The organism is Streptomyces sp. NPDC058671, assembly GCF_042716475.1.
In the GTDB taxonomy this organism is placed as follows: domain Bacteria; phylum Actinomycetota; class Actinomycetes; order Streptomycetales; family Streptomycetaceae; genus Streptomyces.
The window spans coordinates 27425-85095 of sequence record NZ_JBHXSA010000013.1 but is presented as its reverse complement, the minus strand read 5'-3'; the positions used below and the strand labels follow the sequence as shown (position 1 = coordinate 85095).

At 72.0% G+C, this 57671-nt stretch carries 48 protein-coding genes (1 of these 48 cut by a window edge); 17 read left to right on the top strand and 31 right to left on the bottom strand.

Features of this window, described 5'->3' with window-relative positions:
* Nucleotides 1-203 carry the beginning of a histidinol dehydrogenase gene (hisD, locus tag ACFWV2_RS18105; RefSeq protein WP_384406016.1) on the bottom strand. It extends 1129 nt beyond the left edge of the window, so only the first 203 of its 1332 coding nucleotides appear in the window; its start codon is at nt 201-203; the stop codon falls past the left edge of the window.
* Between the two features lie 203 nt (nt 204-406).
* Between hisD and ACFWV2_RS18100 the strand changes: the two genes are divergently transcribed.
* The 4 genes from ACFWV2_RS18100 to ybaK all read left to right on the top strand — a co-directional run bounded on the left by ACFWV2_RS18100 (nt 407) and on the right by ybaK (nt 4446).
* Nucleotides 407-2011, top strand: a complete 1605-nt coding sequence (locus ACFWV2_RS18100; protein ID WP_384406015.1) for an oxidoreductase — start codon at nt 407-409, stop codon at nt 2009-2011.
* 76 nt (nt 2012-2087) lie between these two features.
* The gene (locus ACFWV2_RS18095) at nt 2088-3140 is read left to right on the top strand and encodes a hypothetical protein (protein ID WP_384406014.1); all 1053 of its coding nucleotides are present in this window, start codon (nt 2088-2090) and stop codon (nt 3138-3140) included.
* An 11-nt stretch (nt 3141-3151) separates the two neighbouring features.
* A complete protein-coding gene (locus ACFWV2_RS18090; RefSeq protein WP_384406013.1) occupies nt 3152-3889 on the top strand; it encodes an LON peptidase substrate-binding domain-containing protein in 738 nt (245 codons plus the stop codon).
* Nucleotides 3890-3948: 59 nt separating this feature from the next.
* Nucleotides 3949-4446, top strand: a complete 498-nt coding sequence (gene ybaK, locus ACFWV2_RS18085; RefSeq protein WP_384406012.1) for a Cys-tRNA(Pro) deacylase — start codon at nt 3949-3951, stop codon at nt 4444-4446.
* A gap of 34 nt (nt 4447-4480) precedes the next feature.
* Here ybaK and ACFWV2_RS18080 read toward each other — a convergent pair whose 3' ends face one another.
* The 4 genes from ACFWV2_RS18080 to ACFWV2_RS18065 all read right to left on the bottom strand — a co-directional run bounded on the left by ACFWV2_RS18080 (nt 4481) and on the right by ACFWV2_RS18065 (nt 8591).
* Nucleotides 4481-5101 carry a DUF2567 domain-containing protein gene (locus ACFWV2_RS18080; protein ID WP_384406011.1) on the bottom strand — a complete coding sequence of 207 codons (621 nt, stop codon included), beginning with the start codon at nt 5099-5101 and terminating at the stop codon, nt 4481-4483.
* A gap of 34 nt (nt 5102-5135) precedes the next feature.
* A complete protein-coding gene (locus ACFWV2_RS18075) occupies nt 5136-5963 on the bottom strand; it encodes an ABC transporter permease (RefSeq protein ID WP_384406010.1) in 828 nt (275 codons plus the stop codon).
* A 283-nt stretch (nt 5964-6246) separates the two neighbouring features.
* Complete coding sequence (locus ACFWV2_RS18070; RefSeq protein WP_384406009.1) at nt 6247-7227, bottom strand: ABC transporter ATP-binding protein; 981 nt, start codon at nt 7225-7227, stop codon at nt 6247-6249.
* 11 nt (nt 7228-7238) lie between these two features.
* On the bottom strand, nt 7239-8591 hold the full coding sequence (locus ACFWV2_RS18065; RefSeq protein WP_384406008.1) for an NYN domain-containing protein: 1353 nt from the start codon (nt 8589-8591) through the stop codon (nt 7239-7241).
* A 214-nt stretch (nt 8592-8805) separates the two neighbouring features.
* Between ACFWV2_RS18065 and ACFWV2_RS18060 the strand changes: the two genes are divergently transcribed.
* On the top strand, nt 8806-8979 hold the full coding sequence (locus ACFWV2_RS18060) for a hypothetical protein (RefSeq protein WP_384406007.1): 174 nt from the start codon (nt 8806-8808) through the stop codon (nt 8977-8979).
* 114 nt (nt 8980-9093) lie between these two features.
* Here ACFWV2_RS18060 and dnaE read toward each other — a convergent pair whose 3' ends face one another.
* The gene (gene dnaE, locus ACFWV2_RS18055; protein ID WP_384406006.1) at nt 9094-12633 is read right to left on the bottom strand and encodes a DNA polymerase III subunit alpha; all 3540 of its coding nucleotides are present in this window, start codon (nt 12631-12633) and stop codon (nt 9094-9096) included.
* Nucleotides 12634-12811: 178 nt separating this feature from the next.
* On the opposite strand from dnaE, the gene ACFWV2_RS18050 reads away from it, so the two are divergent.
* The 5 genes from ACFWV2_RS18050 to ACFWV2_RS18030 all read left to right on the top strand — a co-directional run bounded on the left by ACFWV2_RS18050 (nt 12812) and on the right by ACFWV2_RS18030 (nt 18990).
* Nucleotides 12812-14137, top strand: coding sequence for a DUF2252 domain-containing protein (locus ACFWV2_RS18050; RefSeq protein WP_384406005.1), 1326 nt, complete (start codon nt 12812-12814; stop codon nt 14135-14137).
* A 93-nt stretch (nt 14138-14230) separates the two neighbouring features.
* Nucleotides 14231-14917, top strand: a complete 687-nt coding sequence (locus ACFWV2_RS18045) for a hypothetical protein (RefSeq protein ID WP_384406004.1) — start codon at nt 14231-14233, stop codon at nt 14915-14917.
* A gap of 57 nt (nt 14918-14974) precedes the next feature.
* Nucleotides 14975-15790, top strand: coding sequence for a DsbA family protein (locus ACFWV2_RS18040; RefSeq protein ID WP_384406003.1), 816 nt, complete (start codon nt 14975-14977; stop codon nt 15788-15790).
* A gap of 234 nt (nt 15791-16024) precedes the next feature.
* Complete coding sequence (locus ACFWV2_RS18035) at nt 16025-17674, top strand: alkaline phosphatase D family protein (protein WP_384406002.1); 1650 nt, start codon at nt 16025-16027, stop codon at nt 17672-17674.
* Between the two features lie 335 nt (nt 17675-18009).
* Nucleotides 18010-18990 (top strand): zinc metalloprotease, encoded by a 981-nt coding sequence (locus ACFWV2_RS18030; RefSeq protein ID WP_384406001.1) that lies wholly within the window; start codon nt 18010-18012, stop codon nt 18988-18990.
* Between the two features lie 85 nt (nt 18991-19075).
* On the opposite strand, the gene ACFWV2_RS18025 is transcribed toward ACFWV2_RS18030, so the two are convergent.
* The 6 genes from ACFWV2_RS18025 to ACFWV2_RS18000 all read right to left on the bottom strand — a co-directional run bounded on the left by ACFWV2_RS18025 (nt 19076) and on the right by ACFWV2_RS18000 (nt 24347).
* Nucleotides 19076-19645 carry a dienelactone hydrolase family protein gene (locus ACFWV2_RS18025; RefSeq protein WP_360783087.1) on the bottom strand — a complete coding sequence of 190 codons (570 nt, stop codon included), beginning with the start codon at nt 19643-19645 and terminating at the stop codon, nt 19076-19078.
* Between the two features lie 68 nt (nt 19646-19713).
* On the bottom strand, nt 19714-21300 hold the full coding sequence (locus tag ACFWV2_RS18020; RefSeq protein ID WP_384406000.1) for a Na+/H+ antiporter: 1587 nt from the start codon (nt 21298-21300) through the stop codon (nt 19714-19716).
* Between the two features lie 88 nt (nt 21301-21388).
* A complete protein-coding gene (locus ACFWV2_RS18015) occupies nt 21389-21856 on the bottom strand; it encodes a GNAT family N-acetyltransferase (RefSeq protein ID WP_384405999.1) in 468 nt (155 codons plus the stop codon).
* Nucleotides 21853-22794 carry an RluA family pseudouridine synthase gene (locus ACFWV2_RS18010; RefSeq protein ID WP_360783094.1) on the bottom strand — a complete coding sequence of 314 codons (942 nt, stop codon included), beginning with the start codon at nt 22792-22794 and terminating at the stop codon, nt 21853-21855. Before ACFWV2_RS18010 ends, ACFWV2_RS18015 begins: the two co-directional genes overlap by 4 nt.
* Nucleotides 22795-22833: 39 nt before the next feature.
* On the bottom strand, nt 22834-23454 hold the full coding sequence (gene lspA / locus ACFWV2_RS18005; RefSeq protein WP_384405998.1) for a signal peptidase II: 621 nt from the start codon (nt 23452-23454) through the stop codon (nt 22834-22836).
* 80 nt (nt 23455-23534) lie between these two features.
* Nucleotides 23535-24347 (bottom strand): TraR/DksA family transcriptional regulator, encoded by an 813-nt coding sequence (locus tag ACFWV2_RS18000; protein ID WP_384405997.1) that lies wholly within the window; start codon nt 24345-24347, stop codon nt 23535-23537.
* A 542-nt stretch (nt 24348-24889) separates the two neighbouring features.
* Between ACFWV2_RS18000 and ileS the strand changes: the two genes are divergently transcribed.
* On the top strand, nt 24890-28027 hold the full coding sequence (ileS, locus tag ACFWV2_RS17995) for an isoleucine--tRNA ligase (protein ID WP_360783102.1): 3138 nt from the start codon (nt 24890-24892) through the stop codon (nt 28025-28027).
* 169 nt (nt 28028-28196) lie between these two features.
* On the opposite strand, the gene ACFWV2_RS17990 is transcribed toward ileS, so the two are convergent.
* The 16 genes from ACFWV2_RS17990 to rsmH all read right to left on the bottom strand — a co-directional run bounded on the left by ACFWV2_RS17990 (nt 28197) and on the right by rsmH (nt 46060).
* The gene (locus tag ACFWV2_RS17990) at nt 28197-29291 is read right to left on the bottom strand and encodes a DivIVA domain-containing protein (RefSeq protein ID WP_384405996.1); all 1095 of its coding nucleotides are present in this window, start codon (nt 29289-29291) and stop codon (nt 28197-28199) included.
* A gap of 55 nt (nt 29292-29346) precedes the next feature.
* The gene (locus ACFWV2_RS17985; RefSeq protein ID WP_017238790.1) at nt 29347-29637 is read right to left on the bottom strand and encodes a YggT family protein; all 291 of its coding nucleotides are present in this window, start codon (nt 29635-29637) and stop codon (nt 29347-29349) included.
* A gap of 79 nt (nt 29638-29716) precedes the next feature.
* On the bottom strand, nt 29717-30337 hold the full coding sequence (locus ACFWV2_RS17980) for a cell division protein SepF (RefSeq protein WP_073806744.1): 621 nt from the start codon (nt 30335-30337) through the stop codon (nt 29717-29719).
* Nucleotides 30338-30476: 139 nt separating this feature from the next.
* On the bottom strand, nt 30477-31196 hold the full coding sequence (locus tag ACFWV2_RS17975) for a YggS family pyridoxal phosphate-dependent enzyme (RefSeq protein ID WP_384405995.1): 720 nt from the start codon (nt 31194-31196) through the stop codon (nt 30477-30479).
* Nucleotides 31197-31204: 8 nt separating this feature from the next.
* A complete protein-coding gene (gene pgeF / locus ACFWV2_RS17970; RefSeq protein WP_384405994.1) occupies nt 31205-31933 on the bottom strand; it encodes a peptidoglycan editing factor PgeF in 729 nt (242 codons plus the stop codon).
* Complete coding sequence (ftsZ, locus tag ACFWV2_RS17965) at nt 31930-33144, bottom strand: cell division protein FtsZ (protein ID WP_384405993.1); 1215 nt, start codon at nt 33142-33144, stop codon at nt 31930-31932. Before ftsZ ends, pgeF begins: the two co-directional genes overlap by 4 nt.
* Before the next feature lie 279 nt (nt 33145-33423).
* Complete coding sequence (locus ACFWV2_RS17960) at nt 33424-34227, bottom strand: cell division protein FtsQ/DivIB (RefSeq protein ID WP_384405992.1); 804 nt, start codon at nt 34225-34227, stop codon at nt 33424-33426.
* A gap of 21 nt (nt 34228-34248) precedes the next feature.
* A complete protein-coding gene (gene murG, locus ACFWV2_RS17955; protein WP_384405991.1) occupies nt 34249-35343 on the bottom strand; it encodes an undecaprenyldiphospho-muramoylpentapeptide beta-N-acetylglucosaminyltransferase in 1095 nt (364 codons plus the stop codon).
* Between the two features lie 6 nt (nt 35344-35349).
* A complete protein-coding gene (gene ftsW / locus ACFWV2_RS17950) occupies nt 35350-36690 on the bottom strand; it encodes a putative lipid II flippase FtsW (protein WP_384405990.1) in 1341 nt (446 codons plus the stop codon).
* Between the two features lie 55 nt (nt 36691-36745).
* Complete coding sequence (gene murD, locus ACFWV2_RS17945) at nt 36746-38185, bottom strand: UDP-N-acetylmuramoyl-L-alanine--D-glutamate ligase (RefSeq protein ID WP_384405989.1); 1440 nt, start codon at nt 38183-38185, stop codon at nt 36746-36748.
* Nucleotides 38167-39237 carry a phospho-N-acetylmuramoyl-pentapeptide-transferase gene (gene mraY / locus ACFWV2_RS17940; protein WP_360783127.1) on the bottom strand — a complete coding sequence of 357 codons (1071 nt, stop codon included), beginning with the start codon at nt 39235-39237 and terminating at the stop codon, nt 38167-38169. The genes murD and mraY overlap by 19 nt, the downstream gene beginning before the upstream one ends.
* A complete protein-coding gene (murF, locus tag ACFWV2_RS17935; protein ID WP_384405988.1) occupies nt 39234-40658 on the bottom strand; it encodes a UDP-N-acetylmuramoyl-tripeptide--D-alanyl-D-alanine ligase in 1425 nt (474 codons plus the stop codon). The genes mraY and murF overlap by 4 nt, the downstream gene beginning before the upstream one ends.
* A gap of 4 nt (nt 40659-40662) precedes the next feature.
* Nucleotides 40663-42354 carry a UDP-N-acetylmuramoyl-L-alanyl-D-glutamate--2,6-diaminopimelate ligase gene (locus ACFWV2_RS17930; protein WP_384405987.1) on the bottom strand — a complete coding sequence of 564 codons (1692 nt, stop codon included), beginning with the start codon at nt 42352-42354 and terminating at the stop codon, nt 40663-40665.
* A 16-nt stretch (nt 42355-42370) separates the two neighbouring features.
* Nucleotides 42371-44356, bottom strand: coding sequence for a peptidoglycan D,D-transpeptidase FtsI family protein (locus ACFWV2_RS17925; protein WP_384405986.1), 1986 nt, complete (start codon nt 44354-44356; stop codon nt 42371-42373).
* A 7-nt stretch (nt 44357-44363) separates the two neighbouring features.
* Complete coding sequence (locus tag ACFWV2_RS17920) at nt 44364-45107, bottom strand: hypothetical protein (RefSeq protein ID WP_384405985.1); 744 nt, start codon at nt 45105-45107, stop codon at nt 44364-44366.
* Nucleotides 45104-46060 carry a 16S rRNA (cytosine(1402)-N(4))-methyltransferase RsmH gene (gene rsmH / locus ACFWV2_RS17915; RefSeq protein WP_384405984.1) on the bottom strand — a complete coding sequence of 319 codons (957 nt, stop codon included), beginning with the start codon at nt 46058-46060 and terminating at the stop codon, nt 45104-45106. The genes ACFWV2_RS17920 and rsmH overlap by 4 nt, the downstream gene beginning before the upstream one ends.
* A 428-nt stretch (nt 46061-46488) precedes the next feature.
* Here rsmH and ACFWV2_RS17910 point away from each other — a divergent pair, with 428 nt between their 5' ends.
* Genes ACFWV2_RS17910 through ACFWV2_RS17900 form a run of 3 tightly spaced genes read left to right on the top strand, consistent with a single transcriptional unit; the run spans nt 46489 to nt 51271 of the window.
* A complete protein-coding gene (locus ACFWV2_RS17910) occupies nt 46489-47505 on the top strand; it encodes a MoxR family ATPase (RefSeq protein ID WP_360783140.1) in 1017 nt (338 codons plus the stop codon).
* Nucleotides 47505-48860: a DUF58 domain-containing protein gene (locus ACFWV2_RS17905; protein ID WP_384405983.1), complete on the top strand. Its 1356-nt coding sequence runs from the start codon at nt 47505-47507 to the stop codon at nt 48858-48860. The genes ACFWV2_RS17910 and ACFWV2_RS17905 overlap by 1 nt, the downstream gene beginning before the upstream one ends.
* Nucleotides 48857-51271, top strand: coding sequence for a DUF3488 and DUF4129 domain-containing transglutaminase family protein (locus ACFWV2_RS17900; protein WP_384405982.1), 2415 nt, complete (start codon nt 48857-48859; stop codon nt 51269-51271). Before ACFWV2_RS17905 ends, ACFWV2_RS17900 begins: the two co-directional genes overlap by 4 nt.
* A 308-nt stretch (nt 51272-51579) precedes the next feature.
* Here the strand turns inward: ACFWV2_RS17900 and ACFWV2_RS17895 are convergent, their stop codons facing one another.
* The 3 genes from ACFWV2_RS17895 to ACFWV2_RS17885 all read right to left on the bottom strand — a co-directional run bounded on the left by ACFWV2_RS17895 (nt 51580) and on the right by ACFWV2_RS17885 (nt 53645).
* Entirely contained in the window at nt 51580-51984 is a 405-nt protein-coding gene (locus tag ACFWV2_RS17895) for a DUF3040 domain-containing protein (RefSeq protein WP_360783149.1), read from the bottom strand.
* 272 nt (nt 51985-52256) lie between these two features.
* Nucleotides 52257-53045: a class I SAM-dependent methyltransferase gene (locus ACFWV2_RS17890; RefSeq protein WP_384405981.1), complete on the bottom strand. Its 789-nt coding sequence runs from the start codon at nt 53043-53045 to the stop codon at nt 52257-52259.
* A gap of 69 nt (nt 53046-53114) precedes the next feature.
* A complete protein-coding gene (locus ACFWV2_RS17885; RefSeq protein ID WP_384405980.1) occupies nt 53115-53645 on the bottom strand; it encodes an SAV_6107 family HEPN domain-containing protein in 531 nt (176 codons plus the stop codon).
* A 162-nt stretch (nt 53646-53807) separates the two neighbouring features.
* Between ACFWV2_RS17885 and ACFWV2_RS17880 the strand changes: the two genes are divergently transcribed.
* From ACFWV2_RS17880 to ACFWV2_RS17870, 3 genes are read left to right on the top strand one after another with little or no spacing between them, the layout of a single operon-like run.
* Nucleotides 53808-54815 carry an ATP-binding cassette domain-containing protein gene (locus ACFWV2_RS17880; RefSeq protein ID WP_384405979.1) on the top strand — a complete coding sequence of 336 codons (1008 nt, stop codon included), beginning with the start codon at nt 53808-53810 and terminating at the stop codon, nt 54813-54815.
* Nucleotides 54787-56874, top strand: a complete 2088-nt coding sequence (locus tag ACFWV2_RS17875; RefSeq protein ID WP_384405978.1) for a YhgE/Pip family protein — start codon at nt 54787-54789, stop codon at nt 56872-56874. The genes ACFWV2_RS17880 and ACFWV2_RS17875 overlap by 29 nt, the downstream gene beginning before the upstream one ends.
* 43 nt (nt 56875-56917) lie before the next feature.
* Nucleotides 56918-57526, top strand: a complete 609-nt coding sequence (locus ACFWV2_RS17870) for a helix-turn-helix domain-containing protein (protein ID WP_360783162.1) — start codon at nt 56918-56920, stop codon at nt 57524-57526.
* Nucleotides 57527-57671 lie beyond the last annotated feature (145 nt).

Sequence of the window (57671 nt, the reverse complement as noted above, 5' to 3'; positions counted from 1 at the left end):
ACGCGGAGGCTCGGGACGCGGACGCCGTCGAATTTCTCGCCGTAGTCGATCACCGCTGCGGCGCCATGATGCCGGACGTCCTCGCAGATCGGCCGCACCTTCTCCAGGGCGGCTTCCACGTCGAACTCGGCACGGGGCAGCAGGTCGCGCAGGGAGGAGCCCTCGGGGAGGGCCTCGCCGCGCAGATCGATTCGAGAGATCACGGGTCAATTCTCTCAGACGCCCCACAGCGCCGGTCGCCCGTATCACTGGCTGATACACGCCTCACTGGCGTCTTGTCGCCACTCCTGACCGTTAGCGTTCAGCCCGTCACTCAGCGGGAAGAACGGCTGTACGAATCCACGGACGCCCGGAGACGGCGTCCCGGAATCGTGGGCGCGGATGGTGGAAAGCGAGGGGGGCGGCGGTGACCGAGCCGCACGAGGACGACGTGCCGGACGGCCTCACGGGCCCGGAGCGGGCCCTGTGGCAGGCGTTCCGCATCGGCAGGACGTGCGATCTGACGGAGGGGGTCGCGGAGCGGGACGACCCTTTCGGGGGACGGGAATGGGGACCGGAGCGGAGTGTCCGCGCCGATGTGGTGGGACTGCTGCTGCTCGCGGGGCCGCAGGCCAGATCGGGGCGGGTGGCCGCGTTGAAGCTGCGCGGGGTCCGGATCACGGGCGTGCTGGACCTGGCGGGCGGGACGATAGGGCCGTACGTGGAGCTGCACGGCTGCCGGTTCGACGACGAGGTGGTGGTGCCCGAGGCCCGCTTCGGCACGCTGCGGATGGTGGCGTGCGCGCTGCCGCGCCTGGAGGCCGCTCGGCTGCACACGGAGGGGGACCTGCACCTGCCGCGCTGCCGGGTGGAGCGGGGCATCCGGCTCACCGACGCGCAGATCGGCACGGACCTGCTGGTCAACCAGATCCAGGTGTGGCCGGACCGGCGGGGGCGGGCCATCACGGCGGACGGCCTGGTGGTCGCGCAGGACCTCCAGGCCGAGCTGATCGAGACGCACGGGGAGGTGAGCCTGCGCGGGGCGAAGATCGGCGTCTCGCTCAGTCTGCGGGGCAGTGTGCTGCGCGGCGCGCAGGGCCGCCGCGCGCTGAACGCGCCGCAGCTGACGGTGGAGCGCTCGCTCTATCTGAACGCGGCCTGGGTGTACGAGGACGCGGGCTTCACGGGCAGCGGCACGGCCACCCCGCCGTACGGGGTGTCGCCCGCCCAGGACGCCCGCCGCAAGCCGGTGGAGTTCCACGGCGGCGTGCGGCTGGACGACGGCCGGTTCGGTGACGCGGTGGACCTGCACCACGCCCGCTTCCTGCTCGACGGGGCACGTCGGGAGGAGGTCTCGATGCGCCGGATAGTCACCCCGGAGCTGAGGTTCAACGGCGAGCGGCCGGAGGAGGGCCGGGTCGTGCTCAACGGCGCCAAGGTCGTCACCCTGATCGACCTGTCGACCAGCTGGCCGGGACCGGGCGGGCTCGCGATGGGCGGCTTCGTCTACGAGAACCTCGTGCCGTACGGGCACTTCCCGCTGCGCCGCCGCCTGGAGTGGGTGGCGGCGGCGACCCCGGAGTACGCCCCCGAGCCGTACGAGCGGCTCGCGACGGTCCTGCGCAGCAGCGGGGAGGACGCCGACGCCCGCGAGGTGCTGCTCGCCAAGCAGCGGCGCAGACGCGAGACCCTGCCGGTGGCCGGCAAGCTCTGGGGGTACCTCCAGGACCTGACCGTGGCGTACGGCTACCGGCCGGGGCGGGCCGCGCTGTGGATGGCGGTCCTGTGGGCGGCGGGCACGGTGGCGTTCTCCCACTACCGCCCGATACCGCTGAAGCCGGACGAGGCCCCGGAGTGGAACGGCACGCTGTACGCCCTGGACCTGCTCATCCCGGTGATCAACCTCGGCCAGGACGGCCACTGGCGGCTCGAGGGCGTCTGGCAGTGGGTGGCGGCGGTGCTGATCATGCTGGGCTGGATCCTGGCGACGACGGTGGCGGCCGGCGCGACCAGACTCCTGAGCAGGGGCTGAGGCGGCGGAGGTTTGGTGTACGGGCTGTGAGACGGGCTGCCGCGGCCCGAGGAGCCGGGAGAGAATACGTCGCACCATGTCCTTGCTCCGTGCCCTGATCGGCGCCGTCCGCTCGGCCCGGCACGCCCCGCGGCTCGCCGCCGGGTTCGTCCCGGACGACGACGTGCTGCTCGACGCCCCGGACGAGCGGCTCGCCCCCGCCCTCGTCGCCGCCGCCCTGGCCGATCCGGAGCCCGCCGCGAAGCTGCTCGCCACCACCCGGGACGCGGGCGAGTGGGAGGACCGCGACCGGTATGTCATCCGGCTCGCCACCTTCGCGTACAGCAGGGGCGACTGGCTGACCCACTGGCTCTCCGTGGCGCCCGGGGACCCCGACGCCCTGCTCGTCACGGCGCAGCTCGCCGTCCGCAGGGCCTGGGAGTCCCCCGCGCGGGCCGAGCGGCTGCGCGAGCTCGGCCCGCTGATCACCGCGGTCGCCGAGACGGCTCCGCACGATCCGGTGCCGTGGCGGCTCGCCCTGGACCACGCGCGCGGGGCGCACGCCGGGCACACCGTCTTCGAGACGCTCTGGGAGCAGGCCGTGCGCCGCTCCCCGCACCATTACGGCTGCCATGTCGCGGCGCTCAAGTACCTCTCCGCGCAGTGGTACGGCTCGCACCGCGCCGCCTTCGACTTCGCCGAGCAGGCGGCCGACGACGCCGCCCCGGACTCTCTCGTACGGGCGCTGCCGGTCCGCGCCGCCCACGACCGGCTCCGGGTGCCGTCGCACCGGGACCCGTCCGTGCCGGAACGGCGGATCGACCGGGCGGCGGACCGCGCCCTGGCCCTGTCGGCGGCCTTCCCCACGGGCGACCCGTGGCCCGCGGAGGTCCGCAACCTGCTCGCGTACGTGCTGGTGGAGCGGGCGCGGTGGGAGGAGGCTCGGGTGGAGTTCGGCCGGATCGGGGTCCACGCGACCTCGTTCCCCTGGGGGGTGGCGACCGGCGCGGGGCGGGGCGCCGTACGGGAGGATCCACTGCGCCGTTTCCTCGCCGCGCGGGACCGGGTCGGCGTGGAGCTGGCCCGCCGGACGCCGCTGTGGGACACCGGACATGGACGGGCCGGACGGGGCGGGCCCGGCGGCCATTAGGCTTGGCCGCTGTGACCACCGCTCGCCTGCCTCTCTTCCCGCTCAACGCGGTGCTGTTCCCTGGCCTCGTGCTGCCGCTGAACGTCTTCGAGGAGCGTTATCGCGCCATGATGCGTGAGCTGCTCACGATCGACGACTCGGAGCCGCGCCGCTTCGCCGTCGTCGCCATCCGCGACGGCCGCGAGGTCGCGCCGACCGCTCCCGGCCTGCCGGACCAGACGGCGCTGCCGGAGAAGGGCCCGGCGGCCGGCTTCGGCTCCGATCCCGTCCAGGCCTTCCACCGGGTCGGCTGCGTCGCCGACGCGGCGTCGATCCGGGAGCGCTCGGACGGCAGCTTCGAGGTGATGGCGACCGGGACGACCCGGGTGAAGCTCCTCTCGGTCGACGCGAGCGGGCCGTTCCTGGTCGCCGAGGTCGGGGAGATCCCCGAGGAGCAGGGCGAGGAGGCCCCCGCACTCGCCGAAGGGGTGCTGCGGGCCTTCCGGAGCTACCAGAAGCGCCTCGCGGGGGCGCGGGAGCGTTCGCTGACGACGAGCGAGCTGCCGGACGACCCCTCGGTGGTGTCGTACCTGGTCGCGGCGGCCGCGGTGCTGGACACCCCGTCGAAGCAGCGGCTGCTCCAGGCCCCGGACACCGCTACCCGACTGCGCGAGGAGCTGACGCTGCTCCGCGCGGAGACGGCGGTGCTGCGGCACCTTCCGTCGCTGCCGGCGGTGGACCTGACGCAGACCCCGACGTACCCGAACTGATCGGGTCCGGCCCGGACCGATCCGGACCGGGGCCGGCCGAGCCGAGGAAGAGCGAGCGCGTGGCGAAGAAGCAGAAGACCAGCGGCGGGGGCACCCCGGCGACGGTGGCCCTGACGGCGGCCGGCACCCCGTTCACCGTGCACGCCTACGAGCACGACCCGGCCTCCGCCTCGTACGGCGAGGAGGCCGCGGAGGCCCTCGGGGTGTCCCCCGACCGGGTCTTCAAGACGTTGGTCGCGGACGTCGACGGCGAGCTGACGGTCGCTGTGGTCCCGGTGGCGGGCCAGCTCGATCTGAAGGCGCTGGCCTCGGCCGTCGGCGGGAAGCGGGCGTCGATGGCGGACCCGGCGGCCGCGGAGCGCGCCACGGGCTACGTCCGGGGCGGCATCTCACCCCTCGGCCAGCGCAAACGGCTCCGTACGGTCCTCGACGCCTCGGCCCGCGACCACGCGTCCATCTGCGTCTCCGCGGGCCGCCGCGGCCTCGAGGTGGAGCTCTCCCCCACGGACCTGGCCGCTCTCACCTCGGCGGTCGTGGCCCCGATCGGCCGCGCCTGACGGAGGTCCGCGCGGCCCCGGACCTCGGGGACGCTCAGTACGCCCCGGGCCGGTCCCACGGCTCCGGCTCCGGGTCGCGCGGCCCGAAGAGGGCCGTGAGCGCCAGGTACACGATCATCGCGGCGAGCGGCCAGGCCAGCATCGCGGCGGCCGCCAGGTTCAGTTCGAGCGGCGCCTCGAAGGTGACGCCGGGGCCGACCGCCTTGGCGTGGGCGACCACGTTCCGCATCGGGCCGAAGTACGTCCCCAGGCCCCAGGCGAGCAGCGAGCCCAGCAGGCCGCCGAGCGCCAGACCGAGGACCAGCGGAACCCCGCCCTTGCGGCGCAGCAGGAAGACGACGAGCGCGGCGACCGCCCCGAAGGCGAGGGCCAGAAGCACGAACGTGCCGTCCGAGCCGATCGCCGCCTCCCCCTCGGAGTTGCGGAGGTAGACCCCCTTGCCGTCCGAGATGAGCAGGACGCGCGGGGCCAGGTTCAGCCACAGCACTCCGAGCAGCGCCCCCGCGACCGCCGAGACGAGGGTCACCAGGACGCCCTGCACGACCTCGGCCGCCGTGATCGGGTCCCCGGCCGGGCCGAGCACCGGCGGGGGCGGCGGCGGCAGGTCGGGGTCGTGCGGCTGGGGCTGGTGAGGCGGAGTCAGAGGTGCGGTCACCCCGCCATCGTGCCAGGTGCGCCTGTGTCCCGCCTCAGCGGACGGCGGCCCGCCGGTACGCCCAGGTGGCGACCGCGAGGGAGACCACGCCGACCGTCGCGCACACGGCGAGGTCCAGGGCGACGGCCGCCCAGTCGGGGTGCGGCTCGAAGGTGCGGGCCAGGGCCTCCACGCCGTACGTCGACGGCAGCAGGTCACGCGCCCAGCCGATGGGCCCCGGGAGCCGCTCGGCCGGGAGGACGCCGAGGAGCAGGGCCGCCGACATGCCGAGCTGGCCGAGGAGGGTGGCCAGCTCCTGCCGGGGGGCGAGGAGTCCGAGGGCGGCACCGAGCCCGGCGAGCGCCGCTCCGGCGAGCGGGACGACGGCGGCGAGGATCCACAGGTTGCCGAGCGGCAGCCCGAAGAGCACGGATCCGGCGACGGCGGTGACGGCGGTCCCGGGCACGGTGAAGGAGGCGTACGCCCCGGCGGCGCCGAGCACGACGGCGGCGGGCGGCACGGGCAGGGTGGCGTAGTGGTCGAGTCCGCCGCCGGCCCGCAGCTGCCCGAAGTACTGGGCGAGGAGGTTGAGCGCGACGAAGGCGACGACGAGGACGGTGGAGCCGGCCACGACGGCGCGTGCCTCGGAGCCGCCGTCGACGACCCCGCGCATCAGGACCATGATCCCGACGGACTGGAAGGTGGCGACGAAGAGGAGCGGGATGCGGGCGACCCGGGCGCGGGAGAGCTGCGCCCGGTAGACGGCGGCCATGGCCGGCAGCAGCCGGGCGCGCGGGGCGAGGGGCGCCACGGCGCCCTCGTCGTCGCGGCCCCGGACGGAAGGCGCGCCGGTCGGCAGGACCTCGGCGGGCACGGTGCTCACTGCGTACAGCTCCTGACGGTCACGTACGGAACGCGGAGGCCACGGGGGGCGCGGGACACGGAGGGGCGCGCGCCGAGGGCCACGGACGGGCGCGCCGCAGGGCGCATGCCGGAGTCCACGGACGGGCGCGCCATCGGGCACACACCGAAACCCGGGGACCGGCGCGCCCCAGAGTGCACGCCGGAGGCCATGGTCCGGCGCGCCACAGGCCGCACGCCGAAGGCCACTGCCCGGGGCGCCCCAGAGTGCACGCCGAAGGCCACTGCCCGGCGCAGGGCGCGTGTCACGCCTTCACCAACCCCTCCGTCGCGCCGCCGAGGGCCAGGTACACGTCCTCCAGGCTGGGCGTGGCCAGGGTGAAGTCGTCGAGTGCGGCGAAGGCGGCGCCGCCGGTGACGGTGGCGACGGCCGCGCGGGCCGCGTCGGGGGCGAGCCGGAGGATCCAGCGCCTCCCGCTCTCCTGCGCGAGTCCGCGCAGCGCGGCGACCTCGGGCAGGTGGAGGGGGGCCGACTCGCGCCACACCAGCTCGACGCGGATCTCGCCGGCGACGCGTTCCTTGAGCCCGGCGGGGGTGTCGCAGGCGATGACCTTGCCGTGTTCGAGGACGGCGACCCGGTCGAGCACGGTCTCCGCCTCGATGACGTTGTGGGTGACGAGCAGCACGGTGGTGCCGTGCTCGGCGCGCCGCCGGTCGACGGCCGCCCAGACGGCGCGGCGGGCGACGGGGTCCATGCCGGTGGTCGGCTCGTCGAGGACGAGGACGGGGCGCCGGCCGACGAGCGCGGTGGCGAAGCAGGCGAGCCTGCGCTGTCCGCCGGAGAGCTTGCGGAGGGGCCGGGAGGCGAGCTCCCCGAGGCCGAGCTCCGCCAGGACGGCGTCGCTCTCGACGCGTGCGTCGTGGGCGGTGAGGCCGCGCAGCCGTCCGGTGGTCTCGGCGGCGAGGGCGACGGTCAGCTCGTCGAGGGCGGTGGACTCCTGGCCGAGGTACGCGAGGAGGCGGGCGGCCCGCTCGGGGTGGCGCACCAGGTCGTGGCCGAGGAGCGCGACGGTGCCGGAGTCGGGGCGCATGAGGCCGGTGAGCTGGCGGACGAGCGTGGACTTGCCGGCTCCGTTGGGGCCGAGCAGGCCGAAGATCTCGCCGCCGCGCACGTCGAGGCTGATCCCGTCGGTGGCCCGCACCTCGGGTGTCGCGGGCGCACCGCGCCTGCCGCGCGTGGCGGGGTACGTCTTGACCAGATCCCGCACCGCGCACACCGTACTCACGTGGGAAGAGCCTACGGGGTCGCCGGGCCGGCTCCGGGCGCGGGGGCGGGTTCGGCGGCGGCCCGGACGTCGATCTCGCGCCAGAATCCCGCCCGGATCGCGTACCGGTCGTGCTCGTCGATCTGGTCGTCCTTGTGGGCCAGCAGGCCGAATCGGGCGGCGTAGCGGAGGAGTTCGCCGTCGATGCGGTGCGGGATGCGGGGGTAGAGGGTGGAGAGCTTCTGGACGTGACTCTGCTCGGGGAGCCGTTCCATCCACCGGCGGGCGAACACCTGTCCGACCTCGAAGGGGTCGCCGCCGACGGTGGTGATGTCCTCCTCGCGGTCCGCCCAGCGCTGCTCGGCGCTGGTGAGGGTGGCGAGGGTGGGCAGGGAGGCGGTCTCCGCGGGTTCGCCGAGCGCGGGGGCGGGGCGCTCGACCCAGCCCCGGTCGGAGGACCAGCGGAGCGCGCTCGCGGCCTGCGACGCGGTGGCGGCGGCGGTGCCGGGGGCGCGCAGTCCCGCGAGGTCCTTGGGGGTGGGGACGCCCCTGCCCCCGGCCGGGGCGGGGGCGCCCGGTCCGTGGCCGTGCCCGTCGTCGCGGACGTGACCGCTGTCGTGGCCGTCGCCGTGCGCGTGACCGTCGCCGTGGCGGACGTGCCCGTTACCGCCGTGGTCCGTGGAGGTCTCCCCGGTGGTCCCGGTGTCGGCCGACGCTTCGGCGGCCCGTCCGGCGGAGGCGGCGAGGGCGGCTTCCGGCAGGGGCGCGGAGAGGATGGCGGCGATCTCGGGTCGCGGGGCGGGCGGGGGCGCGCAGATGCCGGTGAGGTCCTTGGCGCGGACGGCCCGGGTGATCCAGGCCCGGTCGAGGACCCGGCGTTCGTCGGCCTCCGCGACCAGGTCCTCGGACTGGTTGTAGTCGCCGTCGGCGGCCTGGACGGCCCAGAGGTGGACGGCGACGCCGTGCTCCTTGGCGGACATCAGTCCGGGCAGCAGGTCGCCGTCGCCGGTGACGAGCACGATGTCGGAGCAGGCCCTGTTCCTGGCGAGCTCGGTCAGCTCGGTGTGCATGGCCGCGTCGACGCCCTTCTGGGCCCAGCGTCCTTCGCTCCGGGTCAGGGCGCCGAGCCGGACGGTGACCCGGGGCATCACCCGCAGCCTGCGGTGCTCGGGCTGGGGCACCCGGTCGGGTGCGCCGTCGAACCAGTAGATCCGCAGGAGGGGCAGCGCGGTCTCGGCCTCGGCGCGCTGGCGCAGCTGCTGGATGAGCCCGGCGTGGTCGACGGTGATCCTGGAGCGGGACGGTTCCCCGGCGAGGAGACTGGCGGCGGCGCCCAGCAGATAGCCGGCGTCCACCAGGACGACGCAGCGGTCCACGTGTTCCACCCTCTTTCGGGAACCTCGGGATCGGAGTTGCTTCGGATTTCCTTCGAGTCTGCCCGAAGGCCGGGGGCTCGACAGTCGGAACTGGATCATCGGCGTGGCGGATGTCACTTCCCGGGCGCCTTACGCTCCGTAATGATCCAACATGCGACGGTTCGCGCGGTATGTGAGTCTGACAGCGGCCCTGGCACCCAGGACCCTTTGAGGAGGCATCCCCATGGCCAAGAACCGCAGTCAGAACCGCGATCAGAAGCAGCCGTCGCAGGCCGAGCGTGGCACCCAGCAGGCGAAGCAGTCGTCGATGGAGTCCCAGGCCGACCAGCGCTCCAGCCAGGTCACCCCGGGTGACATGGCGCGCAAGGGACGTCAGAAGCGCTTCGGCCACAACTGACGCTCAGCCGGAGCGAACCGACGGCAGGACCGGCCGGCGGCTGGACCGACGGCAAAGGGGCGCGCCCGTGACGACGGGCGCGCCCCTTGCGCGTGCGGGGAGAGGCCCTGAGCCCTAACCGGCCAGGCAGGACGGGCCGAGCAGGACCTTCAGGTCGCCGAAGAGCGCCGGGTCGGGCTGCACCCGGTGCCGGTCGAGGCGGAGCACCGTCGTCTTCCGGGGGCCCTGGAGCTTGATCCGCACCTCGGTGTTGCCCTTGTGGTGACCGAGGATCTCGCCGAGCCGGGTGACCATGGGCGGGGTCACCTTGACGGTGGGGATGGTGAGGATCACCGGCGCGTTGGTCCCGGCGTTCGACAGGTCGGGGACCATCAGCTCCATCGCGACGAGACGGGGCACGTCCTCGCGCTTGTCGAGCCGTCCCTTGACGAAGACGACCGTGTCCTCGACGAGCTGGGTGGAGACCAGCTGGTACGTGGCCGGGAAGAACATGCACTCGATGGAGCCGGCCAGGTCCTCGACGGTGGCGATCGCCCAGGCGTTGCCCTGCTTGGTCATCTTGCGCTGGAGGCCGGAGATGATGCCGCCGATGGTGACGACCGCGCCGTCGGAGTGCTCGCCGCCGGTGAGCTGGGAGATCGCCGCGTCCGTCTTGTCGGACAGGACGTGCTCGATGCCGAAGAGCGGGTGGTCGGAGACGTACAGACCGAGCATCTCGCGCTCCTGGGCGAGCAGGTACGACTTCTCCCACTCGACGTCGGAGAACTCGACGTCGAGGCCGAAGCCGGGCTCGTCGGTCGCCGCGTCGCCCATGCCGCCGAAGAGGTCGAACTGTCCCTCGGCCTCCTTGCGCTTGACCGCCACCACGTTGTCGATCATCGGTTCGTGGTGGGCGACCAGGCCCTTGCGGGTGTGGCCCATCTCGTCGAAGGCGCCGGCCTTGATCAGCGACTCGACGGTCCGCTTGTTGCAGACGACGGCCTCGACCTTGTCGAGGAAGTCCGGGAAGGAGGAGAACTTCCCCTTCGCCTTGCGCGACTTGATGATCGACTCGACGACGTTGGTGCCGACGTTGCGGACGGCGGAGAGGCCGAAGAGGATCACGTCGTCGCCCTGGGCGGCGAAGTTCGACTCGGACTCGTTCACGTTGGGCGGCAGCACCTTGATGCCCATGCGGCGGCACTCGTTGAGGTAGACCGCGGACTTGTCCTTGTCGTCCTTGACGGAGGTGAGCAGTCCCGCCATGTACTCGGCGGGATGGTTGGCCTTGAGGTAGGCGGTCCAGTAGGAGACCAGGCCGTACGCGGCCGAGTGGGCCTTGTTGAAGGCGTAGCCGGCGAAGGGGACGAGGACGTCCCACAGCGCCTTGATCGCCTCGTCGCTGAAGCCCTTGCTCTTCGCTCCGGCCTCGAAGATGACGAAGTTCTTCGCCAGTTCCTCGGGCTTCTTCTTGCCCATCACGCGGCGGAGGATGTCGGCCTCGCCGAGCGAGTAGCCGGCGATGATCTGGGCGGCCTTCTGCACCTGCTCCTGGTACACGATCAGGCCGTAGGTGACCGCGAGCACCTCTTCGAGCGGCTTCTCCAGCTCGGGGTGGATCGGGGTGATCTCCTGCTGGCCGTTCTTGCGCAGGGCGTAGTTGGTGTGCGAGTTCATGCCCATCGGGCCCGGCCGGTACAGGGCGGACACGGCGGAGATGTCTTCGAAGTTGTCGGGCTTCATCAGCCGGAGCAGCGAGCGCATGGGCCCGCCGTCGAACTGGAAGACGCCGAGGGTGTCACCGCGCTGGAGCAGTTCGAAGGTCTTCGGGTCGTCGAGCGGCAGGGCGAGCAGGTCGAGGTCGATGCCCTTGTTGGCCTTCACCATCTTGACGGCGTCGTCCATGATGGTGAGGTTGCGCAGGCCCAGGAAGTCCATCTTGAGCAGGCCGAGCGACTCGCACTGCGGGTAGTCCCACTGCGTGATGGTGACGCCGTCGGTGTGCCGGACCCAGATCGGCGCGTGGTCGACGATCGGCTCGCTGGACATGATCACGCCGGCCGCGTGGACGCCCATCTGGCGGACCAGGCCCTCGACGCCCCGGGCGGTGTCGATGACCTTCTTGACGTCCGGCTCGTTCTCGTACATCGCGCGGATCTCGCCGGCCTCGCTGTAGCGCGGGTGCGAGGGGTCGGTGATGCCGTTGAGGTCGATGCCCTTGCCGAGGACGTCGGCGGGCATGGCCTTGGTGAGCCGGTCGCCCATGGCGTAGGGGTAGCCGAGGACGCGCGCGGAGTCCTTGATCGCGTTCTTCGCCTTGATCTTGCCGTACGTGCCGATCATGGCGACCTTGTCGGAGCCGTACTTCTCCGTCACGTAGCGGATCACCTCGACGCGCCGGCGCTCGTCGAAGTCGATGTCGACATCGGGCATCGAGATGCGCTCGGGGTTGAGGAAGCGCTCGAAGATCAGGCCGTGCGGGATCGGGTCGAGGTCGGTGATGCCCATGGCGTACGCGACGATCGAGCCGGCCGCGGAGCCTCGGCCGGGACCGACGGCGATGCCCTGCTTCTTCGCCCACATGATGAAGTCGGCGACGACGAGGAAGTAGCCCGGGAAGCCCATCGAGATGATGGTGTCCATCTCGTACTCGACCTGCTTCATGCGGTCCTCGGGGATCCCGTCCGGGAACCGTCGGTGCATGCCCCGCATGGTCTCCTCGCGGAACCAGGTGACCTCGGTGTACCCCTCCGGGATGTCGAACTTCGGCATGAGGTTCTTCTCGACGAACATGCCGTCGGTGCTGACCTGCTCGGCGACCAGGAGGGTGTTGCGGCAGCCCTCCTGCCAGGCGTCCGAGGAGTCGATCGCGTACATCTCGTCCGTGGACTTGAGGTAGTAGCCGGTGCCGTCGAAGCGGAAGCGGTCCGGGTCGGAGAGGTTCTTGCCGGTCTGGATGCAGAGCAGGGCGTCGTGCGCGGTCGACTCGTGGGCGTACGTGTAGTGCGAGTCGTTGGTGACCAGCGGGGGGATGCCGAGCTTCTTGCCGATCTCCAGGAGCCCGTCGCGGACCCGGCGCTCGATCTCGATGCCGTGGTCCATCAGCTCCAGGAAGTACCGCTCCTTGCCGAAGATGTCCTGGTACTCGGAGGCCGACTTGAGGGCCTCGTCGAACTGGCCGAGGCGGAGCCTGGTCTGGAGCTCGCCCGACGGGCAGCCGGTGGAGGCGATGAGCCCCTCCGACCACTTCGAGATGGTCTCCTTGTCCATCCGGGGCCACTTCTGGAGCCAGCCCTCGGCGTACGCGTCGGAGGACAGCTTGAAGAGGTTGTGGAGCCCGGTGTCGTTCGCCGCCCAGATCGTCTTGTGGGTGTAGCCACCGGAACCGGAGACGTCGTCCCGCTTCTGGTGCGGCTGGCCCCACTGGATCTTCCGCTTGTTGCGCCGGGACTCGGGGGCGACGTACGCCTCGATGCCGATGATCGGCGTGACCCCCGCCTTCTTCGCCGAGTGGAAGAAGTCGTACGCCCCGTGCAGGTTGCCGTGGTCCGACATGGCGATATGGGTCATGCCCATCTCGTTGCACGCCTCGAACATGTCCTTGAGCCGCGCGGCACCGTCCAGCAGCGAGTACTGGGTGTGGACGTGGAGGTGCGTGAAGGGCGGCTTGGTCACGGCGGAAGGTCTCCGTAGCGGTCACAGGGGTGGCTGGGGGGACCGTGGAAGTCTACGTCGGGCCGATGACAGTCGAGGGGCACTCGGGACTAGGGTCGCGCGTGGGGAGACGGGGGAACACCTGTCCCTTTTGTCATGAACGGCCTGTCAGCACGTCCGGTACCAGGAGGCACCTCGCATGTCGGTCCCGCAGCCCACCGCAGCCGAGCGCGGTGAGCACATCCTCGCTGTCTTCGACACCGCCTTCGGCGAGCTCCTCGCCGCCGACCCGGCGGCCTTCCGCGTCAAGTTCCGGAAGATGGCCGGGTCCGCCTTCGCCTTCTACCGGGGCACCGCCTGCCTCTTCTACTCCGACCTGGAGCGGGAGGCCCACGGCGGCCCCTACCTGGACGAGCGCACCGGCCGGGTCTGGATCCACGGCGACCTGCACGCCGAGAACTTCGGCACCTACATGGACGCCAACGGGCGGCTGATCTTCAACGTCAACGACTTCGACGAGGCGTACGTGGGCCCCTTCACCTGGGACCTCAAGCGGCTCGCGGCCTCCCTGGCGCTCATCGGGTACGCGAAGGCGCTCGCCGACGAGCAGATCACCCACCTGGTCCGCATCTTCGCGGCGTCCTACCGGGAGCGGATCCACGCCCTCGCGACCGGCGCGAGGAACGACGAGCTGCCGCCGTTCACCCTGGACACGGCCGAGGGCGCGCTGCTCGACGCGCTGCGCACCGCCCGTTCCCTCACCCGGTTCGGGCTGCTCGACTCGATGACGGAGATCCGGGACTTCGAGCGCCGCTTCTCCGGGGGCGGCGGCGCGATCGATCTGGACGCGGCCGGCCGGTACAGGGTCCTCGCCGCCTTCGACGGCTATCTGGAGACCCTGCCGGAGTCCAGCCTGGCCCGCCCCGACTCGTACCGGGTCAAGGACGTCGTCGGGCGGCGCGGCATCGGCATCGGCTCGGCCGGCCTCCCCTCGTACAACATCCTCCTGGAGGGGAACAGCGACGCCCTGGAGAACGACGTCGTGATCTATCTGAAGCAGGCGCAGACCCCGGCGGTCTCCCGCCATGTGACGGACCCGGCGGTACGGGAGTACTTCCAGCACGAGGGGCACCGCACCGTGATCTCGCAGCGGGCGCTCCAGGCGCACGCCGACCCCTGGCTCGGCTGGACCGAACTCGACGGCTCCGGGCAGCTCGTCGCCGAGGTCTCGCCGTACGCCGTGGACCTGGACTGGTCGGACATCGACGACCTGGACGAGATCGCCGCGACCGTGGCGGACCTCGGCCGGGCGACGGCCACGATGCACGCGGCGGCGGACGAGTCCAGCGGTCACTCCCTGGTCCCGTTCTCGACGGAGCGGGCCATCGACGCGGCGATCGCCGCCGACGAGGAGGGGTTCGCGGAGCTCCTCGTGGACTTCGCGCACGACTACGGGGCGCGGGCGCGGGCCGACCACCAGATCTTCGTGGACCTCTTCCGCAACGGCCGGATCCCGGGCCTGTGAGGGGCCGCCTTCCGGCCGCCGTGGGGCCGGTGGGGCTTCCCACAGCTTCCCCTTAAGGACCCCTTACGGCCCGGCATGGCACACTCCACGACGATGGACATGGCAGGGACGCAGCTGAGGGCGCTGCGGGCGGCGTTCTTCACGGCGGTGGTCGTGACGCTGTCCGTGGCGTCCCACGTGCTGCTCTCGCGCGTGCCGCTGCCGCTCGGCACGGTCGTGCCGGTCGCGGTCGGGGTCTTCGCCGTGGCGTACGCGCTGGCCGGCCGCGAGCGCGGGCTCGGCCCCATCGCCGGGCTCCTGGTCCCGCTGCAGCTGGCGGCCGACACGCTCTTCACCAGCGGGCAGGCGCTCTGTTACGGCGCCGCGGGCGGCCCGGTCGCCGGTTCCCTGCGCACGGTGGGCGTGGAGGTGTTCTGCGGCGGCGCCGTGGGCTCCCCGCTGCCGGGCGTGGCTGCTCCCGAGAGCGGGACGGCCGCCGCCCTGCTCGACTCCCCCGACCCGGCGCTGCCGTGGCTGCTGCTCCTGGCGCACGTGGGCGTGGGCCTCTCGGCCGCGGTCTGGCTGCGCGGCGGGGAGCGGGCCCTTGCCCGGCTGCTCGGCGCGGTGGCGGCCCTCGCGTTCCGGCCGCTGCTGCTCGTGGCGGCCCTCGTCCGTACCGGTGGTCCGGCGCCGCGGCGCGCCGGACGGCCCGTGGGGCGGCCCCGGCCCTCCCGCACCCGGCTCCTCACGCACTCCGTGGGGCGGCGGGGACCGCCGTGCCCGGCCTTCGCTCTCGTCTGAGCGGCGCAGGCTCCCGGCACGCAGTCCCTTCTTCCTCACCTCACGGAGACCACGATCATGAGTGCACGCAACACCCAGGCCAACAAGGCTGCCGCCCGCGAGCGGCTGCGCGTCGAGCGCGAGCGCCAGGCGAAGAAGGACCGGGCGCGCCGGCAGCTCGTCGTCGGCGTCTCGGCGGTGGCCGTGCTCGCCGCCGCCGGCGGCATCGGCTACGCCGTGGTGCAGTCGAACAAGCCCTCCCGGTGGGAGTCGGCGGCGAAGGCCTCGACCGTGACGGCCCCGAAGAACACCTCGGGCACGAACGGCACGAACGTCGTCATCGGCAAGGAGTCCGCGAAGAAGACCCTGGAGCTGTACGAGGACTCGCGCTGCCCGGTCTGCGCGACCTTCGAGCAGTCCGTGGGCGCCACGGTCGAGAAGGACGTGGCGGCGGGCAAGTACAAGATCAAGTACGTGGGTGCCACCTTCATCGACGACGCCGCCACGGGAGAGGGCTCGAAGAACGCCCTCTCGGCGCTCGGCGCGGCCCTGGACGTGAGCCCCGAGGCCTTCCTGACGTACAAGGCGGCGCTGTACTCGTCGAAGTTCCACCCGGAGGAGAACGACGACAAGTTCGCCAAGGACTCCTACCTCATCGAGGTGGCGGACTCCGTCCCGGCCCTCAAGGGCAACGCCGCCTTCAGGAAGAACGTCGAGGACGGCACCTTCGACGCCTGGGCGATGAAGATGTCGAAGGCCTTCGACGACAGCGGGGTGACGGGCACGCCGACCCTGAAGATGGACGGCAAGCCGGTGACGGTGGCCGGCGGCGACAACCCGCCGATGACGGCGGACGAGTTCACCACGGCGATCGACGCGGCCCTCAAGGGCTGACCGGAACGGTCTCCTTCGCTCCCCGGCCCTCCCCCGCGGTCGGATCGGGGAGCGAAGGACAGCATGCGGGGGTGCGCGCCGGGCGTCGTCCCCGTCCGGGCTCGCGGGACCGTCAGGTGAGCGGCCCCCGAAGACGCCCGCCCGCCGCCGGGGGCGCGACCGGTGGGCGACCAGCCGGCGAACTTCCGGATATCGCCTGCCAGTCGGGCATACTCGCCAGTAATCTGACTGCCCGTGACCAGTCGTTTCATATCCTCAGCCCCCAGTCGGCGCACGGTCGTCAAGGCCGCCGCCGTCACCGCCGTCGCCGCGCCCGCCCTCCTCGGCGCGGCCGCCCAGGCCCAGGCGGCCTCCGGGGCCACCGCGTTCCTCCACGGCGTCGCCTCCGGCGACCCGCTGCCCGACGGCGTCCTCCTCTGGACGCGCGTCACCCCCACCCCCGAAGCCGTGCCCGGCTCGGGCCTCGGCGCCGACGTCCAGGTCGGCTGGGAGCTCGCCGAGGACCGGGCCTTCACCCGGATCGCGGCCTCCGGCACGACCACGGCGAGCGCCGCCACCGACCACACGGTGAAGGCGGACGTCCGCGGCCTGCGCCCGGCCACCACCTACTGGTTCCGCTTCACCGCGGACTCCGCCGTCTCCCCCGCCGCCCGCACCCGCACCGCGCCCGCCGTCGACGCCGCCGTGCCCGGCGTCCGCTTCGGTGTGGCCTCCTGCGCGAACTGGGAGGCCGGCCACTTCTCCGCGTACGGCCACCTCGCGGCCCGCCCCGACCTGGACGCGGTCCTCCACCTCGGCGACTACCTGTACGAGTACGGCAGCGGCACCTACCCGGAGGCGAAGTACACCGTCCGCCGGCACGAGCCGCGCCACGAGATCGTCTCGCTCGCCGACTACCGCGCCCGGCACGGCCACTACAAGACGGACCCGGACCTCCAGGCGCTGCACGCGGCCCACCCGGTGATCGCCATCTGGGACGACCACGAGTTCGCCAACGACGCCTGGACGGGCGGGGCCGAGAACCACACCCCCGGCGCCGAGGGCGACTGGGCGGCCCGGGTGGCCGCCGCCAAGCAGGCGTACTTCGAGTGGATGCCGGTCCGCACCTCCACGGAGGGCACGGTCTTCCGCCGTATCCGCTTCGGCAGGCTGGCCGATCTGCACCTGCTCGACCTGCGCTCCTTCCGCTCCACCCCGGCGAAGGCGGGCAGCGGCACGGTCGACGACCCGGAGCGGAGCATCACGGGCCGCGCCCAGCTGGACTGGCTCAAGTCGGGGCTCGCCGGCTCGGACGCGGCCTGGCAGCTCGTCGGCACCTCGGTGATGATCTCGCCGGTGGCCTTCGGCTCCCTGCCCGCCCACCTCCTGGAGCCGCTGGCCGAGTTGATGGGCCTGCCGAAGGAAGGGCTCGCGGTCAACGTCGACCAGTGGGACGGGTACACGGACGACCGCAAGGAGCTGCTCGCGCACCTGACCTCGCGCGGCATCCGCAACACGGTGTTCCTGACCGGTGACATCCACATGGCCTGGGCCAACGACGTACCGGTGAAGGCGGCGACGTATCCCTTCTCGGCGTCGGCGGCGACCGAGTTCGTCGTCACCTCGGTCACCTCGGACAACCTCGACGACCTGCTGCACGTGGCCCCGGGGACGCTCTCGGTGGTGGCCGCCGGCGCCGTGAAGGCCGCCAACCGGCATGTGAAGTGGGTGGACATGGACCACCACGGCTACGGCGTGCTCGACGTGACGGCCGAACGTTCGCAGATGGACTACTACACGGTCTCCGACAAGACGGATCCGGCGGCGACGACGGCCTGGGAGCGCTCCTACCGGACGCTGAGCGGAACGCAGCGTGTCGAGCGGGTGTACCAGCCGGTGCGCTGAGGTGTGACCGGCGGTCCTTCATGGTCGATTTTCAGCCATGATCCCTTCTGTTAACAGAAGATCACACCGCTACGGCGGGTGGCTGGTTTCGGAGATCGAATCCGGACACACCACCCGCCTCTGTCGCCCCGGCTGTTACGTCGACATCTCAAACTCCGGGACACGCACAAGATTTCCTTCCCGATGACCCGAATTGCCCCCTGGATGATTGGGCCTGATCACTGCTCAACAGCCTCTGACATGGACGCGTAATCTCCCCGCAGTGGCGAGGAAGTTCCTCCCACCACCCCCCGCGAGGAGTCACCGTGCGTGCTCTTGTCCGTATATCGCCGCGTATGTCACGTCGTATGCTCGGCACCGCCGTCATGGCCGGAACCCTGGCCCTGGCCCCCCTGTCCGCCCCGGTAGCCACCGGCGCCGCCACCACCACCCTGGCCGGCGCCACCGCCGAGGAGTGCGCGGACGACCACGACTCCCACTCCGGCGCCCGCAAGGCACGCGGCGCCGAGGGCCATGCCGGTGAGCCCAACGAGGTCACGGCCGCCCAGGCCAAGTCCATGGACGACGACTTCAAGAAGAAGCTGTCCGCCGCCCGCGCCGAGAGCCGCCTCAGCGCCTCGGCCGAGACCGGCGCCGCCGCCGTGGTGAACATCCCCGTCTACTTCCACGTCATCCACTCCGGCACGACGGGCAAGCTCTCCGCCACGGCGATCAACAACCAGATGGCGGTCCTGAACTCGGCCTACGCCGGCCAGGGCACCGGCAACGTGAACAGCAACTTCCAGTTCACCCTCGCCGCCACCGACTACACGGACAACGCCACCTGGTACAACCTGACCTCCGGCTCCACCGCCGAGAAGCAGATGAAGCAGACCCTCCGCAAGGGCGGCGCGGGCGCGCTGAACTTCTACACCGCAAAGCTGGGCGGCGGCCTCCTCGGCTGGGCGACCTTCCCGTCCTCGTACCAGTCCAACCCGTCCATGGACGGCGTCGTCGTCCTCGACGCCTCGCTCCCGGGCGGCTCCGCCGCCAACTACGCCGAGGGCGACACCGCCACCCACGAGGTCGGCCACTGGATGGGCCTCTACCACACCTTCCAGGGCGGCTGTAACGGCAACGGCGACTACGTCACCGACACCCCGGCCGAGAAGAGCCCGGCGTACGAGTGCCCGACCGGCCGTGACTCCTGCGCCTCCAAGTCCGGCGCGGACCCGATCCACAACTTCATGGACTACACGTACGACGCGTGCATGTACCAGTTCACCTCGGGCCAGGTGACCCGGATGAACGAGTACTGGACGGCGTACCGCGCCTGATCAGGCGTCCAGGACACAGGTGCGGCCCCCGGGGGGGACTCCCCGGGGGCCGCGCCCCGTTCACCACGGCCGTCCGAAGAGGGCCCTACAGGCTGTCCAGGAAGGACAGCGCCACCGACCAGGTCCGCTCGGCCGCCTCCGCGTCCCAGTCCGGCAGCTCCGGGTCCGTGTACACGTGCCCCGCGCCGCGATAGCGGTAGATCTCCACGTCCGCACCGGCCCTGCGCATCTGGAGGTACCAGGCGGACAGCCAGTCGTCCGTCTCGAAGGGGTCGGGCTCGGCCACGTGCAGCTGTACGGGAAGCTCGTCCACCGACACGTTCGGCGCGAGGTCCGACGTGCCGTGGAGCAGCAGCAGCCCGCGCGCCTTCTCGTCACCGAGGGCCAGGGTCTGCGCCACGGAGGCGCCGAAGGAGAAGCCGGCGTAGACCAGACCCCGCTCCGAGTACGGGGCGGCGGCCAGGATCGCGCGCTTGAGCAGCTCGTCCTTGCCGATCCCGTCCCGCTTCGCCATGCCCTCCTCCACCGAGTCGGTGGTCCAGCCGTCGAACAGGTCCGGCACCCACACCTGGTGCCCGGCGGCCCGCAGCCGGTCGGCCGCGGCCTGGACGGCCGGGCGCAGCCCGTGGACCGAGTGGAAAAGCATGATGTCCATACCCGCCATCCTGCCACCCGCCACCGACCGTCACCGAAACCCCCGGCGGCCAGGTGGGGGGCCCGCCGTCACCGCATGCTGCGGACGTCCAGTTGCCGCAGCACCCGGTCCACCACCTCCGGATCGGCGCCCGGTTCGCTGCGCGCCGCGAGGACCTCGTGCCGGGCGGCCGACATCAGCTCCCGCTGGATCCGCTGCACCGCCTTGAACCGTTTCGTCCGCTCGACGAACGCGGCCCTGCGCTCCTCGTCGATCATGTCCGGGCTGATCCGGGCCCCGATGTCGTACGCCCCGCGCAGCAGCCGCTCCTGGACCTCCTCGGGCAGCTCCTCGACCTCCTCGATCTCCTTGAGCCTGCGCTTGGCGGCCTTCGCGGCCCTGATCGCGAGGTCCCGTTCGAGCGCGCGTTCGGCGTCCGCGTCGGCCCGCACGCCGAGCCGTCTGACCAGCCAGGGCAGGGTGAGCCCCTGGACGACGAGGGTGGCGATGATCACACAGAAGGCGATGAAGACGATCTCGTCGCGGCCGGGGAAGGGCGAGCCGTCGTCGGTACGGAGCGGGATGGCGAGCGCGAGGGCCACCGAGGCCACCCCGCGCATCCCCGCCCACCACATGACGATGGTCTCCCGCCAGCTCGTCGGGATCTCCTCGTCGACGTCCCGGCGCGTGTGCAGCCGCTTCGCGAGCCAGGTGGCCGGAAGCAGCCAGAGCAGCCGGACCCCGACGACCACCGCGACGACGGCGGCGCCCCAGCCGAGCATCTCCAGGCCGTGCCCGTCCGCCACCCCGAAGACATGGACGAGTTCGAGACCGATGAGGCCGAAGGCGATACCGGTGACGAGGGTGTCGACGATCTGCCAGAAGGTCTGTCCGGCGAGGCGGCCCATGACGTCGTCGGCGTCGGTCGCGTGCTCGGCCAGGAAGAGGGCGGTGACCAGGACGGCGAGGACGCCGGAACCGTGCAGCTCCTCGGCGAGGACGTAGCTCACGAAGGGCACGAGGAGGGTCAGGCCGGTCTGGAGGGTGGCGTCCCCCAGGAGCCCGATCAGCTTGTGGGTGAGCCAGCCGAGCCCCAGGCCGACGACCATGGCGACCACGGCGGAGAGCACGAGCGCGCCGACCGCCTCGGGCCAGGAGAAGGAACCGCTGACGACGGCGCCGATCGCCACGTGGTAGAGCACGATCGCGGTGACGTCGTTGAAGAGGCCCTCGCCCTCCAGGATCGACACGAGACGGCGCGGCAGCCCCAGCGAGCCGGCCACGGCGGTCGCCGCGACCGGGTCGGGCGGCGCGACGAGGGCGCCGAGCGCGATCGCGGCGGCCAGCGGAAGGCCGGGCACGAGCGCGTTCGCGACCGCGCCGACGGCGGCCGTGGTGACGAAGACGAGGGCGACCGCGAGCAGGAAGATGGGCCGTCTGTTCGCCGCGAACTGGCGCCATGAGGTGCGCTGCACGGAGGCGTACAGCAGGGGCGGCAGCACCAGCGGGAGGATGAGCTCCGGCGGGATCTCGACGTTCGGCACGAAGGGCAGGAAGGCCAGCACGATCCCGATGAGGGTCATCAGGACGGGCGCGGGCAGTCCGAGCCGTTCACCGAGGGGGACGGTGAGCAGCGCGCCGAGCAGCAGCAAGAACAACAGGGCCAATTGATCCACGGCCCCACCCTGCCATGTATGCCCCTTTTAGCCGCCATTGCCCCCCGCCGGAGCATCGGCAGGAGGGGGCGGCCCGATACGGCTCCGCCTACAGGGCCTTGCGCATCGCCCGGTGCGGCATGCCGGCGTCCGGGAACTCGGGGCCGTACGCCTCGTAGCCGAGCCGCTCGTAGAAGCCGAGCGCGTGCGTCTGCGCGTGCAGGTCGACGGCGGTCAGGCCCCGCTCGCGCGCCACGTCCTCGACGGCCCCCACGAGCGCCGCGCCGACGCCGAGGCCGCGGGCCGCCTTGGCGACCGCCAGCCGGCCCAGCGAGCCGACCGAGGCGTCGCCACCGGTCTTCCCGAGCGCGTCCGCCCCGAACAGCAGACGTCCGGTGCCCAGCGGCGACCCGTCCTCGCGCCGCGCGAGCACATGCACCGCGGTGGCGTCGTACGCGTCGTACTCCAGCTCCCGCGGCACGCCCTGCTCCTCGACGAAGACCTCACGGCGCACCGAGAAGCAGGCCTCCCGGTCCTCGGCACCGAGCGCCTCGCGGACGGTGTACGCGGTGCTCACCGGCTCTCCGACGCGATCCGGTCGAGGGCCTTCTGCAGGTCCTCGGGATAGGTGCTGGCGAACTCGACCCACGAGCCGTCACCGGGGTGCTCGAAGCCCAGGCGGACGGCGTGCAGCCACTGCCGGGTCAGGCCGAGGCGCTTGCCCAGCGTCGGGTCGGCGCCGTAGGTGAGGTCGCCGACGCAGGGGTGGCGGTGGGCGGACATGTGCACCCGGATCTGGTGGGTGCGGCCCGTCTCCAGCTTGATGTCGAGCAGCGAGGCCGAGCGGTACGCCTCGATGAGGTCGTAGTGGGTGACCGAGGGCTTGCCCTCGGCGGTGACCGCCCACTTGTAGTCGTGGTTCGGGTGCCGGCCGATGGGCGCGTCGATGGTGCCGCTCATCGGGTCGGGGTGCCCCTGCACGAGCGCGTGGTAGCGCTTGTCGACCGTGCGCTCCTTGAACTGGCGCTTGAGCGAGGTGTACGCGTACTCCGACTTGGCGACCACCATCAGACCGGAGGTGCCGACGTCGAGGCGGTGCACGATGCCCTGGCGCTCGGCGGCGCCGGAGGTGGAGATGCGGTAGCCGGCGGCGGCGAGACCGCCGATGACCGTGGTGCCGGTCCAGCCGGGGCTGGGGTGCGCGGCCACACCGATCGGCTTCATGATCACGACGATGTCGTCGTCGTCATGGACGATCTCCATGCCCTCGACAGGCTCGGCGACGATCTGCACGGGCGCGGCGACGCCCGGCATCTCGACCTCGAGCCACGCGCCTCCGCTGACCCGCTCGGACTTGCCGACGACGGAGCCGTCGACCTGGACCTTCCCGGAGGCGGCCAGCTCGGCCGCCTTCGTACGGGAGAACCCGAACATTCGGGCGATGGCGGCGTCGACGCGCTCGCCCTCCAGGCCATCGGGAACGGGCAGTGTGCGGATCTCGGGACTCGTACTCACCCGTCGAGTATGCCTTGTGCGGGGAGCACTCCGTCCGGATCAGTCCTTGTGGACGGTCCCGTCCGGGTCCAGACCCCGGAACGAGAGGATCACGATGAGGATGCCGCCGCAGACGATCGCGGAGTCGGCGAGGTTGAAGACGGCGAAGTGCGCGGGGGCGATGAAGTCGACGACCGCGCCCTCGAACACGCCGGGCGAGCGGAAGATCCGGTCCGTGAGGTTGCCCAGCGCGCCACCGAGGAGCAGGCCGAGCGCGATCGCCCAGGGCAGGCTGTACAGCTTGCGCGCGAGCCGGATGATCACGACGATCACGGCGGCCGCGATGCAGGTGAAGATGACGGTGAAGGCCTCGCCCATGCCGAACGCGGCACCCGGGTTCCGGATGGCGTCGAAGCGCAGCACGTCGCCGATCACCCGGATCGGCTCGCGGCCCTCCAGCTTGGCGACCACCAGCATCTTGCTGCCGAGGTCGAGCAGGTAGGCCACGACCGCCACCACGAAGAGCGCGAGGATCCTGCGCCTGCCTCTGGGCCGCTCCTCGGGAGCGGCCGACCCGTCGGGCGTGGCCGATCCGTCGGCGGCCGCCGTCTCGTCGGAGGCGGCCGAATCGTCGGCTCCTGCTGAATCCGGCGTACCGATGATGCGCTCCGCCTCTGCCACGTGAGTGAGTCCCTCGACCTCGATGCCTGACCGTGCACCGAGGGTACGGCACAGGCGTGCGAGACCGGCAGCCGAGAGCGTCAGCCGCGCCGCTCCTGGCGCTGCTTGTCCTCGACGCAGAGCGTGGCCCGCGGGAAGGCCTGCATCCGGGCCTTGCCGATCGGCTTCCCGCACACCTCGCAGAGGCCGTACGTGCCGGCGTCGAGGCGCTCCAGGGCGTGCTCGGTCTGCTCCAGCATCTCCCGGGCGTTGGCGGCCAGGGCCAGCTCGTGCTCCCGGGTGATGTTCTTGGTGCCGGTGTCGGCCTGGTCGTCCCCGGCTCCGTCGCCGGAGTCCCGCATGAGGCCGGTGAGCTCCTCCTGGGAGTGCGCGAGCTCGCTGCGGAGTCTCACCACCTCCGTCTGGAGCACCGTGCGCGCCTCGGCGACCTCGTCGGGGGTCCAGGGGTCCTCGCCCGGCCGCACCGCGAGCTCGCCGGTACGGGCCGGCGGCACCGCGGTCTCGTCCCCGGCGGTCGTGACGCCACCCGCGATCTTCTTCGCTGCCACCGTACTGGCTCCTGTCTGCGTCGTGGCGGGCGCCTTCTTGGCGGCCGCCTTCTTCGCCACGGCCTTCTTGGCGGCCGTCTTCCTGGCGACCGTCTTCTTCCCGGCTGTCCTGGGGGCAGCCGTCTTCTTCCCGGCGGCCGTGTCGTGGACGTCCGTGTCGTGGACGTCCGTGTCCTCGGCGTCCGTCCTGCGGGCGGCCGTCTTCTTCACGGCGGGCTTCTTCCGCGCGACCGTCGGCGGCTCCGTGACCGTCGTCTTCTTGCCGGCCACGTCCTTGGCGCCCTCGGCCGCGCCGGTGGAACCGGCGGCCGAGGTCTTCTTCGCGGCGGTCTTCTTCGCCACCATGTCGCGGCCCCTTCACATTTTGTGATCTTGCTCGCGCATCGTGCTGGGACGATAAATCGGCCCAGGGCCCGCGGCAACGGGGCTCGCCGCCGTTCCCACCCGCCCCCGCGCTCCCCGGGGCGGGCCTTCCTCCGTTGTGCCCAGCTCCCCGCCGGGTTATCCGTCCCGGTCCTCCCCCACATGGCCGTACGTCAAGTCCCGCCTGACCCGTATGGCCATTCGGGTCACGGGAAAACCGGTCGGCCGCGGCGCACCCGGCCCCGTACACTGGGCCACAGCGAAAGGCTTGGATGGGGACGAGTAGCGTCGTACGCAGCCATGAGCGACCCGGGGACGGTGAGAGCCCGGGGGCGAGCCCGATGTGAAGCATCACCCCGGAGCCGTCGGAAGAAAGCCGCAGGACAGCGCGGTGACTAGACCCGACATCGCGACCCCAATGAGGGGGCTCAGGGCGTGCCGCCCCGGGCCAAGGAGGGTGGTACCGCGGGAGCAGTGCTCTCGTCCCTCCGGACGGAACGACGACAGTCCGCCGGAGGAACTCGATGACACCGCCGCAGTACCGCCAGGTGCCCGCCCAGGTCGACCTGCCCGCGATGGAGCACGCCGTGCTCGATCTCTGGCAGGAGAACAAGATCTTCGCCAAGACCCTCGAGCAGTCCGAAGGACGCCCCGAGTGGGTGTTCTACGAGGGACCTCCGACCGCCAACGGCATGCCCGGCGCGCACCACATCGAGGCCCGCGTCTTCAAGGACGTGTTCCCCCGCTTCCGGACCATGCGCGGCTACCACGTGGCCCGCAAGGCCGGCTGGGACTGCCACGGCCTGCCGGTCGAGCTCGCCGTCGAGAAGGAGCTCGGCTTCTCCGGCAAGAAGGACATCGAGGCGTACGGCATCGCCGAGTTCAACGACAAGTGCCGCGAGTCGGTGACCCGGCACACCGACGCGTTCGCCGAGCTGACGACCCGCATGGGTTACTGGGTCGACCTCGACGACGCGTACCGGACCATGGACCCCTCGTACATCGAGTCGGTGTGGTGGTCGCTGAAGCAGATCTTCGACAAGGACCTCCTCGTCCAGGACCACCGGGTCGCCCCCTGGTGCCCCCGCTGCGGCACCGGCCTCTCCGACCACGAGCTGGCCCAGGGCTACGAGACGGTCGTCGACCCCTCCGTCTACGTCCGCTTCCCCCTGACCTCCGGCCCGCTGGCCGGGAAGGCGGCGCTCCTCGTCTGGACGACGACCCCGTGGACCCTGGTGTCCAACACGGCGGTCGCCGCCCACCCCGAGGTCACCTACGTCGTCGCCACCGACGGCGACGAGCGGGTCGTCGTCGCGCAGCCGCTGCTCGAGAAGGCGCTCGGCGAGGGCTGGGTCACCACGGGCGAGTCCTTCACCGGCGCGGAGATGGAGCGCTGGACCTACCAGCGCCCCTTCGAGCTGGTCCCCTTCGACGCCCCGGCGCACTACGTCGTCAACGCCGAGTACGTCACGACCGAGGACGGTACGGGGCTGGTCCACCAGTCCCCCGCCTTCGGTGAGGACGACCTGAAGGTCTGCAAGGCGTACGGCCTGCCGGTCGTGAACCCGGTCCGCCCCGACGGCACCTTCGAGGAGGACGTGCCGCTGGTCGGCGGCGTCTTCTTCAAGAAGGCCGACGAGGCGCTCACCGCCGACCTGGACGCGCGCGGGCTGCTCTTCCGGCACATCGCGTACGAGCACAGCTACCCGCACTGCTGGCGCTGCCACACGGCCCTCCTGTACTACGCGCAGCCGTCCTGGTACATCCGGACGACCGCGGTCAAGGACCGCCTGCTCGCCGAGAACGAGAAGACGAACTGGTTCCCCGACTCGGTCAAGCACGGCCGCTTCGGCGACTGGCTCACCAACAACGTCGACTGGGCGCTCTCCCGCAACCGCTACTGGGGCACCCCGCTGCCGATCTGGCGCTGCGAGGACGGCCACCTGACGTGCGTGGGCTCGCGCGCCGAACTGACCGAACTGACCGGCACCGACCAGTCGGAGCTCGACCCGCACCGCCCCTACATCGACGCGGTCACCTTCCCGTGCCCGAGCTGCTCGAAGACGGCCACGCGCGTGCCGGAGGTCATCGACGCCTGGTACGACTCGGGCTCCATGCCGTTCGCGCAGTACGGCTACCCGTACGAGAACAAGGAACTGTTCGAGTCCAGGTACCCGGCGCAGTTCATCTCCGAGGCGATCGACCAGACCCGCGGGTGGTTCTACACCCTCATGGCGGTCGGCACCCTCGTCTTCGACAAGTCCTCGTACGAGAACGTGGTCTGCCTCGGCCACATCCTCGCCGAGGACGGCCGCAAGATGTCCAAGCACCTGGGGAACATCCTCCAGCCCATCCCGCTGATGGACCAGCACGGCGCCGACGCCGTCCGCTGGTTCATGGCGGCCGGCGGCTCGCCGTGGGCGGCGCGCCGGGTCGGCCACGGCACCATCCAGGAGGTCGTCCGCAAGACCCTCCTGACGTACTGGAACACCGTCGCCTTCCAGGCCCTGTACGCGCGGACCGCGGGTTGGGCCCCGAGCGCCGCGGACCCGGCCCCGGCCGACCGCCCGGTCCTCGACCGCTGGCTGCTGTCGGAGCTCCACACCCTGGTGGCCGACGTCACCGAGGCGATGGAGTCGTACGACACCCAGCGCACCGGCAAGCTGATCTCGTCCTTCGTCGACGACCTGTCCAACTGGTACGTGCGCCGCTCCCGCCGCCGCTTCTGGCAGGGCGACAAGGCGGCCCTGCGCACCCTCCACGACGTCGTCGAGACGGTCACCCGCCTGATGGCCCCGCTGACCCCGTTCATCACCGAGCGGGTCTGGCAGGACCTGGTGGTGCCCGTGACGCCCGAGGCCCCGGAGTCCGTGCACCTGGCCACCTGGCCCGAGGCGGACACGGCCCGGATCGACAAGACGCTCTCGGAGCAGATGCTCCTGGTCCGGCGCCTGGTCGAGCTGGGCCGGGCGACGCGGGCCGAGTCGGGCGTGAAGACCCGCCAGCCCCTCTCCCGGGCCCTGGTCGCGGCGACGGGCTTCACCGCCCTCTCCCCCGACCTCCAGGCCCAGATCACCGAGGAGCTGAACGTCAGCTCCCTGGCGTCCCTTTCGGAGGTGGGCGGCTCGCTCGTCGACACGACGGCGAAGGCGAACTTCCGCTCCCTCGGCAAGCGGTTCGGCAAGGGCGTCCAGGACGTCGCCAAGGCGGTCGCGGCGGCCGACGCGGCGGCGCTCTCCCTGGCCCTGCGCTCCGGCGAGGCGACCCTGGAGGTGAACGGCGAGACGATCACCGTCACCCCCGAGGAGGTCATCATCACGGAGACCCCGCGGGAAGGCTGGTCGGTCGCCTCCGACGCGGGCGCGACGGTCGCGCTGGACCTGGAGATCACCCCGGAGCTGCGCCGCGCCGGCCTCGCCCGTGACGCGATCCGCCTGATCCAGGAGGCCCGCAAGAACAGCGGCCTGGACGTGTCCGACCGGATCGCCCTGCGCTGGCAGGCCGACTCCCCGGAGACGACGGAGGCCCTGACGGCTCACGCGGAGCTGATCGCGGACGAGGTCCTGGCGACGGATCACGCGGAGGGCGAGGCGGACACCACGTACGGCGCCCCCTTCACGGACGACGTCCTGGGCCTGACGTTCCGCCTCCGCAAGGCGTAGGCACCACACGAAGGGCCCGGCACCCCTGGGGGCGCCGGGCCCTTCGCCGTATCCCCGTGGGGAGCACGCGGGGACGGAGCCCGGCGCACGGCAAAGGGCCGGTCCCCCGGAGGGAACCGGCCCTTCTAGCCTGCCGACGGCTACGCGCTCATCGCGCGACCACCCGCCGTCAGTTGTCGTCCTCGTCGATCAGGAAGCCCCGCATCGGCGCCGGCGCCTGCTGCATCGGCTGCGGTGCCTGCGGCCGGACCGGAGCCATCGGCTGGGTCATGGCCGGGGACATCTGCTGCTGACCGCCGTAGGAGGGGGCGCCACCCATGGACGGCGCACCACCCATCGAGCCGTTGCCGTAGGACGGGGCACCCGCGCCGGCCGAGGCCATCGACGGGGCCGGCGGCAGCGAGGCCGCGGCCGGGGTCCGCGGCGGAGCCAGCGAGTCGTCGGCCTGGGTCTCCAGCTGACGCAGCTGCGACTCCAGGTACGACTTCAGCCGCGTGCGGTACTCGCGCTCGAAGCCGCGCAGGTCCTCGACCTTGCGCTCGAGCGTGGCGCGGGCGGACTCCAGGGAGCCCATCGCGACGCGGTGCTTCTCCTGCGCGTCCCGCTCCAGCGCGTCCGCCTTGGCGCGGGCGTCCCGCTCCAGGCCCTCGGCGCGCGAACGCGCCTCGCCGACGATCTTGTTGGCCTCGGAGCGGGCCTCGGCGATCGCCTGGTCGGCGGTCTGCTGGGCCAGCGAGAGGACACGTGCGGCACTGTCGCCGCCGGGACCCTGGGCAGGCTGCTGCTGCTGCATCTGCGGGGGCATCTGCTGCTGCATCTGCTGCTGCTGCATCTGCTGCTGCATCTGCTGCTGCTGCGGGTGACCCATGGGGCCGCCCTGCATCGGGCCGGGACCCATCGGGCCGCCCTGCATGGGGCCCGCGGGAAGCTGCGGGGCACCGGACGGCAGCTGCGGCGGGCCCATCTGCGGCGGCTGCTGCTGGACCGGCGGTCCGGATATGGCGGCGGGCACGGGCGCACCGGGACCGACGGGACGATCCTGCTGCTCCGGGGGCTTGCGCATCCCCTGCTGCTGCTGGTTCTGCGCGGCGGCACGCGTCGCGGCGGCCAGCTTGGCGCGCAGGTCCTCGTTCTCGCGGAGCAGGCGGTTCAGCTCGGCCTCGACCTCGTCGAGGAAGGCATCGACCTCGTCCTCGTCATAGCCTTCTCGGAGGCGGACGGTCGTGAACTGCTTGTTCCGCACGTCCTCGGGGGTCAGCGGCATCTCTTCTTCACCTCTACGTAGTCGTCGGCAGTCGGCAAGACCGTATCGTCCACATTCACCTCGCGAAGCTGCTCACGATGGAGATCAGGATGTAGACAATGATCATCAGAACGAAGAAGGACAGGTCGAGTGCCACGCCCCCGAGACGCAGCGGCGGGATGAGTCGCCGCAGAAGCTTGAGCGGTGGATCGGTGACAGTGTAGGTGGCCTCAAGGACGACCACCATCGCCTTACCGGGTTGCCATGAACGGGCGAACTGGAAGACGTAGTCCATGACGAGTCGGACGATCAGGAGGACGAGGAAGCACATCAGAACGATGTAGACCACCTGTAGTGCGACGCCCATCCCGCGTTTCCCTCTCCCCTGTGTCCATGCTCTTGCTCGTCCGGCCGCTTCGCGGTCGGTCCGTCCGGTTCTCGTGTTCTCAGCTCTGGTTGAAGAATCCGCCCTCTGCGATCCGGGCCTTGTCCTCCGCCGTGACATCGACGTTAGCAGGCGACAACAGGAACACCTTCTGCGTCACGCGCTCAATGCTGCCATGGAGCCCGAAGACGAGTCCGGCGGCAAAGTCGACAAGTCGCTTCGCGTCCGTGTCGTCCATCTCCGTGAGGTTCATGATCACCGGGGTGCCCTCACGGAAGTGTTCCCCGATGGTACGGGCCTCGTTGTAGGTCCGCGGGTGCAATGTGGTGATGCGGTAGGGCTCCCGCTCGGACACGACCTTGGGCATGATCACCGGTGCGTTCTTCTCCATGCTCGGACGTTCGGGTGTGATGGATGCCACGGGGGCAATTCGGGCCGGACGTCCACTTTCGGCGAGTACCGGGACGGAATGGGCGAGCGGTTCCCGGGGAGCCGGGGGCTGCACCACTCGCACCGGTTCCTCACGCTCGACCTGCCGCGGAGGGGTGTGGCGCCGTTCACGCTCGGGTTCCGGCTCCAGCTCGGGTTCGAAGTCGTCGTCGGGGTCGAAGCCCCGGCCGTCGTACCCATCGTCCTCCACGAGGCCGAGGTAGACCGCCATCTTGCGCATCGCGCCGGCCATTCTCTGAGTCCTCCGCTCTGTGGTGGATCGCCCTACTGGCCAATGTCGCAGCGTCACCAAGTGCCCGCGATCCACGGGCCATTCCGCCGTTCTGCGAAATGACCATATTTTCTGCTGTGGTCCGACCTGCTTCGCGACGTTACCCGAGCTTCGGGCGGACGCCGAGTACCGCCGTACCGACGCGTACATGTGTCGCCCCGGCCGCGACGGCCTGCTCGAGGTCCGCGCTCATCCCTGCCGACACCATGTTCGCAGCCGGACGGGTCACGCGCAGGGCAGTCGACAAATCCATCAGCCGGTCGAACGCCGCGCGTTGCCTTCCGGCGTACGGGCCGGCCAGCGGGGCGACCGTCATCAGTCCGCCGAGCCGAAGGCCGGGGGCCGCCTCCACCGCGGCCGCCAACTCCTCGATCCCGTCCGGAGCGACACCGCCCCGGTCACCGCGCTCACCGGACCCGGCGTCGAGCGCGACCTGGAGGAGACAGCCGAGCTCGCGACCCTCCCTCTCCGCGGCCGCGGAGAGGGACGAAACGAGCTTCAAGCGATCGACGGACTGCACCACATCGGCATAACCCACCACGGATCTGACCTTGTTGGTCTGCAACTGACCCACGAAGTGCCAGGTCAGATCAAGGTCGGCACAGGCGGCCGCCTTGGGGGCGGCGTCCTGGTCCCGGTTCTCGGCCACGTTCCGCACGCCGAGACCGTGGAGGATTCTCACGTCGCTCGCGGGGTAGGTCTTGGTGACCACGATGAGCGTCACCTCTTCCCGCGCGCGCCCGGCCGCGGCGCAGGCCGCGCCGATGCGCTCCTCCACCCGGGCCAGGTTCTCGGCCAGTTCCGACGTGCGGTCCGTCATGTCTCTTCTCAGTCCAACCAGACATATCCCGCGAGTCGCCCCGTGGTGCGATCGCGGCGGTACGAGTAGTGGTCACCGGATTCCCGGGTGCAGACCGTACTGGCCTGCCGGTCCCCGACGCCGAGCCGTTCGAGCTGGGCGTGCACGCCGGCGACGACGTCGACGGCCGGGGTGCCCCAGCTCGTCTCGGCCCAGGCGGCGGGTTCGGTCTCGGCGACCTCGGCCCGCATGGCCTCCGGAACCTCGTAGCAGCGCCCGCAGACGGCGGGGCCGGTGCGGGCGACGATACGGGCGGGCTCGGCGCCCAGTTCGATCATGGCCGCGACCGCGGCCGGGACGATCCCCGCCACCATGCCGGGACGCCCCGCGTGGGCGGCGGCGACGACTTCGGCGACCGGGTCCGCGAGGAGGACCGGGACGCAGTCCGCGGTGAGGACGGCGAGGCCGAGCCCCGGCCGGGTGGTGACAAGCGCGTCCACGGCCGGGATCTCGGCGGTGGTCCACGGTCCGTCGACCTCGGCGACGTCCGCGCCGTGCACCTGGTTCATCCAGACCACCCGCGCGGGGTCGAGCCCGAGGGCGCCGGCCGCGCGCGCCCGGTTGGTGGTCACGGCCCCGGGGTCGTCCCCCACCGCGCCGCCCAGGTTGAGCTCCGCATACGGAACGGCGCTCACCCCGCCCCACCTGTCGGTGAAGGCGAAGTGCGCGCCGTTCGCGTCGAAGCGCTGTCCTATCACTTCAGGAAGTCCGGGACGTCCAGCTCTTCGGCCTGGCTGTCCCCGTACGGGCGGGCCGGCGGGACGACCGGCGGGGCCGGCGACAGCGGGATCTCGTTGACCGCAGGGGCGGGCTCGGCCGGAGCCGGGGCCGGCTCCTCGCGCGGGGCGACCGTGCCGAGGCCGCCGAGCGGGCGGGAGGTCTCGGTGTGGCGGGGTGCCGGGGCCGGCTCCTCGCGCTTGGCCGAGACCGAGCCGATGATGTTGTCCCGGCGGGCCGGCGGCTGTCCGCCGTCGAAGCCGGCCGCGATGACGGTGACCCGGACCTCGTCGCCCAGGGCGTCGTCGATGACGGCGCCGAAGATGATGTTGGCCTCGGGGTGGGCCGCCTCGCTGACCAGCTGCGCGGCCTCGTTGATCTCGAAGAGACCGAGGTCGCTGCCGCCGGAGATGGAGAGCAGCACGCCACGGGCGCCGTCGATGGAGGCCTCCAGGAGCGGCGAGGAGATCGCCATCTCCGCGGCGGCCACCGCGCGGTCGTCGCCGCGTGCGGATCCGATGCCCATGAGGGCCGAACCGGCCTCGGACATGACCGACTTGACGTCGGCGAAGTCGAGGTTGATCAGACCCGGGGTGGTGATGAGATCGGTGATGCCCTGGACACCGCTCAGCAGCACCTGGTCGGCCGACTTGAAGGCGTCGAGCACGGAGACCTGACGGTCCGAGATCGACAGGAGCCGGTCGTTGGGGATGACGATGAGGGTGTCGACCTCTTCGCGGAGCTCGGCGATGCCGTCCTCCGCCTGGTTGGCGCGACGGCGGCCCTCGAAGGTGAACGGCCGGGTGACCACACCGATCGTCAGGGCGCCGAGCGAGCGCGCGATGTTGGCGACGACGGGGGCGCCGCCGGTGCCGGTCCCGCCGCCTTCGCCTGCGGTGACGAAGACCATGTCGGCCCCCTTGAGGACCTCCTCGATCTCCTCACGGTGGTCCTCTGCCGCCTTGCGACCGACGGCCGGGTTCGCCCCGGCCCCGAGGCCGCGGGTGAGTTCACGGCCGACGTCGAGCTTGACGTCGGCGTCGCTCATCAACAGCGCTTGCGCGTCGGTGTTGATCGCGATGAACTCGACGCCCTTGAGACCGACCTCGATCATTCGGTTGATGGCATTGACACCACCGCCGCCGACACCGATGACCTTGATGACTGCGAGGTAGTTCTGCGGTGCTGCCACGTCGAAGGCCTCTCGCCTCGAGTTACGTGTCGTCGCGTGCGCGGTTGGTCGCGCCGCTCCGACGGATGCCGATTGGGACGGTCCGAAACGCCGACCCAAACCCTAACCTTGAAGTTTAGGGTTACCAGTGTCTCTGTTCGCTGGACTCTTCCGAACGAGACACTAAGTCGACAAGCGGCGCACGTTCAACGAACACGCCGAACCTCCCGTTTTTCTTTTCACCCTATGTGATCACCCGTAGCGCTGGCCAACCAGGGTGCTGGCCAGGGGTAATACCCGTCAACTCCCGGACGATGCGGGCGCGGTGGGGGCACTTACATCGAAGTGCCCCGCTTTGGGAGTGGCCTTCAGCAGCGCGGTGAGAACCCGGGCCTTGACCGGGCCGTGCTCGCCGCTGCCCCAGAAGACGGTGCGTCCGCCCGTCAGCTCCAGAGTGACGGAGTCGTACGAGGTGACGCGTACGACACGAGTGTCCCGGGCGATTTCCGCCGGGAGTTCACCCCGGACGCGGACGGCCTCCCGGAGCAGCCGGTCCGCGGGGAAGCGGCGCAGGCTCGGGGAGGAGGCACTGTCGAGGACGAGCCGGGGGACGCCTCGGGGGGCGGTGTCGACGGTGGCGAACCTGGCACCGGTCGCATCCACTTCGATGAACTTTCCGCCCTTTTCGATGAGGAGAACAGGCTTCCGTTCCGTCACGTTCAGCCCGATTCCGTGCGGCCAGGACCGCACGACGGTCACCGTCTCGATGCGGGTCAGCCGCTGCCGGAGCCGGACCTCGATGGCGTCGGTGTCGACCGAGACGAGCGGGGCGCCCACCGGGACGGCAGCGACCGCCTCGATCTCACGCGCCGTCAGGACCCCGGCGCCGGAAGTCTTCACATGTTCCACACGGAACCACGTCGATCCGTAGAGCGCCCAGACCCCGCCGGCCACGAGGACGAGGCACCCGAACGCGATCAGGAGCGCCCGGGTGCCGGGCACCCGGAACTTGCTGTTCCGGGTGCCCGCACGGGACGGACCCCGCGACGACCCCTTCGACGTGCTCGCACCGCTCTTCTCGGCGGTCGTCGGTCCGGCTGCCACGCTTCCCGCCTCTCGCCGCCGCTACGCCTGTCGGCGGGCGGCGATCGCCTCGTAGACCATGCCGACGAGCAGGTCGTCGGCGTCCCTGCGGCCGAACTCGGCGGCGGCACGGGACATCTCGTACAACCGGTGCGGATCGGCCAGTACGGGCAGGACGTTGGCCTGCACCCAGTGCGGCGTCAGCTCCGCGTCGTCGACGAGGAGTCCACCGCCGGCCTTGACCACCGGCTGCGCGTTGAGTCGCTGTTCGCCGTTGCCGATGGGCAGCGGGACATACGCGGCCGGCAGCCCGACGGCGGAGAGCTCGGCGACGGTCATCGCGCCCGCGCGGCAGAGCATCATGTCGGCCGCGGCGTACGCGAGGTCCATCCGGTCCACGTACGGTACCGGTACGTAGGGCGGCATTCCGGGCATGTTGTCGACGCGTGGCATCTCGTTCTTGGGGCCGACCGCGTGCAGGATCTGGATGCCCGAGCGCTGGAGCACCGGGGCGATCTGCTGGACGACCTCGTTGAGCCGCCGGGCACCCTGCGAGCCGCCGGACACGAGCAGTGTCGGCAGGTTCGGGTCGAGGCCGAAGGCCGCGCGCGCCTCGGGACGCACCCGCGCCCGGTCGAGGGTCGCGATGGTGTGCCGCAGCGGGATGCCGATGTAGCGGGCGTTGCGGAGCTTGCTGTCGGGGGTGGCGACGGCGACCCCGGCCGCGTACCGCGAACCGATCTTGTTGGCGAGACCGGGCCTGGCGTTGGCCTCGTGGACCACGATGGGCACCCCGAGCCGCTTGGCCGCGAGATAGCCGGGCAGCGCCACGTAGCCGCCGAAGCCGACCACGCAGTCCGCCTTGGTGCGCTCCAGGACCTGCTCGGCCGCCTTGATCGTGCCGCGCAGCCGTCCGGGGACGGTGATCAGCTCGGGGGTGGGCTTGCGGGGCAGCGGTACGGCGGGGATGAGGGCCAACTCGTAGCCCCGCTCGGGCACGAGCCGGGTCTCCAGACCCTTCTCCGTGCCGAGCGCCGTGATTCCCACGCTGGGGTCCTGCCTTCGCAGGGCGTCCGCGAGGGCCAGCGCGGGCTCGATGTGGCCGGCGGTCCCCCCGCCGGCGAGTACGACATGCACCGAAATTCACCGCTCTCCGGACGGGCGCTTCTTGACGCGCCGTCGCATCGACTTCCATCTCACCCCGGCCCGCTTACCCCAGCCGGGGCGGCGCATGGCCAGGGCCGCTTTCGCGGCGGGTTCCTGTCGCGCGAAGGCGATGAGGAGCCCGACGGCGAACATGGTCGGCAGCAGGGCCGACCCACCGTAGGAGAACAACGGGAGCGGGACCCCGGCGATCGGCAGCAGGCCGAGCACCGCACCCATGTTGATCACGGCCTGAGCCGTGATCCAGGTGGTCACACCTCCCGCGGCGAACCTCACGAAGGGGTCCTCCGTGCCTCCGGCCACGCGGATACCCGCATAGCCTAGAGCCGCGAACAGGGCGAGTACCGACAGCGTCCCCGCGAGACCCAGTTCCTCACCGGTGACCGCGAAGATGAAGTCGGTGTGCGCTTCCGGCAGTTGGCCCCATTTCTCGATGCTCGCACCGAGTCCGGAACCGAACCAGCCACCCGAGGCCAGAGCGTAGATTCCGTGCGCGGCCTGGAGGCAGGGGGCCCCCTCCCCGCCGGGGTCGGAGGCGCCGATGCAGTCGAAGCGCTTCATCCGGTTCGCGCTCGTCTTGATGAGCAGCACCCCGATCACGCCGGCCACCGTGAGCACGCCGACGAAGAGCCGGGTGGGCGCACCGGCGGTCCACAGCAGGCCGAACAGGATCGCCGTGAGAATGATCGCGGTGCCCATGTCGCCGCCGAGCATGATGAGCCCGAGGAGCATGAAGGCGCCGGGGACCAGCGGCACCAGCATGTGCTTCCACTGGGTGAGCAGCTTCATGTCCTGCTTGCGGGCGAGCAGGTCGGCGCCCCAGAGGATCAGCGCCAGCTTGCCGAACTCGCTCGGCTGGAGCATGAAGGGGCCGCCCAGCGAGATCCAGTTCTGGTTGCCGCCGACGGAGTGCCCTATCCCGGGGATCTGGACGAGCACCATCAGGAAGACCGCGCCGACCAGGATCGGATAGGCGAGGGCCCGGTGCAGCTTCACCGGCATCCGGGAGGCGACGAGCAGCAGCCCGGTGCCGAGCAGCGCGGCGAAGAACTGCTTGCGGAAGAAGTAGGACGGCACCAGTTCGTAGCGGAGTGCCGTGATCATCGAGGCGGAGTAGACCATCACCAGGCCGAGCATGGTGATGAGCAGCGCCGCGCCGATGATCACGTAGTACGCCGTGAGCGGCCGGTCCCAGGCCTTCAGCACCCGCTCCCGAAGGCCTCGTACGCCTCCCCCGCGCACCCGTCGCGGGGGCGCGGGTGCCCGCCCTCCGCCGCGTACGGCGGAAGGCCGGCGTGTCCCTGCGATCTTGCTCGGCATGGTCGCTGCCCCCTTTGGTCGAGCCCGGTCCTGCCGGACCTTCCCACTGGTCAGGTCAGGCGTCCCCGGTGGCGGCGAGGGCGCGGACCGCGTCCGCGAAGGCCTCGCCGCGCTTGTTGTAGTTGGTGTACATGTCCATCGAGGCGCAGGCCGGGGCGAGGAGCACCGTGTCTCCCGGGCGGGCCAGCCGGGCCGCCTCGCGGACCGCCTCGGACATCGCCCCAGTGTCGGTCCGGTCGAGGTCCACCACCGGGACCTCCGGGGCGTGTCGCGCCAGGGCTTCGCGGACGAGGGCGCGGTCGGCGCCGATCAGGACGGCGCCGCGCAAGCGCTTCGCCGACTTCTGGACGAGCTCGTCGAAGGTCGCGCCCTTGGCGAGTCCGCCGGCGATCCAGACGATCGGGTCGTAGGCCGCCAACGAGGCTTCCGCCGCGTGGGTGTTGGTGGCCTTGGAGTCGTCGACGTACGTGACTCCCTGGACCTCCTCGACCAGTTCGATGCGGTGGGGGTCGGGCCGGAAGGCCTTCAGCCCGTCCCGTACGGCCTTCGCGTCGACGCCGAAGGCGCGGGCGAGGGCGGCGGCCGCGAGCGCGTTGGCGATGTTGTGCGGGGCCGGCGGCTGCACGTCGGCGACCTCGGCCAGTTCCTGGGCGTTCTTCTGCCGGTTCTCGACGAAGGCCCGGTCGACGAGGATGCCCTCGACGACGCCCAGTTCGGACGGGCCGGGCGTGCCGAGGGTGAAGCCGATGGCCCGGCAGCCCTCCTCGACGTCGGCCTCGCGGACCAGGTCCTCGGTCGCCTTGTCCGCGACGTTGTAGACGCAGGCGACCTGGTTGCCCTCGTAGATCCGGCCCTTGTCGGCGGCGTACGCCTCCATGGAGCCGTGCCAGTCGAGGTGGTCGGGCGCCAGGTTGAGCACGGCGGCCGAGTGGACGCGGACGGACGGCGCCCAGTGGAGCTGGTAGCTGGAGAGTTCGACGGCGAGCACGTCGTACGGCTCCTCACCGAGGACGGCGTCGAGGAGCGAGACCCCGATGTTGCCGACGGCGGCGGTCCGCAGTCCGGCCGCCTCCAGGATCGAGGCGAGCATCCGCACGGTCGTGGTCTTGCCGTTGGTGCCGGTGACCGCCAGCCAGGGGGCCGCGTCGGCGCCCCTGAGCCGCCAGGCGAGTTCGACGTCGCCCCAGACCTCCACGCCCGCCTCGGCGGCGGCCGTGAACAGCGGCTTGTCGGGACGCCAGCCGGGGGTGGTGACGATCAGCTCGGTGCCGGCCGGCAGGGTCGCCCCGTCGCCGAGGCGGACGGTGATGCCCTCCGCCTCCAGCTCGGCGGCCTGCGCCCGGGAGCGCTCGTCGTCGCCGTCGTTGACGACGGTCACCCGCGCGCCGAGCCCGCGCAGGACACGGGCGGCCGGGATGCCGGACACCCCGAGCCCCGCGACGGTGACGTTCCTGCCGTTCCAGTCGAGCTGTTCTGTCACTTCGACGATGCCCATCCCGCGTAGAAGAGGCCCAGGCCCACGATCACGCACATGCCCTGGATGATCCAGAACCGGACGACCACAAGGACCTCGGACCACCCCTTGAGTTCGAAGTGGTGCTGGAGGGGTGCCATCCGGAAGACGCGCTTGCCGGTCATCTTGAACGAGCCGACCTGGATGACCACGGACATCGTGATCAGCACGAACAGGCCGCCGAGCAGGGCGATCAGCAGCTCCGTGCGGGAGCAGATGGCGAGACCGGCGAGGGCGCCGCCGAGGGCGAGCGAGCCGGTGTCACCCATGAAGATCTTGGCGGGTGAGGTGTTCCACCAGAGGAAGCCGAAGCAGGAGCCCATCAGCGCGGAGGCGACCACCGCGAGGTCGAGCGGATCGCGCACCTCGAAGCAGGCGTTGGGGTTGGTCAGGGTGAGGGCGTTCGCACAGGACTCCTGGAACTGCCAGAGCCCGATGAAGGTGTACGCGCCGAAGACCATCACCGAGGCGCCGGTGGCCAGACCGTCCAGACCGTCCGTCAGGTTCACGCCGTTGGACATGGCCAGGATCATGAAGAGCGCCCAGACCACGAAGAGCACCGGGCCGATGGACCAGCCGAAGTCCGTGATGAAGGAGAGCTTCATGGAGGCCGGGGCGAGACCGCGCGAGTCGGAGAACTGGAGCGCGAGCACCGCGAAGGCGATGCCCACGATCAGCTGTCCGGCCATCTTCGCCTTGGCCCGCAGGCCGAGCGACCGCTGCTTGACGATCTTGATGTAGTCGTCGAGGAAGCCGACCAGACCCATGCCGGCCATCAGGAAGAGGACCAGGATCCCGGAGTACGAGACGGGCTCGCCGGTGATGACCTTGGCCAGGGCGTACGCGATGAGCGTGGCCAGGATGAAGGAGATGCCGCCCATGGTGGGCGTGCCCTTCTTCCCGGCGTGGCCGCGCGGGCCGTCGTCCCGGATGAACTGCCCGTACCCCTTGCGCGCGAGGAGCTTGATGAGCAGCGGGGTGCCGATCAGGGTCAGGAAGAGCCCTATGGCCCCCGCGAAGAGGATCTGCCTCATCGGCCGGTGACCTCACCCTCGGTGTCGAGGAGAGCCAGGGCGACCTGTTCCAGACCGACCGACCTGGAAGCCTTCACAAGGACGACGTCCCCCGGGCGCAGCTCACTGCGCAACAGGTCGACAGCCGCCTGCGCGTCGGACACGTGCACCGACTCCTCACCCCACGAACCCTCGTTATATGCGCCCAGTTGCAGCCAGGACGCTTCCCTGTCCCCGACCGCGACGAGCTTGCTGACGTTGAGCCGGACGGCGAGCCGTCCGACCGCGTCGTGCTCGACGAGCGATGCGTCACCGAGCTCGGCCATCTTGCCGAGCACCGCCCACGTACGAGCCCCTCGGGCCTGTGCGGCCCTGCCCATGGACGCGAGCGCGCGCAGGGCGGCTCGCATGGACTCGGGGTTCGCGTTGTAGGCGTCGTTGACGATCGTCACGCCGTCCGGACGCTCGGTGACCTCCATGCGCCAGCGCGACAGGGTGCCGGCCTCGGAGAGCGCGGTGGCGATCTCCTCGACAGGCATGCCCAACTCGTGCGCGACGGCGGCCGCTGCGAGCGCGTTCGACACGTGGTGCTCACCGTACAGGCGCAAGGTCACGTCACTGCACCCGGTGGGTGTGTGAAGCAGGAAAGAGGGCTGCCCGGTCGCTGTGAGGCGGACGTTCTCGGCCCGTACGGCCGCTTCGTCCGCTTCGCCGAACAGGATCACGCGGGCCTTGGTGCGGCTCGCCATCGCGCGGACGAGCGGGTCGTCGGCGTTGAGGACCGCCACCCCGCCCTCCTCGGCCGACGGCAGCGCCTCGACGAGTTCGCCCTTGGCCTGGGCGATCTGCTCCCGGCCGCCGAACTCGCCGATGTGGGCGGTGCCCACGTTGAGGACGAGTCCGATCCGCGGCGGGGTGAGGCCGGTGAGGTAGCGGATGTGCCCGATGCCACGGGCACCCATCTCCAGGACCAGGTGCCGGGTCTCGTCGGTCGCCTTCAGCGCGGTCAGCGGCAGGCCGATCTCGTTGTTGAGCGAACCGGGCGTCCACACCGTGGGCGCGTGCCGTTCGAGGACCTGCGCGATCAGGTCCTTGGTGGACGTCTTGCCCGCCGAGCCGGTGAGGGCGACGACATCGGTGCCGAGCCGTTCGACGACCGCCCGGGCGAGGGCCCCGAGCGCGGTCTGGACATCGTCCACGACGAGGGCGGGGACACCGACGGGGCGGGCGGCCAGGACGGCCGTCGCACCCGCGGCGACGGCCCGCTCCGCGTAGTCGTGGCCGTCGACGTTCTCACCGGCGAAGGCCACGAAGAGGCTGCCGGCCCGCACCTCGCGGGAGTCGATGACGACGGGCCCGGTGATCCGGGCGGCCGGATCCGGTATGTCGTGCGCCTGCCCGCCGACGATTTCGGCGATCTCGGCGAGGGAGAGGGCGATCACTGCTTCATCCCTGACTGTTCTGGTGGCTGGCTTCGGCCCGGCCGCCGGAGGGGGCGGCCGGGGCGTTCTGTTCGAGGATCGCCGCGCGCAGGACCTCGCGGTCGTCGAAGGGGCGGACCACTCCGGCGATCTCCTGGCCCTGTTCGTGGCCCTTGCCGGCGACCAGGACGGTGTCGCCGGGGCGCGCGCGGGCGACGGCCGCCGCGATGGCGGCGGCCCGGTCGGGTTCGACCAGGACGTCGCCGCGCTCCCCCGCCGGCACGTCCGCGGCCCCCGCGAGCATGGCGGTGAGGATCACGAGGGGGTCCTCGGAGCGGGGGTTGTCGGAGGTCAGGACGGCGGTGTCGGCGAGCCGGGCCGTGGCGGCGCCCATCGGGCCGCGCTTGGTGGTGTCCCGGTCGCCGCCGCAGCCGATGACCACGTGGAGCCTGCCCTCGGTGACCTCGCGCAGGGAGCGCAGGACCGATTCGACGGCGTCCGTCTTGTGGGCGTAGTCGACGACCGCGAGGTACGGCTGGCCCGCGTCGACCCGCTCCAGGCGGCCCGGTACGCCGGGGACGGCCGCGACGCCCTCGGCGGCGCTCTTGGGGTCGACGCCCGCGACGGCGAGGGTGACGATCGCGGCGAGGGAGTTGGCGACGTTGAACGGGCCGGGCAGCGGCGCGGTGGCCGGGATCCGTACGCCCTCGGGTCCGACGACGGTGAACGTCGAGTCGTGCGAGCCGAGGACGAGGTCCTCGGCTCGCCAGTCGGCGTCGGCGCGGCCCTCGGCGGAGAAGGTGACGACCGGGACGGTCGCGTCCGTCACGAGCCTGCGGCCGTAGGCGTCGTCGAGGTTGACCACGCCGAGGCGGCTGCGCTCGGGCGTGAAGAGCCCGGCCTTCGCCCGGTAGTAGTCGTCCATGTCGGAGTGGAACTCCATGTGCTCCGGGCTGAGGTTGTTGAAGACGGCGACGTCGAAGACGCAGCCGTCGACCCGGCCGAGCACGAGGGCGTGGCTGGAGACCTCCATGGCGACCGCGTCGACGCCCTGCTCGCGCATGACGGCGAAGAGCGCCTGGAGGTCGGTGGCCTCGGGGGTGGTCCGCTCCGACTTGATGCGCTCGTCGCCGATCCGCATCTCGACGGTGCCGACGAGTCCGGTGTGGTGTCCGGAGCCGCGCAGTCCGCCCTCGACGAGGTAGGCGGTGGTGGTCTTGCCCGAGGTGCCGGTGATGCCGATCTGGAGGAGGTCGGCGCCGGGCCGCCCGTAGATCTCGGCGGCGAGTTCGCCCATCCGGCCGCGCGGGTTCTCGACGACCAGGACCGGCAGGCCGGTCGCGGCGGCGCGCTCGGCGCCCGCCGGGTCGGTGAGGATCGCGGCGGCGCCGAGTCCCGCGGCCTGGGCGACGAAGTCGGCGCCGTGGGCGCGTGCGCCCGGCAGGGCCGCGTACACGTCGCCGGGGCGCACGGCCCGCGAGTCGTGGGTGATGCCCGAGATCTCGGCGGCCTGGGGGGCGTCGACCCCCAGTTGCGCGGCCAGGTCGCCCAGGGGTGTCGGGCGGGCCTGCTGCGGCCGGGGCGGGGCGGTTCGGTACTGATCAGCGTGTGGCACGGCGGTGAGCGTACCGGGCGCACCCTGTGGGGGGCCAAAACGGCCCGGGGCCTCGCCGGAGTTCGATTTCCGGTTCCCGGAATGGGGGGTGATCGTTGTCACTGGTGCTCCCGGAGTGTCACGGGGTGGGTTCGAAGGTGACCGGCAGTCGGGCGGGTTCACTGCCCGTGGGTGCGACGTGGAGGGTCTTGAGGGCGAACTCCATGACCTTCTTGTAGATGGGTCCGCAGATCTGGCCGCCGAAGTAGCTTCCCCTGGTGGGGTTCTGGATGGCGCAGTAGACGGTGATCTGCGGGTCGTCCGCCGGGGCGAAGCCGGCGAAGGACGCGGTGTAGCCCTTGTAGCGGCCGAGTTCGGGGTCGACGCGGTTGGCGGTGCCGGTCTTGCCGGCGACGCGGTAGCCGGGGATCGCGGCCCTGGTGCCGGTGCCCTCCCGGTCGTCGACGACGGACTCGAGCATCTGGGCGAGGGTCTTGGCGGTCTTCTCGCTGACGACCCGGTTCTCCTTGGGCTTGGGCGCGGGGGTGAAGCGGCCGTCGGGGCCCTTGGTGCCGCGGACCAGGGTCGGCTCGACGCGTACGCCTCCGTTGGCGATGGTCGAGTAGACGGAGGCGGCCTGCATGGCGTTGACGGAGAGGCCCTGACCGAAGGGGATCGTGTACTGCTGCGAGGTGGACCAGTTCTGGGGCTTGGCGAGGATGCCGGAGGTCTCGCCGGGGTAGTCCAGGCCGGTGGGGCTGCCCATGCCGAACTTGCGCAGGTACGAGTCGAGGATCCGGTTGGACTCGGCCTGGGTGTCGCCGAGCCGGCCGGTGGCGAGGATCGTGCCGATGTTGCTGGACTTGGCGAGGACGCCGTTGAGGGTCAGGTACCAGGTCGGGTGGTCGATGTCGTCCTTGAAGAGCCGGTCGCCGCGGTGGAGCCGGTTGGGGACGGTGACATGGGTGCCGGGGGCCGCCTTGCCCTCCTCCAGGACCGCGGCCATGGACATGACCTTGCTGGTGGATCCGGGCTCGTAGGCGTCCTGGAGGGCGGCGTTGCCCATGGCGGCGGAGTTCGCGGCGGAGAGGTCGTTGGGGTCGAAGCCGGGGGCGTTGGCCATGGCGAGGACCTCGCCGGTCCTGGCGTTCTGCACGATGACGTAACCCCGGTCGGCCCTGGACCTGCTCACCTGCTCGGTGATGGCCTGCTGGGCGGCCCACTGGATGTCCCGGTCGATCGTCAGCTCGATGTCGGAGCCGGGGACGGCGGGGGAGCCCTGGGAGCCCGCTGTGGGCACCTGGCGGCCGCCGGACTGGGTGAAGCGGATCTTGCCGTCCTTGCCGGCGAGCTCCGGGTCGAGCATGGACTCCACGCCGCCGGCGCCCCGGCCCTCGGCGTTGACGTAGCCCAGTATCCCGGCGGCGAGCTCGCCGTTCGGGTACACGCGCTTGGTGCTGGGCTCGCTGAGGATGCCGCCGAGGAGGTTGATCCCGTTGCCGCCGGCGGAGACCTGGGCCTTCTGCCCGTAGACCTTCCTGAGGTCCTTGATCTGGTTCCAGACCTGCGGGGTCTGCTTGCGGGCCAGCAGGGTGTAGCGGGACTTGGGGGTACGGAGCTTCTTCGCCAGCTCCGCGGGCTCCTTGCCGAGGAGGGGGGCGAGGAGGGCGGCGGCCTGCTCGGGCGCGTCGGGGACCTTGGACTCCTCGGGCGTGAAGAGCTTGGGGTCGGCCGTGATGTCGTACGCGTCGACGCTGGCGGCGAGCGCGATGCCGTTGCGGTCGGTGATCTCGCCCCGCTCGGCGGAGAGCGTGTACTCCTGGAAGCGGTACTTGTCGGCCTTGGCGGCGTACGCGCTGGCGTCGACGGCCTGGACCTGGAGCAGCCGCACCACGAAGGCCAGCATGACGAGGGTCAGACCGAGCGAGATCAGCCGCAGCCGGGGCCGCGGGCTGCCGAGCCGGATGGTGCGGGGCGGCCTGGCCGGGGGCCGGGGCGCGGTCCGCTTCGTGGCCGGGCGGCGCGGGGCGGGGCGGGGCGGGCGGGCTCCCGCGGAGGCGGGCCGGGGGCGCGCGGGCCGGGCGGGGCCGGGGACGCGGCGGCGCGGGGGCTCCTTCGAGGGCACTGCTCGGTCACCTGCCGGAGGTCGTGGGGGCGGTTTCTGCGGGGCCGGGTGCGGTGTCCGCGAGCGCCGGCGCGGGCACGGTCCGGCCGGTCGTGCCGTCGGCCGCGGTGTCGGTCGTGGAGACCTCGGTGGCGGGCCGGTGGCCGGACTGGGGGGTGTGGGGCTGGACGGTGCCGGTGGTGGGGCCGGTGCCGGTCTGGGCGGTGCCGGTCTGGGCGGCCCCGGTCTGCGTGCCCTCGGTCAGCGGGTCGTTCGCGGGGGCCGCGGCGGCGCCGGGCGTGTCGGGCCCCGGGGCGGTGCCCGTGTCCGTGGCGGTGCCCGTGTCCGTCGCGGTAGCCGTGCCCGTGGCCGACGCGCTCGGCGTGGGGCTCGGCTTCGGCGGCGCCACCGCCACCGAGGGCTCGCCGAGCACCTTGCCGTCCGGGCCGAGGAAGGCGGGGCTGCCGCCCGGGACCATGCCGAGCCGACGGGCCCGCTGCTCCAGCGCGTCGGGCGCCACGTGGGCGTCGACGTCCCGCTGGAGCGCCTGCTCCTCGTCGGTGAGCTCGGTGGTCCTGTCCTTGAGCTCGTTGAGCTTGAAGGAACCCTGGTTGAGGGCGGAGTTCAGCAGGAGCAGGCTGATCAGACCGCCGCCGAGCAGCACCACGACGAGCAGGACGAAGGGGGTGCGGGCGGCCGAGCTCGGTCCCGACGGCATGAGCCGTCCGAGCCGCGCGGCCCGCCCCTTGAGCGGCCCCTTCGCCGTACTCACAGGACGTCTTCCCGGATCCGCTCGGCGCCCCGGAGACGGGCAGGGGCGGCGCGCCGGTTCTCGGCGACCTCCTCCTCGGTGGGCAGCTCGGCGCCCCGGGTGAGCAGCTTCAGACGGGGCTGGTACTTCTCCGGGACGACCGGCAGGCCGGGCGGGGCGGTGGTCGCGGCGCCGGCCGCGAAGACCTGCTTGACCAGCCGGTCCTCCAGCGAGTGGTACGAGAGGACGGCGATCCGGCCGCCGACGCCGAGGGCCTTCACGGCCGCCGGGATCGCCCGCTCCAGGACGGTCAGCTCGCCGTTGACCTCGATGCGCAGGGCCTGGAAGGTGCGCTTGGCCGGGTTGCCGCCGGTCCGCTTGGCGGCCTGCGGCAGGGAGTCGCGGATGAGCTCGACGAGCCGGGCGCTGTTGCTGAACGGCTCCTTGTCACGCTCGCGCACGACCGCGGAGACGATCCGCTTGGCCTGCTTCTCCTCGCCGTACGCGCGGAGGATACGGACCAGTTCGCCGGGCGGGTAGGTGTTGAGGACCTCGGCCGCGCTGATCCCGGTCGTCTGGTCCATGCGCATGTCGAGCGGGGCGTCCTGGGCGTAGGCGAAGCCGCGGTCGGCCTCGTCCAGCTGCATGGAGGAGACGCCCAGGTCGAAGAGGACGCCTTCGACCGTCGGGATGCCGAGCCGGTCGAGGACCTCGGGCAGCTCGTCGTACACGGCGTGGACGAGGGTGGCGCGCTCCCCGTACGGGGCGAGCCGTTCACCGGAGAGCCGCAGGGCCTCCTTGTCCCGGTCGAGGGCGACGAGCCGCGCCTCGGGGAACCGCTTCAGGAGTGCCTCGCTGTGACCGCCGAGGCCCAGGGTGCAGTCGACGACGACCGCACCGGGGCGTTCCAGGGCGGGGGCCAACATGTCCAGGCACCGCTGGAGCATGACCGGGACGTGTCGGTCGTTGCTCAATGCGCCCTCTCAGATCCGGCGCGGAGGTACGGGCGAGCGGAAGGAGGCCGAGCCGTAGGTACCGCCGCACACACGGGGGGAGAAACCGCGGGAATCGCTCGTTGTCTCCGTGAACTTCGCGTCACTTTAGTCCACGGGACCCGCCGGTCAATCAACCGGCTGGCGCGTCGCACGGCGCCGGGGCCCGGCCGGACATTCCGGACGGCCGGGCTGTCGGGGGCTCCGTCCTCGACGTGACGCCGGGGCCTCCGCGCACGATCGGCCCGGCGACCGACCCGGCGTAAACACCCATAGCCCGGCATATCCCTCGCACTTGTCCACAGGCGAGTGACACGACCCGGCCACGCGAACAAGAATGCTCAGGTGACACCCCCCGACGTTTCCACCGGGGGCAGGTGTCCGTGTTCCGGAAGGCCGAGGAGGGCCGGGTGACGACCTATGACGATCGAGCGAGCCTCGCTGATCTGACCACCACTGTGGAGCGAGTCCGCAGATCGGTGGAGAGTGTGATCGAGGGCAAGCCCGAGGTCGTACGGCTTTCGCTGACCGTGCTGCTCGCCGAGGGGCACCTCCTCATCGAGGATGTCCCCGGCGTCGGCAAGACCATGCTCGCCAAGACCCTGGCCCGGTCCATCGACTGCTCGGTGCGCCGCATCCAGTTCACCCCCGACCTGCTGCCCTCGGACGTCACCGGCGTGTCGATCTTCGACCAGCAGCGCCGGGACTTCGAGTTCAAGCCGGGCGCGATCTTCGCGCAGATCGTGATCGGCGACGAGATCAACCGCGCCTCGCCCAAGACCCAGTCCGCGCTCCTGGAGTCCATGGAGGAGCGCCAGGTCACCGTCGACGGCCAGACCTACGAGCTGCCCAGCCCGTTCATGGTGGTCGCCACGCAGAACCCGGTCGAGATGGAGGGCACCTACCCGCTGCCCGAGGCCCAGCGCGACCGCTTCATGGCCCGGGTCTCCATCGGCTACCCGAGCCCCGAGGCCGAGCTCCAGATGCTCGACGTGCACGGCTCGGTCTCCCCGCTCGACGACCTCCAGCCGGTCGCCCACGCCCACGACATCCTGAAGCTGATCGAGGCGGTGCGCGCGGTCCACGTCGCCGACGCCGTACGCCGGTACGCGGTCGACATCGTCTCCGCCACCCGCACCCACACCGACCTGCGGCTCGGCGCCTCCCCGCGGGCCACGCTCCACCTGCTGCGGGCCGCCAAGGCCTCCGCCGCGCTCAGCGGACGCGAGTACGTGCTGCCCGACGACCTGCAGGCCCTCGCCGCGCCCGTGCTCGCCCACCGGCTCCTTCCCACAGCGCAGGCCCAGCTGAACCGCCGTACCGCCGAGCAGGTCGTCCAGGACATCCTGCAGCGCACCCCCGTCCCGGCCGCGGCCCCGCCCGCCGGACCGCTCTACGGCCAGCAGCCCGGCGCCCGGCGGCTGTGATGGGAGGCGCCGCCGTGCCGGACGGACAGCGGGACGGCGAGGACGACCGGGGCGGTCTGCGGACCGCCTTCGGCGGTCTCACCACCCGTGGCCGCTCCTTCCTCGCCGCCGGGGTGGCCGCCGCGGGCTGCGCGTACGTCCTCGGCCAGGCCGACCTGCTGCGCGTCGGGCTGCTGCTCGCCACGCTGCCGCTGATCTGCGTCCTCGTGCTGCACCGCACCCGTTACCGGGTGGCGGCCTCCCGCCGGCTCACCCCCCAGCGGGTGGAGGCGGGCACCGAGGCCCGGGTCCAGCTGCGGATGGAGAACGTCTCCAAGCTGCCCACCGGGCTGCTCATGCTCCAGGACCACGTGCCGTACCTGCTGGGGCCCCGCCCCCGCTTCGTCCTCGACCGGGTCGAGGCGGGCGGGCGGCGCGAGGTGTCCTACCGGGTCCGTTCCGACCTGCGCGGCCGCTTCCCGCTCGGCCCGCTCCAGCTGCGGCTCAACGACCCGTTCGGGATGTGCGAGCTGACCCGTTCCTTCAGCGCGTACGACACCCTCACCGTGGTGCCGAGGACCGAGAGCCTGCCGTCGGTGAAGCTCGTCGGCGAGACCTCGGGCTACGGCGACGGACAGCAGCGCTCGCTCGCCCTCGCCGGTGACGACGACATCATCCCGCGTGCCTACCGGCACGGTGACGACCTGCGCCGGGTGCACTGGCGCTCCACCGCCCGCTACGGCGAGCTGATGGTCCGCCGCGAGGAGCAGCCGCAGCGGGCCCGCTGCACGGTGCTCCTCGACACCCGCCGGGTCGCCTACCAGGGCTCCGGTCCGGACTCCGCCTTCGAGTGGGCGGTCTCGGGGGCCGCGTCCTCGCTGGTCCACATGCTGGAGCGCGGCTACGCGGTCCGGCTCGTCACCGACACCGGCAGCGCGGTGCCCGGCGAGGGCACCGACGGCTTCGCCGCCTCGGCGCAGGACTCGGCCGAGTCCGCCGGTCTCCTCATGGACACCCTCGCGGTCGTCGACCACTCCGAGGGCGGCGGCCTGTCCCGGGCGTCCGACGTCCTTCGGGGCGGCGACGAAGGACTGCTCATCGCCTTCGTCGGCGACCTCGACCGGGAACAGGCGGCCCTGACCGCCCGGATGCGCGGCCGCGCCGGGGCGGCCGTCGCCTTCGTCATGGACTCCGGGACGTGGCTGACCGGCGGCTCGGTCACCGGGGCCGTCGAGGACCGCGTACGGCAGCTGCGCGAGGCCGGCTGGACGGCGCTGGCCGTACCGCCCGGGGCGCGGCTCGCCGACCTGTGGCAGCAGGCGGCCGGAGTCCGCGCGGAGTCCGCCTCCGCCGACACCTACGGAGGATGGTCATGAGCGGGCGCGCACGGCTGACCCTGGCGGCCTGGGCCGCCACCCTGATGGGGGCCGGAGCACTGCTGCCCCTGGTGAAGCCGGCGACCTGGATCTTCACGGCGGCCTTCGTCCTCGCCCTGGTGAGCGGAGCGGGCACGCTGGCCAGGCGGGCGCCGCTCGCCCGGCCGCTGACCGTGCTCGCCCAGATCGCCGTCGCGCTGATCGCGCTGACCGTGATCTTCGCCCGGGAGCAGGCTGTCCTCTGGTTCCTCCCCGGCCCGCAGGTCTGGGCGCACGCCGCCGACCTGTTCCGGGCGGGAGCCGACGACGTGGGCCGGTTCGCGGTCCCCGCGCCGGACACCGAGGGCATCCGGCTCATGCTGGTCGGCGGGGTGGTCATGATCGGGCTCCTCGTGGACACCCTGTCGGTCACCTTCCGCAGGGCGGCCCCGGCGGGTCTTCCGCTGCTCGCCCTGTACTCGGTGGCGGCCGGGCTCTCCGGCGGTGGCGCGGGCTGGCTCTGGTTCCTCCTCGCGGCCTCCGGCTATCTGCTGCTGCTCCTCGCGGAGGGCCGCGACCGGCTCTCCCAGTGGGGGCGGGTCTTCGGCGGCTCCCAGCGATCCGGCCGGCCCGGTTCCCCCGTCGGTGGCGGCGGCCCCACCTTCGCCCCGGCCCGCACGGGCCGCCGGATCGGCGCCGTGGCCATGGGCGTCGCCCTGGTGGTCCCGCTGGCGCTGCCCGGCTTCTCCGGCGGTCTCTTCGGCCGGGGTGACGGCGAGGGCACGGGGGGTGTCGGCAAGGGCGGCACCATCGCGGCCGTGAACCCGCTGGTCTCCCTCCAGGACAATCTGCGCCAGCAGGAGGACCGGGAGGTCCTGCGGTACCGGACCAACGCCCGCGACACCTCCGGCATGTATCTGCGGCTCGTCGCGCTCGACCAGTTCGACGGCACGTCGTGGAAGTCCTCGGTCCGTCCGATCGAGGACGTCCCCGAGCAGCTGCCGTGGCCGCAGGGGCTCTCCCAGGACGTCCAGATCACCGAGGTGACCAGCAACTTCGTCGCCTCCGAGGGTTACGAGCAGAAGTGGCTGCCGATGCCGTACCCGGCCGGCCGCGTCGACATCGAAGGACGCTGGCGGTACGAGCCGGCCGGCCGGATGCTCGTCGGTGACGACAAGCAGACCACCCGGGGCGCCCGCTACCAGGTCTCCAGCCTGGACGTACGGCCGACGCCGGACCAGCTGGCAGCGGCCGGGCCCGCCCCGGAGAAGCTGCTCCGCGAGTACACCAAGGTCCCGGCCTCGCTCCCGGCCGATGTGCGGGCGACCGCGCTACGGGTCACCCAGGGCGCGAGCGACGACTACGAGCAGGCGGTGAAGCTCCAGAACTGGTTCGCCCGGGACGGCGGCTTCCGCTACGACGTCGAGGTGGAGTCCGGCACCGGGGTGCAGGCGATCTCCCGGTTCCTGAAGGACAAGGAGGGCTTCTGCGTCCACTTCTCCTTCTCCATGGCGGCGATGGCCCGCTCGCTCGGCATCCCGGCCCGGGTCGCCGTGGGCTTCATGCCGGGCACCACGCAGACCGACGGTTCGGTCTCGGTGGGCATCCGGGACGCGCACGCCTGGCCGGAGCTGTACTTCGAGGGCGCCGGCTGGACCCGGTTCGAGCCGACCCCCTCGCGGGGCTCCACCCCCGAGTACACCCGCGAGCGCACGCCCTCCGGTACGGCCACCGGTCCCACGCAGCCCCAGCAGAGCGCCTCGGCGCAGCCGTCCGCCGCGCCGAGCGCCCCGGAGAGCTGCACCCCGCAGATGCGGCGGCTCGGCGACTGCGGTCCGGACGCGGCGGTGGGCGGTGCGTCCTCGGACGGCTCCGGCTCCGATCACCTGACGGTGGTCCTGCTGACGCTCGCGGCCCTGGTCGTGCTCGGCCTTCCCTTCCTTCCCCTGTTCTGGCGGACCCGTCTCCGGGCCCGCCGGATCGGTTCGGAAGGGGTACGCGGTCCCGAGGAGACGGCGGCGCGGACGCTCGCGGTCTGGCGGGAGATCAACGACACCGCCTGGGACTACGGGGTCGAACCCGACGAGTCGCTGTCCCCGCGGAGCACGGCGGCTCGGATCGTCCGGCTCGGTGAGCTGCGGGACGAGGCGGCGGACGCGGTGCACCGGGTGGCGGGGGCGGTGGAGGAGGTGCTGTACGCGCCTCGTCCCCGTCCGGCGGCGGGCCTCGCGGAGGAGGCCGCGCGGGTGCGTGCGGGCCTCCACGCCTCCTCGGACCGGCGCGCCAGGCTCCGCGCGAGCCTGGCGCCGAGGTCGGCGGCGCGGCTCCGCTGGGCTGCGGCGGCCCGCTGGTCGGAGTGGTCGACGAACTGGGCGCTCCGCCGCCACACGGCCCTGTCCCGTCTCCGCCGCACCCGCCCGAAGCCGGGCTGAGGGGGGGCGGGACCGGGGCGTCGCCCGTATGGGCAGTCTCGTCCCGCTGGGCGTGGGGCCCCCGGACGGGAGTCTGGGGCGACCCCCACGCCCAGCGGGACAGTTGCCCACAGCGGGGGGGGCTGGGTGTCGGCCCAGCGGAACGCGTGCCCCCGACGGGTGGGTGAGTGTCGGCCCAGCGGAACGGGTGCCCCCGACGGGGCAGGCCCGGGCGCGGGCATGGCTGAGCCCCGTGGGGGCGCGGGGTGCGCGCCGGGCACGGGGCTCGGGTCGTGCGGGAGGGTGCGGGGCCGCCGCTCAGGGGGCCGTCAGTGGCCGCCACCCTGCTGCTCGTCGCGGCGGCGCTGCCACCGCTCTTCGATCCGGTTCATCATGGAGCGTCGCTGCCGGGTCTGATGGCCACCGGCCGTCACACCACCCTTGGCCTGCTGCTCCCCCGGCTTCGGCGCCTTGCGCCATCCGGTGACCGCCAGGACCGCGCAGCCCAGCATGACGAGGAATCCCACCACGCTGATCCAGATCTGCTGTGCGACCATGCCGGCCATGAGGAGCGCGATACCCACCAGGAAGCCGGCGACTGCCTGGTAGACCCGTCGCCGGGTGTACGTACGCAGTCCGCTTCCCTCGAGCGCTGTCGCGAACTTGGGATCTTCGGCGTACAGCGCTCGCTCCATCTGCTCGAGCATTCGCTGCTCGTGCTCCGAGAGCGGCACGGAGTCCTCCTAGTCGTCGGTCGCGGGGGCGACCGGTTTGCGGCCCTTTCAGGATAGGCAGGGAATCGCCCCCGTGAAACCCGCCCTCAGTGCCGAATAGCCAAGCCGGGCCGCCATGCGGATCGGTTGCTGAGGCGTTGATTCCCCAGCCCCTCGCCTGTCATGCCGGATGCTGTCCCCCGATCATACGGGGCGGACGCCGTTACCGGGCAGGCTGTGGCGTACTCCATGGAGTGCCGTCGCCCGTAGCGCCGAACGGGTGGCCGTCCTGCTCAGGCCCGCTTCTCGCCCAGCACGTGCAGTTGGGTGGCGATCGCGTGGAAGGAGGGCAGCTCGGCGGCGGCCGCCTCCAGCTTCAGCAGGGCCTCCGCCGCACCGGGCTCGGTGTCCACGAGGACACCGGGGACGAGGTCGGCGAAGACCCGGACGCCGTGCACGGCGCCGACCGCGAGGCCGGCCCCGCCGGCGAGGTCGGTGAGCTGTTCGGCGGTGAAGCGCCGGGGCACGGGGTCGCCGGCGCCCCAGCGGCCCGCCGGGTCGTCGAGCGCGTGCCGGGCCTCGGTGAAGTGTCCGGCGAGCGCGCGGGCGAGGACCGCGCCGCCGACCCCGGCGGCGAGCAGGCTGAGGCTGCCGCCGGCCCGGAGGGCCGCGACCGCGTTCCGTACGCCCTCGGCGGGGTCGTCGACGTACTCCAGGACCCCGTGGCAGAGCACGGTGTCGTAGCTCTCGCGCCCGACCACGTCGAAGAGGCCGCTGATGTCGCCCTGGACGCCGGTCACCAGGTCGGCGACCCCGGCCTCGGCGGCCCGGCGCTCCAGCGCAAAGAGCGCGTTGGGGCTGGGGTCGACGACGGTGACCCGGTGGCCGAGACGGGCGACCGGTACCGCGAAGTTCCCTGAGCCGCCGCCCGTGTCGAGGACGTCGAGGCTGTCCTTGCCGGCGGCCTCGACCCGGCGGTCGAGGGCCTCCTTGAGGACGTCCCAGACGACGGCGGTACGCAGGGAGGCGCGCGACGGGCGCGACGACGTCTCTCGACCGAAGGCGGGGGAAGGGTCCGGCACGGCTGTTGACTCCTCGGTGACGGGTACGGACGCTCTCCCCACCCTATGGCCTCGGCCTCGCCTTTCGGATCATCCTCCGGCCCCGTCCGCCCCCGGCCCACGCGGCGGGTCCGGCCGGAGGGCGAGGAGCCGTTCGACCAGGCGCAGGAAGAAGGAGGCGTCCCTGAGGAGGTCGTCGGCCTCGCGCCGGGTGGCCGCGCCGGCGATGCCCGCCTCGGCGCGGGCCCTGCGCTCGGCGCCCGAGGCGAACAGGGCGCTCCACTCGGTCAGCTCGGGCGCCAGCTCGGCGAGGAGCTCCCAGGCGCTCCGTATCCGCTGGCGGCGGCGTGGGCCGGTCTCGGGTCGGGCGCGGGCGGCGAGCACCGCGGCGGCGGCCCGCAGGGCGGCGAGGTGGGCGGCGGCGTACCGCTCGTGGGGACGGTCGAGGGTCATGGCCTCGGCCAGCCCGGCACGGGCCTTGGCGAGGAGGTCGAGGGCGGCGGGCGGGGCTGCGGACCGGCGCGGGACGGGATGGATGTCGGACGCGGGTCCGGACTGCGCGGGGACGGCGCGGCCCCCGGGGTGGCGGCGGGGCGCGGCTGCTGCGGAAGGGCTTGCCATGACGAGTCCTCCTGTCGTCGCGTGACGGCGCTGTGGCCGTATGTGTCCATCGTGCCCCGCCCCACTGACAACGCCGTCCACCTGGGCTTTTGCCGGAGAACCGGGTCCGGGGGTAGTTTTTGCACTGACCAGTCAGTTCAAAGGGGAAGTGGGGGTGGATCCGTGGGAGCGGAAGCCGAGGAGCGGCCGCACGGTGCCGCCGTCGTCGCGGACGGCCTGGGTCTGAAGGGCCCGCGCGGCTGGGCCTTCCGGGAGGTCTCGTTCCGGGCGGCGCCGGGCTCGCTGGTGGCGATCGAAGGGCCGTCCGGATCGGGACGCACCTGTCTGCTGCTGGCGCTCACCGGCCGGATGAAGACGAAGGAGGGCACCGCCGAGGTGGGCGGTCTCCCCCTGCCCCGGAAGATGGCCGCGGTCCGCCGGATCAGCGCCCTCGGACAGGTGCCCGGCGTCAGCGAGCTGGATCCCGCCTTCACGGTCGCGGAGCACCTGCGCGAGCGGGCCCTGCTCCAGCGCCGCTACGACGGCTCCCTCCGGTCCCTGCTGCGGCGCCCGTCCGAACGGGCCGCGTCGACCCGGGCCCGTATCGAGGAGGCCGTGGCGGCCGCCGGGCTCGACCTGTCCACGCTGCCGAAGGGCGAGCGGACCTCCGTACGGGATCTGGAACGGCTCGAAGCGCTGCGGCTCTCGACCGCCCTGGCGCTGATCGGCCGCCCCCGGTTGCTCGCCGTGGACGACACGGACCTGAAGCTCTCGGGCGCCGACCGGGCCGAGGTCTGGGGGCTGCTGCGTTCGGTGGCCGCCGCCGGGACGACCGTGCTCGCCGTCTGCAGCGAGGCTCCCGCGGACGCCCTGCGGATCACCACGCTCGCGGACGCGGCGGAACCGGAGACGCCCACCGGGGAGGGCGCACCGGAAGCCGCCGAGCCGGAGGCCGCCGACGCCGACAGGGCCGCCGAGCCGGACACCGCCGGACCGGGGGCCGCCGAACCGGAGGCCGCCGGACCAGAGGCCGCCGGACCAGAGGCCGCCGAACCGGAGGGCGACGCCGACAGGGCCGCCGAACCGGCCGCCCGGACGGCCCCGGCGGACGTCGCCGACACCGGGAACGACACCGACCACACGACCGAGGAGGGGGCGGCCGATGCGCTCGCCGAAACTGGCCGCGCTTGAGCTGAGGCGCTTCGGCAGGGGAAAGCTGCCGCGCGCCGCGCTCGTCGCGATCCTGCTGCTGCCGCTGCTGTACGGCGCCCTGTACCTGTACTCGTTCTGGGACCCGTACAGCAGGCTCGACAAGATCCCCGTGGCCCTCGTCAACGAGGACCGGGGCGCCACCGCCGACGGCAGGAGGATCAACGCCGGCGACGACCTCACCAAGGGGCTCCTGGAGAGCGACACCTTCGCCTGGCACCGGGTGAGCGACGCCGAGGCGCGCCAGGGCGTCGAGGACGGGAAGTACTACCTGTCCCTGACCGTGCCCGGCGACTTCAGCTCGCGGATCGCCTCCAGCTCCGGCGACTCCCCCGAGACCGGCGCCCTCCGCGTGCGGACGAACGACGCCAACAACTACATCGTGGGGCAGATCTCCCGGACGGTCTTCTCCGAGGTGCGCACCGCGGCCTCCACCAAGTCCTCGCGGTCCTTCCTCGACAAGATCTTCATCTCCTTCTCCGACATCCACGACGCCACCGCGAAGGCCGCCAAGGGCGCGAACGACCTCAAGCAGGGCGTCGACAAGGCAAAGAAGGGCTCCAAGGACCTGGCGGACGGCCTCACGACCGCCAAGACCGGCAGCGGAGACCTGGCGGCCGGCCTGAGGAAGCTCGACAAGGGCGCGAAGGACCTGGAGAGCGGCTCCCGCAAGGTCGCGAACGGCACGCAGTCGCTCGCCGACAAGGTCAACGGCACCGCCGACAAGGTCCGCCCCTACCTGGCGAACAACGGCAGCTCGATCCGCGACACCGCCCGGCTCGTCTCCGACTCCGCCACCGCCGTCCGCCACCGGCTCGACGACCTGGTCGAGCGCGCCCCCGTGCTCCGTACGGCCGCGCACAAGGCCGACGACGGCCTCGCCGCGATCCACCGGGAGGAGTGCGAGCTGAAGCCCGAGGCCGACGAGCGGATCTGCGCCCGGCTCAAGGAGGCCTCGGTCACCGCCGACGACGTGGCCACCGTCGCGGACGACGTGCACGAGCTGACCAAGGACAGCAAGGGCGACCTCAAGACCCTGGACGCCCGGCTCGTCACGCTCACGAAGCAGGCCGACGAGCTGGCCGCCCGCGCCCCGCACCTCGACGAGGACGTCGAGGACGCCATCAGGAAGATCAACGAGCTCAACGCGGGCGCGAAGAAGGTCGCGGACGGCGCCGACAAGCTCCACTCCGGCATCACCGAGGCCAAGACCGGTTCCGTCAGCCTCGACACCGGCGTCGGCAAGCTCAAGAAGGGCGCGGGCGCCCTCGACGGCGGCCTGTTCAAGCTGGCCGACGGCTCCGGAGAGCTGGCCGGCGGGCTGCGCGACGGCGTCGAGCGGATCCCGGACTACGACGAGCAGGACCGTGACCGGCGTACGGAGGTCATGGCCGACCCCGTACGGCTGGCCTCCCAGTCCCTGCACAAGGCGCCGAACTACGGCACCGGGTTCGCCCCGTACTTCATCCCGCTCTCCCTCTGGGTCGGCGCGATGGTCGCGTACATGATCATCCTGCCGTTGAACCGGCGCGCCCTGGCCGCAGGCGCCTCCGCCTGGCGGATCGCGCTCGCCGGCTGGTTCCCGGTGGCGGCGATCGGCGTCCTCCAGGTCGCGGCCCTCATGGCGGTCCTGCACTGGGGACTCGGCCTCCAGATGGCCCGGGCCGGGGGCACGGTCGGCTTCCTCACCCTGGTCACCTGCTGCTTCGCGGCGATCATCCAGTGGCTCAACGCCCGCTTCGGCGCGGCCGGCCGCATCCTGGTCCTCGCGGTCCTGATGCTCCAGCTGACCTCGGCGGGCGGCACGTACCCCGTCCAGACCAGCCCGGGCTTCTTCAACGCCGTCCACCCCTTCCTGCCGATGACCTACGTGGTCGAGGCGCTGCGCCGGCTGATCACCGGCGGCGGGACCGGGCCCGTCTGGCAGGCCTGCGCGGTCCTGACCGCGTTCACCGTGGGCGCCCTCGCCCTGACCGCGATCTCGGCACGCAGGCGGCAGGTATGGACGCTCGACCGGCTCCACCCCGAACTGACCCTGTGAGACGGGGCCGGTGACACCCGCGACACCTGTGAGAATCGACCCCATGGACAGCAGCAGCACCCGACGCCAGGCCACGCGCGCGAAGCTCTACGAAGCGGCCGTCACCCTCATCGCGGAGCAGGGCTTCTCCGCGACCACGGTGGACGAGATCGCCGAGCGCGCCGGCGTGGCCAAGGGCACGGTCTACTACAACTTCAAGAGCAAGACCGAGCTCTTCGAGGAGCTGCTGCGCCACGGCGTGTCGCTGCTCACGGCCTCGCTGCGCACGGCGGCCGAGGACACCGCCGAGCGCGGCGGGAGCAGGGTCGACGCGCTCGACGCGATGATCCGCGCGGGCCTCGTCTTCATCGACCGCTACCCGGCCTTCACCCAGCTGTACGTGGCCGAGCTGTGGCGCACCAACCGGGCCTGGAACTCGACGCTCCTGGTGGTCCGCCAGCAGGCGGTCGCGGTCGTCGAGGGGGTGCTGCGCGAGGGCGTCGAGGCCGGGGAGCTGAGCGACGACATCGACGTCCAGCTGACGGCGGCGGCGCTGGTCGGGATGGTGCTGGTGGCGGCGCTCGACTGGCAGGCCTTCCAGAGCGAGCGTTCGCTCGACGACGTGCACGCGGCGCTCTCCCGGCTGCTGCACGGGCGGGTGGGCGGTCGCTGACCACGCGCCCGCGTGGATCACGGAAACGATGACCACGCGCCCGCGTGGACCACGAGAAGGACCGGTGCGGCGAGGCTCGATCCCCCCGAGGGGCGGGCGGGCGGGGGCTCGCCCGGGGAGCCCCGGGCCGGGGGGGTGGCGGGCC

What these genes read in the sequence shown, in the direction of transcription:
- ACFWV2_RS18045 (WP_384406004.1), top strand. Translation starts at nt 14,231, where the DNA reads ATGGACATGGCAGGGACGCAGCTGAGGGCGCTGCGGGCGGCGTTCTTC.
- ACFWV2_RS17885 (WP_384405980.1), bottom strand. Translation starts at nt 53,645, where the DNA reads ATGGCAAGCCCTTCCGCAGCAGCCGCGCCCCGCCGCCACCCCGGGGGC.
- ACFWV2_RS18000 (WP_384405997.1), bottom strand. Translation starts at nt 24,347, where the DNA reads ATGGTGGCGAAGAAGACCGCCGCGAAGAAGACCTCGGCCGCCGGTTCC.
- ACFWV2_RS17980 (WP_073806744.1), bottom strand. Translation starts at nt 30,337, where the DNA reads ATGGCCGGCGCGATGCGCAAGATGGCGGTCTACCTCGGCCTCGTGGAG.
- ACFWV2_RS17975 (WP_384405995.1), bottom strand. Translation starts at nt 31,196, where the DNA reads ATGACGGACCGCACGTCGGAACTGGCCGAGAACCTGGCCCGGGTGGAG.
- ACFWV2_RS18095 (WP_384406014.1), top strand. Translation starts at nt 2,088, where the DNA reads ATGTCCTTGCTCCGTGCCCTGATCGGCGCCGTCCGCTCGGCCCGGCAC.
- ftsW (WP_384405990.1), bottom strand. Translation starts at nt 36,690, where the DNA reads ATGCCGAGCAAGATCGCAGGGACACGCCGGCCTTCCGCCGTACGCGGC.
- ACFWV2_RS17900 (WP_384405982.1), top strand. Translation starts at nt 48,857, where the DNA reads ATGAGCGGGCGCGCACGGCTGACCCTGGCGGCCTGGGCCGCCACCCTG.
- murD (WP_384405989.1), bottom strand. Translation starts at nt 38,185, where the DNA reads ATGGGCATCGTCGAAGTGACAGAACAGCTCGACTGGAACGGCAGGAAC.
- ACFWV2_RS18060 (WP_384406007.1), top strand. Translation starts at nt 8,806, where the DNA reads ATGGCCAAGAACCGCAGTCAGAACCGCGATCAGAAGCAGCCGTCGCAG.
- ACFWV2_RS18040 (WP_384406003.1), top strand. Translation starts at nt 14,975, where the DNA reads ATGAGTGCACGCAACACCCAGGCCAACAAGGCTGCCGCCCGCGAGCGG.
- ACFWV2_RS17870 (WP_360783162.1), top strand. Translation starts at nt 56,918, where the DNA reads ATGGACAGCAGCAGCACCCGACGCCAGGCCACGCGCGCGAAGCTCTAC.
- ileS (WP_360783102.1), top strand. Translation starts at nt 24,890, where the DNA reads ATGACACCGCCGCAGTACCGCCAGGTGCCCGCCCAGGTCGACCTGCCC.
- ACFWV2_RS18030 (WP_384406001.1), top strand. Translation starts at nt 18,010, where the DNA reads ATGTCACGTCGTATGCTCGGCACCGCCGTCATGGCCGGAACCCTGGCC.
- ACFWV2_RS18025 (WP_360783087.1), bottom strand. Translation starts at nt 19,645, where the DNA reads ATGGACATCATGCTTTTCCACTCGGTCCACGGGCTGCGCCCGGCCGTC.
- mraY (WP_360783127.1), bottom strand. Translation starts at nt 39,237, where the DNA reads ATGAGGCAGATCCTCTTCGCGGGGGCCATAGGGCTCTTCCTGACCCTG.
- ACFWV2_RS17905 (WP_384405983.1), top strand. Translation starts at nt 47,505, where the DNA reads ATGGGAGGCGCCGCCGTGCCGGACGGACAGCGGGACGGCGAGGACGAC.
- ACFWV2_RS17875 (WP_384405978.1), top strand. Translation starts at nt 54,787, where the DNA reads ATGCGCTCGCCGAAACTGGCCGCGCTTGAGCTGAGGCGCTTCGGCAGG.
- ACFWV2_RS18050 (WP_384406005.1), top strand. Translation starts at nt 12,812, where the DNA reads ATGTCGGTCCCGCAGCCCACCGCAGCCGAGCGCGGTGAGCACATCCTC.
- ACFWV2_RS17990 (WP_384405996.1), bottom strand. Translation starts at nt 29,291, where the DNA reads ATGCCGCTGACCCCCGAGGACGTGCGGAACAAGCAGTTCACGACCGTC.
- ACFWV2_RS17985 (WP_017238790.1), bottom strand. Translation starts at nt 29,637, where the DNA reads ATGGGCGTCGCACTACAGGTGGTCTACATCGTTCTGATGTGCTTCCTC.